Origin of the sequence: Corynebacterium sp. (genome assembly GCF_043426755.1) — a bacterium.
Classification (GTDB): Bacteria; Actinomycetota; Actinomycetes; order Mycobacteriales; family Mycobacteriaceae; genus Corynebacterium.
The window spans coordinates 1-57,504 of record NZ_JBHWRP010000076.1 but is presented as its reverse complement, the minus strand read 5'-3'; the positions used below and the strand labels follow the sequence as shown (position 1 = coordinate 57,504).

57 protein-coding genes are annotated in these 57,504 nt (G+C 58.8%); 27 read left to right on the top strand and 30 right to left on the bottom strand.

Annotation, left to right across the window (positions count from 1 at the left end):
- The 4 genes from ACHFGA_RS07820 to ACHFGA_RS07805 all read right to left on the bottom strand — a co-directional run.
- Positions 1–924: DUF418 domain-containing protein (locus tag ACHFGA_RS07820; RefSeq protein ID WP_394281839.1), on the bottom strand; the 924-nt coding region annotated here is incomplete at its 3' end.
- Positions 925–931: 7 nt separating this feature from the next.
- Complete coding sequence (locus tag ACHFGA_RS07815; protein ID WP_394281838.1) at positions 932–1,540, bottom strand: DUF4190 domain-containing protein; 609 nt, start codon at positions 1,538–1,540, stop codon at positions 932–934.
- Between the two features lie 135 nt (positions 1,541–1,675).
- Positions 1,676–3,430 carry a DEAD/DEAH box helicase gene (locus ACHFGA_RS07810; RefSeq protein WP_394281837.1) on the bottom strand — a complete coding sequence of 585 codons (1,755 nt, stop codon included), beginning with the start codon at positions 3,428–3,430 and terminating at the stop codon, positions 1,676–1,678.
- A 4-nt stretch (positions 3,431–3,434) separates the two neighbouring features.
- Positions 3,435–3,686 carry a DUF3039 domain-containing protein gene (locus ACHFGA_RS07805; protein ID WP_040429364.1) on the bottom strand — a complete coding sequence of 84 codons (252 nt, stop codon included), beginning with the start codon at positions 3,684–3,686 and terminating at the stop codon, positions 3,435–3,437.
- Between the two features lie 48 nt (positions 3,687–3,734).
- Between ACHFGA_RS07805 and ACHFGA_RS07800 the strand changes: the two genes are divergently transcribed.
- From ACHFGA_RS07800 to galE, 6 genes are all read left to right on the top strand, one after another.
- A complete protein-coding gene (locus ACHFGA_RS07800) occupies positions 3,735–4,211 on the top strand; it encodes a DUF3099 domain-containing protein (RefSeq protein ID WP_394281836.1) in 477 nt (158 codons plus the stop codon).
- Positions 4,212–4,236: 25 nt separating this feature from the next.
- Entirely contained in the window at positions 4,237–5,760 is a 1,524-nt protein-coding gene (locus tag ACHFGA_RS07795) for a methyltransferase (protein WP_394281835.1), read from the top strand.
- Positions 5,757–6,191, top strand: coding sequence for a D-aminoacyl-tRNA deacylase (dtd, locus tag ACHFGA_RS07790; RefSeq protein WP_394281834.1), 435 nt, complete (start codon positions 5,757–5,759; stop codon positions 6,189–6,191). The genes ACHFGA_RS07795 and dtd overlap by 4 nt, the downstream gene beginning before the upstream one ends.
- Before the next feature lie 91 nt (positions 6,192–6,282).
- Positions 6,283–7,272: a sigma-70 family RNA polymerase sigma factor gene (locus ACHFGA_RS07785; RefSeq protein WP_394281833.1), complete on the top strand. Its 990-nt coding sequence runs from the start codon at positions 6,283–6,285 to the stop codon at positions 7,270–7,272.
- A gap of 185 nt (positions 7,273–7,457) precedes the next feature.
- On the top strand, positions 7,458–8,144 hold the full coding sequence (locus ACHFGA_RS07780; protein ID WP_394281832.1) for an iron dependent repressor, metal binding and dimerization domain protein: 687 nt from the start codon (positions 7,458–7,460) through the stop codon (positions 8,142–8,144).
- 59 nt (positions 8,145–8,203) lie between these two features.
- Positions 8,204–9,199 (top strand): UDP-glucose 4-epimerase GalE, encoded by a 996-nt coding sequence (gene galE / locus ACHFGA_RS07775; protein ID WP_394281831.1) that lies wholly within the window; start codon positions 8,204–8,206, stop codon positions 9,197–9,199.
- A gap of 17 nt (positions 9,200–9,216) precedes the next feature.
- On the opposite strand, the gene ACHFGA_RS07770 is transcribed toward galE, so the two are convergent.
- Entirely contained in the window at positions 9,217–10,368 is a 1,152-nt protein-coding gene (locus ACHFGA_RS07770; protein WP_394281830.1) for a DUF4192 domain-containing protein, read from the bottom strand.
- Between the two features lie 246 nt (positions 10,369–10,614).
- Between ACHFGA_RS07770 and ACHFGA_RS07765 the strand changes: the two genes are divergently transcribed.
- Positions 10,615–11,688, top strand: a complete 1,074-nt coding sequence (locus ACHFGA_RS07765) for a PAC2 family protein (RefSeq protein ID WP_394281829.1) — start codon at positions 10,615–10,617, stop codon at positions 11,686–11,688.
- 35 nt (positions 11,689–11,723) lie between these two features.
- On the top strand, positions 11,724–14,270 hold the full coding sequence (locus ACHFGA_RS07760) for a DEAD/DEAH box helicase (protein ID WP_394281828.1): 2,547 nt from the start codon (positions 11,724–11,726) through the stop codon (positions 14,268–14,270).
- A 13-nt stretch (positions 14,271–14,283) separates the two neighbouring features.
- Here the strand turns inward: ACHFGA_RS07760 and ACHFGA_RS07755 are convergent, their stop codons facing one another.
- The 7 genes from ACHFGA_RS07755 to ACHFGA_RS07725 form a co-directional block, all read right to left on the bottom strand.
- Positions 14,284–15,699: a hypothetical protein gene (locus ACHFGA_RS07755; protein WP_394281827.1), complete on the bottom strand. Its 1,416-nt coding sequence runs from the start codon at positions 15,697–15,699 to the stop codon at positions 14,284–14,286.
- A gap of 102 nt (positions 15,700–15,801) precedes the next feature.
- Positions 15,802–16,281, bottom strand: a complete 480-nt coding sequence (locus ACHFGA_RS07750; protein WP_394281826.1) for a hypothetical protein — start codon at positions 16,279–16,281, stop codon at positions 15,802–15,804.
- Between the two features lie 147 nt (positions 16,282–16,428).
- Positions 16,429–17,043, bottom strand: a complete 615-nt coding sequence (gene ccmA, locus ACHFGA_RS07745) for a heme ABC exporter ATP-binding protein CcmA (protein WP_394281825.1) — start codon at positions 17,041–17,043, stop codon at positions 16,429–16,431.
- A complete protein-coding gene (locus ACHFGA_RS07740; protein ID WP_394281824.1) occupies positions 17,040–17,423 on the bottom strand; it encodes a hypothetical protein in 384 nt (127 codons plus the stop codon). Before ACHFGA_RS07740 ends, ccmA begins: the two co-directional genes overlap by 4 nt.
- A 30-nt stretch (positions 17,424–17,453) precedes the next feature.
- Positions 17,454–18,998, bottom strand: coding sequence for a hypothetical protein (locus ACHFGA_RS07735; protein ID WP_394281823.1), 1,545 nt, complete (start codon positions 18,996–18,998; stop codon positions 17,454–17,456).
- 282 nt (positions 18,999–19,280) lie between these two features.
- Positions 19,281–19,805, bottom strand: a complete 525-nt coding sequence (locus ACHFGA_RS07730) for a carboxymuconolactone decarboxylase family protein (protein ID WP_394281822.1) — start codon at positions 19,803–19,805, stop codon at positions 19,281–19,283.
- A 95-nt stretch (positions 19,806–19,900) separates the two neighbouring features.
- Complete coding sequence (locus tag ACHFGA_RS07725) at positions 19,901–20,497, bottom strand: peroxiredoxin (RefSeq protein ID WP_394281821.1); 597 nt, start codon at positions 20,495–20,497, stop codon at positions 19,901–19,903.
- A 159-nt stretch (positions 20,498–20,656) separates the two neighbouring features.
- Here ACHFGA_RS07725 and ACHFGA_RS07720 point away from each other — a divergent pair, with 159 nt between their 5' ends.
- Positions 20,657–21,613: a hydrogen peroxide-inducible genes activator gene (locus ACHFGA_RS07720; RefSeq protein WP_394281820.1), complete on the top strand. Its 957-nt coding sequence runs from the start codon at positions 20,657–20,659 to the stop codon at positions 21,611–21,613.
- Positions 21,614–21,628: 15 nt separating this feature from the next.
- Here the strand turns inward: ACHFGA_RS07720 and ACHFGA_RS07715 are convergent, their stop codons facing one another.
- Positions 21,629–22,777, bottom strand: a complete 1,149-nt coding sequence (locus ACHFGA_RS07715; RefSeq protein WP_394281819.1) for a hypothetical protein — start codon at positions 22,775–22,777, stop codon at positions 21,629–21,631.
- Positions 22,778–22,857: 80 nt separating this feature from the next.
- On the bottom strand, positions 22,858–23,397 hold the full coding sequence (locus ACHFGA_RS07710; RefSeq protein WP_161795938.1) for a hypothetical protein: 540 nt from the start codon (positions 23,395–23,397) through the stop codon (positions 22,858–22,860).
- Positions 23,398–23,850: 453 nt separating this feature from the next.
- Between ACHFGA_RS07710 and hrpA the strand changes: the two genes are divergently transcribed.
- A complete protein-coding gene (gene hrpA, locus ACHFGA_RS07705) occupies positions 23,851–27,756 on the top strand; it encodes an ATP-dependent RNA helicase HrpA (RefSeq protein ID WP_394281818.1) in 3,906 nt (1,301 codons plus the stop codon).
- Here the strand turns inward: hrpA and nrdR are convergent, their stop codons facing one another.
- Positions 27,757–28,212, bottom strand: a complete 456-nt coding sequence (nrdR, locus tag ACHFGA_RS07700; protein ID WP_018581189.1) for a transcriptional regulator NrdR — start codon at positions 28,210–28,212, stop codon at positions 27,757–27,759. It lies immediately after the preceding gene.
- 747 nt (positions 28,213–28,959) lie between these two features.
- Here nrdR and lexA point away from each other — a divergent pair.
- From lexA to ACHFGA_RS07675, 5 genes are all read left to right on the top strand, one after another.
- Positions 28,960–29,652, top strand: coding sequence for a transcriptional repressor LexA (gene lexA / locus ACHFGA_RS07695; protein ID WP_394281817.1), 693 nt, complete (start codon positions 28,960–28,962; stop codon positions 29,650–29,652).
- A 260-nt stretch (positions 29,653–29,912) separates the two neighbouring features.
- Positions 29,913–30,692: a DeoR/GlpR family DNA-binding transcription regulator gene (locus ACHFGA_RS07690; RefSeq protein WP_018581186.1), complete on the top strand. Its 780-nt coding sequence runs from the start codon at positions 29,913–29,915 to the stop codon at positions 30,690–30,692.
- 167 nt (positions 30,693–30,859) lie between these two features.
- The gene (locus ACHFGA_RS07685) at positions 30,860–31,849 is read left to right on the top strand and encodes a 1-phosphofructokinase family hexose kinase (RefSeq protein ID WP_394281816.1); all 990 of its coding nucleotides are present in this window, start codon (positions 30,860–30,862) and stop codon (positions 31,847–31,849) included.
- Positions 31,846–33,939: a fructose-specific PTS transporter subunit EIIC gene (locus tag ACHFGA_RS07680; protein WP_394281815.1), complete on the top strand. Its 2,094-nt coding sequence runs from the start codon at positions 31,846–31,848 to the stop codon at positions 33,937–33,939. Before ACHFGA_RS07685 ends, ACHFGA_RS07680 begins: the two co-directional genes overlap by 4 nt.
- A gap of 46 nt (positions 33,940–33,985) precedes the next feature.
- The gene (locus ACHFGA_RS07675) at positions 33,986–34,249 is read left to right on the top strand and encodes an HPr family phosphocarrier protein (protein WP_018581183.1); all 264 of its coding nucleotides are present in this window, start codon (positions 33,986–33,988) and stop codon (positions 34,247–34,249) included.
- Positions 34,250–34,304: 55 nt separating this feature from the next.
- Here the strand turns inward: ACHFGA_RS07675 and ACHFGA_RS07670 are convergent, their stop codons facing one another.
- Complete coding sequence (locus ACHFGA_RS07670) at positions 34,305–35,603, bottom strand: uracil-xanthine permease family protein (RefSeq protein ID WP_018581182.1); 1,299 nt, start codon at positions 35,601–35,603, stop codon at positions 34,305–34,307.
- A gap of 74 nt (positions 35,604–35,677) precedes the next feature.
- A complete protein-coding gene (gene hflX / locus ACHFGA_RS07665) occupies positions 35,678–37,204 on the bottom strand; it encodes a GTPase HflX (protein ID WP_394281814.1) in 1,527 nt (508 codons plus the stop codon).
- A 112-nt stretch (positions 37,205–37,316) separates the two neighbouring features.
- Here hflX and ACHFGA_RS07660 point away from each other — a divergent pair, with 112 nt between their 5' ends.
- Positions 37,317–38,051 (top strand): hypothetical protein, encoded by a 735-nt coding sequence (locus ACHFGA_RS07660; RefSeq protein ID WP_018581180.1) that lies wholly within the window; start codon positions 37,317–37,319, stop codon positions 38,049–38,051.
- A gap of 7 nt (positions 38,052–38,058) precedes the next feature.
- Positions 38,059–38,568, top strand: a complete 510-nt coding sequence (locus tag ACHFGA_RS07655; protein ID WP_394281813.1) for a hypothetical protein — start codon at positions 38,059–38,061, stop codon at positions 38,566–38,568.
- A 12-nt stretch (positions 38,569–38,580) separates the two neighbouring features.
- On the opposite strand, the gene miaA is transcribed toward ACHFGA_RS07655, so the two are convergent.
- Together miaA and ACHFGA_RS07645 are read right to left on the bottom strand one after the other, a co-directional pair.
- Complete coding sequence (gene miaA / locus ACHFGA_RS07650; RefSeq protein WP_018581178.1) at positions 38,581–39,486, bottom strand: tRNA (adenosine(37)-N6)-dimethylallyltransferase MiaA; 906 nt, start codon at positions 39,484–39,486, stop codon at positions 38,581–38,583.
- Positions 39,483–40,088, bottom strand: coding sequence for a hypothetical protein (locus ACHFGA_RS07645; RefSeq protein ID WP_394281812.1), 606 nt, complete (start codon positions 40,086–40,088; stop codon positions 39,483–39,485). Before ACHFGA_RS07645 ends, miaA begins: the two co-directional genes overlap by 4 nt.
- A 156-nt stretch (positions 40,089–40,244) precedes the next feature.
- Here ACHFGA_RS07645 and ACHFGA_RS07640 point away from each other — a divergent pair, with 156 nt between their 5' ends.
- Positions 40,245–41,624: a DUF349 domain-containing protein gene (locus ACHFGA_RS07640; protein WP_394281811.1), complete on the top strand. Its 1,380-nt coding sequence runs from the start codon at positions 40,245–40,247 to the stop codon at positions 41,622–41,624.
- 6 nt (positions 41,625–41,630) lie between these two features.
- Positions 41,631–42,731 (top strand): N-acetyltransferase, encoded by a 1,101-nt coding sequence (locus ACHFGA_RS07635; protein WP_394281810.1) that lies wholly within the window; start codon positions 41,631–41,633, stop codon positions 42,729–42,731.
- Here ACHFGA_RS07635 and ACHFGA_RS07630 read toward each other — a convergent pair.
- Both ACHFGA_RS07630 and miaB read right to left on the bottom strand, forming a co-directional pair.
- Positions 42,728–43,378 carry a hypothetical protein gene (locus ACHFGA_RS07630; protein ID WP_394281809.1) on the bottom strand — a complete coding sequence of 217 codons (651 nt, stop codon included), beginning with the start codon at positions 43,376–43,378 and terminating at the stop codon, positions 42,728–42,730. The genes ACHFGA_RS07635 and ACHFGA_RS07630 overlap by 4 nt on opposite strands.
- 95 nt (positions 43,379–43,473) lie before the next feature.
- Positions 43,474–45,000 carry a tRNA (N6-isopentenyl adenosine(37)-C2)-methylthiotransferase MiaB gene (miaB, locus tag ACHFGA_RS07625; RefSeq protein WP_394281808.1) on the bottom strand — a complete coding sequence of 509 codons (1,527 nt, stop codon included), beginning with the start codon at positions 44,998–45,000 and terminating at the stop codon, positions 43,474–43,476.
- A 189-nt stretch (positions 45,001–45,189) separates the two neighbouring features.
- Here miaB and gluA point away from each other — a divergent pair, with 189 nt between their 5' ends.
- The 4 genes from gluA to ACHFGA_RS07605 are packed head-to-tail and all read left to right on the top strand — an operon-like array spanning position 45,190 to position 48,476.
- A complete protein-coding gene (gene gluA, locus ACHFGA_RS07620) occupies positions 45,190–45,918 on the top strand; it encodes a glutamate ABC transporter ATP-binding protein GluA (RefSeq protein ID WP_394281840.1) in 729 nt (242 codons plus the stop codon).
- Positions 45,919–45,942: 24 nt separating this feature from the next.
- Complete coding sequence (locus ACHFGA_RS07615; protein ID WP_394281807.1) at positions 45,943–46,818, top strand: glutamate ABC transporter substrate-binding protein; 876 nt, start codon at positions 45,943–45,945, stop codon at positions 46,816–46,818.
- 33 nt (positions 46,819–46,851) lie between these two features.
- Positions 46,852–47,538, top strand: a complete 687-nt coding sequence (gene gluC / locus ACHFGA_RS07610; protein WP_394281806.1) for a glutamate ABC transporter permease GluC — start codon at positions 46,852–46,854, stop codon at positions 47,536–47,538.
- Positions 47,538–48,476, top strand: coding sequence for an amino acid ABC transporter permease (locus ACHFGA_RS07605; RefSeq protein WP_394281805.1), 939 nt, complete (start codon positions 47,538–47,540; stop codon positions 48,474–48,476). The genes gluC and ACHFGA_RS07605 overlap by 1 nt, the downstream gene beginning before the upstream one ends.
- 20 nt (positions 48,477–48,496) lie before the next feature.
- On the opposite strand, the gene recX is transcribed toward ACHFGA_RS07605, so the two are convergent.
- The 3 genes from recX to ACHFGA_RS07590 all read right to left on the bottom strand — a co-directional run bounded on the left by recX (position 48,497) and on the right by ACHFGA_RS07590 (position 50,683).
- Positions 48,497–49,090: a recombination regulator RecX gene (gene recX, locus ACHFGA_RS07600; RefSeq protein WP_394281804.1), complete on the bottom strand. Its 594-nt coding sequence runs from the start codon at positions 49,088–49,090 to the stop codon at positions 48,497–48,499.
- A complete protein-coding gene (gene recA / locus ACHFGA_RS07595; protein ID WP_394281803.1) occupies positions 49,090–50,235 on the bottom strand; it encodes a recombinase RecA in 1,146 nt (381 codons plus the stop codon). The genes recX and recA overlap by 1 nt, the downstream gene beginning before the upstream one ends.
- Before the next feature lie 202 nt (positions 50,236–50,437).
- Positions 50,438–50,683, bottom strand: coding sequence for a DUF3046 domain-containing protein (locus tag ACHFGA_RS07590; protein WP_394281802.1), 246 nt, complete (start codon positions 50,681–50,683; stop codon positions 50,438–50,440).
- A 96-nt stretch (positions 50,684–50,779) separates the two neighbouring features.
- Here ACHFGA_RS07590 and ACHFGA_RS07585 point away from each other — a divergent pair, with 96 nt between their 5' ends.
- Genes ACHFGA_RS07585 through ACHFGA_RS07575 form a run of 3 tightly spaced genes read left to right on the top strand, consistent with a single transcriptional unit; the run spans position 50,780 to position 52,668 of the window.
- The gene (locus ACHFGA_RS07585; protein ID WP_394281801.1) at positions 50,780–51,355 is read left to right on the top strand and encodes a biotin transporter BioY; all 576 of its coding nucleotides are present in this window, start codon (positions 50,780–50,782) and stop codon (positions 51,353–51,355) included.
- Positions 51,356–51,367: 12 nt separating this feature from the next.
- A complete protein-coding gene (locus tag ACHFGA_RS07580) occupies positions 51,368–52,057 on the top strand; it encodes an energy-coupling factor ABC transporter ATP-binding protein (protein ID WP_394281800.1) in 690 nt (229 codons plus the stop codon).
- Positions 52,054–52,668, top strand: a complete 615-nt coding sequence (locus tag ACHFGA_RS07575) for an energy-coupling factor transporter transmembrane component T family protein (protein WP_394281799.1) — start codon at positions 52,054–52,056, stop codon at positions 52,666–52,668. The genes ACHFGA_RS07580 and ACHFGA_RS07575 overlap by 4 nt, the downstream gene beginning before the upstream one ends.
- Before the next feature lie 5 nt (positions 52,669–52,673).
- Here the strand turns inward: ACHFGA_RS07575 and ACHFGA_RS07570 are convergent, their stop codons facing one another.
- From ACHFGA_RS07570 to pgsA, 4 genes are all read right to left on the bottom strand, one after another.
- Positions 52,674–53,519: a PspA/IM30 family protein gene (locus ACHFGA_RS07570; RefSeq protein WP_394281798.1), complete on the bottom strand. Its 846-nt coding sequence runs from the start codon at positions 53,517–53,519 to the stop codon at positions 52,674–52,676.
- Between the two features lie 83 nt (positions 53,520–53,602).
- Entirely contained in the window at positions 53,603–53,956 is a 354-nt protein-coding gene (locus ACHFGA_RS07565; RefSeq protein WP_026254278.1) for a helix-turn-helix domain-containing protein, read from the bottom strand.
- A gap of 51 nt (positions 53,957–54,007) precedes the next feature.
- Entirely contained in the window at positions 54,008–54,559 is a 552-nt protein-coding gene (locus ACHFGA_RS07560; protein ID WP_394281797.1) for a CinA family protein, read from the bottom strand.
- Complete coding sequence (gene pgsA / locus ACHFGA_RS07555; RefSeq protein ID WP_394281796.1) at positions 54,552–55,118, bottom strand: CDP-diacylglycerol--glycerol-3-phosphate 3-phosphatidyltransferase; 567 nt, start codon at positions 55,116–55,118, stop codon at positions 54,552–54,554. Before pgsA ends, ACHFGA_RS07560 begins: the two co-directional genes overlap by 8 nt.
- A 78-nt stretch (positions 55,119–55,196) precedes the next feature.
- Here pgsA and ACHFGA_RS07550 point away from each other — a divergent pair, with 78 nt between their 5' ends.
- Positions 55,197–55,493 (top strand): YciI family protein, encoded by a 297-nt coding sequence (locus ACHFGA_RS07550; protein ID WP_394281795.1) that lies wholly within the window; start codon positions 55,197–55,199, stop codon positions 55,491–55,493.
- An 83-nt stretch (positions 55,494–55,576) separates the two neighbouring features.
- Here the strand turns inward: ACHFGA_RS07550 and ACHFGA_RS07545 are convergent, their stop codons facing one another.
- Positions 55,577–56,746, bottom strand: coding sequence for a TerC family protein (locus ACHFGA_RS07545; protein WP_394281794.1), 1,170 nt, complete (start codon positions 56,744–56,746; stop codon positions 55,577–55,579).
- A 183-nt stretch (positions 56,747–56,929) separates the two neighbouring features.
- Positions 56,930–57,436: a DinB family protein gene (locus ACHFGA_RS07540; protein WP_394281793.1), complete on the bottom strand. Its 507-nt coding sequence runs from the start codon at positions 57,434–57,436 to the stop codon at positions 56,930–56,932.
- Positions 57,437–57,504: the final 68 nt, after the last annotated feature.

The following is a 57,504-nucleotide window of genomic DNA, read 5'->3' as shown; positions in this document are numbered from 1 at the left end:
CAGCGCGAAGAAAGCGACGATGCCGGGGCCCGTGAGGTAGCCGAAGATCTGGTTCAAAATCATGAACCGGCTGGCCCAGGCGTCGTTAAGCACCCCGATCTCCGCAAGCCCCCACGGCAGGCCAATCAACAGGATGACCGCTGCCGCAACGCCCGCCCATGTCCGCAATGTTGTGAGGTGCTCGTCGGGCCGGTGCAACACGCCGGAGCGGGCGAAGATGAACCCAACGATGATCATGGGAAACAGACATAGCCCAGAGAACAAGGTCATCGGTACGACCCCGATGGCCGTCATTAGCCCAAGGCCCATCCAGCCCAGGTAGGTCTCTGGGTTGGCTACGTACCCGGAGAGGTCTAGGTCGGACTCGTCGACGAAGAAGGTGCTGGCGAATATCACCGTGAAGACCAGACCGTTCAGCGCGTAGAGGCCCACGGCGATCCACTTCAGCACCTTGTTGGAAAAGCCGATCATCAGCGCGAGAACTACGGCCATGATCCCGTACATCAGCATGATGTCCCCATAAAACAGGAACACGGCGTGGAGCAATCCAAAAAGTGCGAGGAAGCCGTAACGGCGGATCAGTACTTTCCACGCTGCTTTGAGTGGGAATCCGCGACGCGCTAAGCTCAATGAAATCAGCCCAACGCCGAATCCCAGCAGCGTGGAGAACATCGGCAAGCCACGGACGTGGGCAAACATGGCTCCCAGCACCATCATGAGCTGGTCGAGGAAACGGTGCACCCCCTCTGCCCCAGGCTGGATTCCACCGAGCATCGTTCCCCGATCGACGAGTTCGTAGCCCACCCACGCCGTAGGGATATTTGCAAGCGCGATACCTAATAATGCGAAACCGCGGGCGGCGTCTGGCGAGAGGATTCTCGCAGACGTTGTCCCGCGGCGCTGTAGAGTCTGTGCCGACATCATTATTGGATTACTGAGCGAGCTTGGCGGTTTCCTCTTCGATGCACTGCTGGAAGGCAGCCTGATCATTTTGGAACTGGGAACAGGTTTCTAGGATGCCGGTATCAGCAAACCAGCTCATGATGCCGAACAGGCCCAGGAAGATGGCGATCGATGCGATGATGGACAACGCACCGAGCACGATGCCTGTGATTGCCATTCCTTTTCGACGATTCGGGCCCTCCATCCTGCCGGCGCGACGAAGGCCCAAGATACCTAGGACGATGGCGATGATGCCAAGCACGATCCCGATACCAATCATCGCGCCGATAATCGACAAAGTAATGACGAACCCGACGATGCCCAGGATCATCGCCCATAGGGCCATGTTGTTCTTCTCTTGGACTTCGCCCGGGTACGCAGCAGCCGGGTAGCCAGCGGCAGCATATTCACCGCCTGGGTAACCGCCGGTGGTCTGGTAGCCGGTCGCCCCGTAGGTGGCGTCAGCTGCATGCCCATAGGCAGAGTCGCCCGGAAACGGCTCAGCCGGCCCAGGCTGGTCGCCCGGCTGCTCGTTTTCAGGATGGTAATTCTCAGGGCGGTTGCTCTCGGGATCCTGTGGGCTGAATTTATTCGACACTATTGAAGGCTCCTTAGCTAAGAAAACAGAATACCCGACAAGGGTACCCTTGGCTTACTCCAAGCGCATGAGTCACTGCCCCGGCGCACAGAGATGTGACGGTACTGTTACCTCCCTACCGGCACTGCCTTGCGCCTACCAGTCGCGCAGGTACGCGATGCGGTCACGAAGTTGCTCAGCCGTGCACAGCGCGGTCGGCGGTCCGCCGCACGCCTTGCGGACCTCGGTATGGATCGCGCCGTGAGGGCGGCCCGTCTTTCCCGCACGGATGGACACCAAGGTGTTCAGTTCCTTGCGCAGGGCAGGGATTTCATCGGAGGCAACACCGCTTGTCGACGAAGGCTCGGCCTTCTTCTTCGTCGATGTTCCGAGGATTTCCTCACGCTCTCTTTGGGCGCGCTCTTCCGCCTTCCGTGCACGTTCTTCGGCCTCGCGGGCATCGAGTTGGTCGGATTGTCGCTTGCGCAGCAAGGTCTTTACCTGTTCTGCATCAAGCAACCCGGGAAGGCCAAGATACTCACGTTCTTCCGCCGAACCCGCCAGGGTGGGAGTGCCATAGGTAGATCCGTCGAAGATCAGCGAGTCAAGCTCTGCGGAAGCGCCGAGGGATTCGTAGGTGCCCAGTTCATCTGGCTCATCTTCTTGTTGGTTGGCCACGGCAAGCAAGTCATCATCCCACCCCAACTTTTCGCGATCCGGTTTACCCAGCACATGGTCACGGGAGACTTCCATCTCTTCGGCCAGTTTCAGCAACACGGGAACAGAAGGCAGGAAAACGGATGCGGACTCGCCTGGCATGCGGGACCGCACGAAACGGCCGATGGCCTGGGCGAAGAAGAGAGGCGTTGCCGACGAGGTGGCGTACACACCCACTGCAAGACGGGGCACGTCCACGCCCTCGGACACCATGCGCACCGCCACCATCCACTCATCCTGGCTGGCGGAGAATTCGTCGATCCGCTCGGAGGATCCGGGGTCATCAGACAGGATCACAGCCACGGGTGTCGACGAAATTTGCTCCAGCAGTTTGGCGTACGCGCGCGCCGTGGTCGTATCTGTCGCTAAGACAAGTCCGCCGGCATCGGGCATATTCGTGCGGATCTTCATTAGACGGGTGTGGGCCGCCCGCAGTACCGAGGAGATCCAGTCCCCCTTCGGGTCAAGGGCGGTTTTCCAGGCACGCGCGGTTTGCTCCGCGTTCAGCGGCTCTCCCAGGCGTGCTGAATATTCTTCTCCCGCAGAGTCGCGCCACTGAGCCTCGCCTGAATACGCCAAGAAGACGACTGGTCGCACCACGCCGTCTTTGAGTGCTTCGGCGTAACCATAGGTGTAGTCAGCCTCGGAGATCTGGTGGCCCTCGTTGTCCTCGACATAGCGCACAAATGGGATGGCGGCATCGTCGGAACGAAAAGGCGTACCCGTCAACGCCAAGCGGTGCTCGGCATCGTTATAGGCCTCGTAGACCCCGTCGCCCCAACTCTTCGCGTCGCCGGCGTGGTGGATCTCATCCATGATCACCAGTGTTTTCCGCGCAGAGGTCACCGCGTGGTGCTTAAAAGGGTGCATACCCACTTGGGCATACGTGACGACGATGCCGTCATAGGCCGGGTTCACCGCCGAGGAGTTAGTGAATTTGGGGTCCAAGGCAAGGCCGAAACGCTTCGCGGCCTCGCTCCACTGGAACTTCAGGTGCTCAGTGGGGACCACGACGATCACACGCTGGACCGTCTTATCGGCCACCAGGGTGGACGCGAGGGTGAGCGCGAAGGTGGTCTTACCGGCGCCCGGTGTTGCGACGGCAAGGAAGTCCTTCGGTTTCGTGCTTAAGAATTTATCAAGGGCCTCTCGCTGCCAGACGCGCAGCGAAGGCCCTGAAGTGCCTGAGGTCAACCGCTTACCTCTTGCGGAGGCCCTTGTAGATGCGTTCGCAGTCCGGGCACACCGGGGACCCAGGCTTGGCCTGCTTGGTGACGGGGAATGTTTCTCCGCAGAGAGCCACAACCATTTTTCCGCTGACGGCAGAGTTGACGATCTGGTCCTTCTTTACGTAGTGGAAGAACTTCGGGGTGCCGTCATCGGTGGTGGTGTCTTCACGGATATCGGGGCGCTGAATTGTCTTCGTCGTCGTACTCACGCCTCCCATCATGCCCCACTTTTGCAAAAAATCTAAGCCGGGTAGCTACCCTTAGTGGCTATGGAGCACTCTTCGAATCATGATTGGGTCGATGTCGAGGCCGAAGACGCCTCAGCATCGTCCTCGCTGAAACGTCGCTTTCGGCTGCGTTCGCCGAGGAGTTTTCTGATCACCGACGCGAAGAGGTCGCCAGAACAGAATCGGCACTCACGTGAGCGGATCTATCTGATCCTGCAGCTGGCCCGTATCCCCTTCATTCTCATCAGCATCCTGTTGGCGGTGCTTGGCAGTTGGTGGCTGGCCACCGTATTCTTCCTCATTTCAGTGCCGCTGCCGTGGATTTCGGTGGTCATCGCTAATGGCCAGGGCGAGCCCCGCGACAAGCGTTCGAAAAACGTGTACAAACCGGCTGTGGCCCGTTATGCGCAGATGGAAGCAGAAAAACGCGCGCAGCTCGGCCCGGGGACGTCGTCGCAAGCAAATGGTGAGAATCTTCCCGCTACGATCGATCACATTGACCCCGACGGTCAGCCCTAAGCCTGCCTTAATCTAAGGAGTTCTTGTGTCAGAACGCTCCGCTGTAGCGCGGTCTCTCGTCGATACGCTCTCGTCCGCCGGTTTTACTGCCGACGGCATCCCCGCCCACCTCGGCCCCGAAGTCACCGAGGCGCTGTACCGTGGCGAGCCCGGCGTGGTCATGCACGCCACCAATGATGGCTCACGGCTTTCCGGGCTGATTCGGTTTTTCCTCCTGCGTCGCCCGATGTCCGGCTCCGAGCTCGGGGACTTGCTTGGGGCGCGTCTGGTCACGTCGCTTATCGACGAAAACTTTGTGGCGCTGACACCAGCGGGCGAACTGGCTGTGGCCATCGAAGTCCGCCCGCACACGATCGCGGGGACGAACCGGATCGTATTCTCTGACCTCGATGCGTCGATGACGGAGCACGTGCCGGGGCCCGACCACGTGCTGGGTGTCGGTGCGGCATCCTTGTCGTTGTTGTCCGCTACCCCGCTGACCCCGGTGGATTCGGTGCTGGACCTTGGTACCGGTTCCGGTGTTCAGGCTTTGGCGCAATCGGGAGCGGGACTGAACGTTGTGGCTACTGACGTGCACCAGCGTGCCCTCGACCTGGCGGAAGCGACGCTGGCCGGCGCCGGCGTGGACAATGTAGAACTGCGTCAGGGCTCGTGGTTCGAGCCTGTGGCAGGTGAGCGTTTTGACCGGATCGTGGCCAATCCCCCGTTCGTCGTGGGCCTGCCCGAAGTCGGCCACGTCTACCGGGACTCCGGCCTGGATTTAGACGGTGCCACGGAACTGGTGGCCGGGACGGCACCACTCCATCTTGCTGACAACGGCACGGCGTACATGCTGGGCTCCTGGGTGCACACGCGTACCCAGTCCTGGGCGGCCCGCGTGGCGTCCTGGCTGCCGAAACGTGGAGTCTCCGCATGGGTGATTCAACGCGATGTGGCAGATCCCGGCATGTACGTAAGCACATGGCTGAAAGATGAGTCCATTGATCCGCGCTCGCGCGCGGGCATCGAGAGGACCGGCCAATGGTTGGAGCACCTGCGCGACAACGATGTGATCGGTATTGGCTTTGGCTGGATTTTCCTACGCGACATCGGGGACGCGCCCACCGAGGTCACCGCGGAGGAGGTTCTGCAGCCGTTTACTGATCCGCTGGGCCCTGAGGTGGACGAGTATTTCCGCCGGACAGCGTGGCTGCGCGGTAAGAGTGCCGAGGAGATCGCACAGGCCAGGTTTATGGTGCGCCCTGGTGTTGCGCGAGAAAACGTCGAGGTTGCTGACGCAGAGATCGGCATGGGGTTTGAGTCCGCGGTGATTCGTCTGACGCGCACCGACGGTCCGCGCTTCTCACACGAAGTCGACGAGTCGCTGGCCTCCGTGGTGGCCGGGCTACATCCCCAGGGGTTGAGCCTGGAGGAAACGGTTGGCTTGTGGGCAGCGTCCCAAGGCATCGATGACGAGTCCGAGCTAGTTGAGGCAGCAGTACGTGCCGTGGTGGACCTAGTGCGCCACGGTGTGGTTCTGCCCGCAGAGATTGCTGAGGTTTTGGTATGAGAGCAGTGTTGACACGCGTGACGGAGGCTAGCGTGACCGTCGACGGCGAAGTCGTCGGCGCGATCGATTGCCCCGGGACCGGTGGCATCCTCGCGCTTGTAGGCGTGGGGCGTAACGACGATCCCTCCGCCTGGGAGACGGTGGCCCGCAAGATCGCAGAACTGCGCATCCTGGACGGTGAAGTGTCCGCGCTTGATGCGGGGGCACCCGTGTTGCTGGTCAGCCAGTTTACGTTGATGGGCAAGACAGCCAAGGGCCGTCGCCCTTCGTGGTCTGAAGCGGCCCCTGGCCCGGAGGCCGAAGAAGTTATTAATAAAATTGCATCCGAGCTGCGTAAACGCGGTTTATGGGTTGAAGAAGGGCGTTTTGGGGCTATGATGAAGGTCAACAGCGTCAACGATGGACCTTTCACAGTTATTGTGGAGGCTTGACCTCTGAATATGCCAGTTTCCTGAATGGGGAACTATTCGCAGTGTCACGGCGTTGACGTAATAGATTGGCATTTCTACAAGGAGGCAGTGAATGACGCAACCGTCGTCTAAGGGAGAGAAGGAACAAAAGGTTGACCGTGGGAGCCGCCGCAATCAAACCAATGACAATCCTTCTGCCGATCTGGTTCGTGTATACCTCAACGGTATCGGCAAAACTGCCCTGCTGGATGCTGAAGAAGAGGTGGATCTCGCCCAGCGCATCGAAGTAGGCCTGTACGCCCAGCACCGCCTCGATGACCCGGATGCGAAGCTCACCCGCGCGATGAAGCGCGATCTGAAAATTCTCGCAAAAGACGGCCGCAAGGCCCGCGCTCACCTGCTGGAGGCCAACCTCCGCCTCGTGGTGTCCCTGGCAAAGCGGTACACCGGCCGCGGCATGCCACTGCTGGATCTGATCCAGGAGGGCAACTTGGGCCTCATCCGCGCGATGGAGAAGTTCGATTATGCGAAGGGCTTCAAGTTCTCCACGTACGCCACGTGGTGGATTCGACAGGCAATTACCCGTGGCATGGCCGACCAGTCCCGCACGATTCGCCTGCCGGTCCATCTAGTGGAGCAGGTGAATAAGCTCTCCCGCATCAAGCGCGAGATGTACCAGTCCCTCGGCCGTGAGCCAACCAATGAGGAACTCTCCGACGAGTCCGGTATCGACGAGGACAAGATCGAGATGCTGCTGCGTCAGTCGCGCGATCCGGTCAGCTTGGACATGCCCGTTGGTGCCGACGAGGAAGCGCCGTTGGGTGACTTCATCGAGGACGAAGACGCCACGGATGCGGAGACCTCGGTCGTCGCTACCTTGCGTCACGACGACATTCAGCGCGTGATCAACTCCTTGGAACAGCGCGAGCAAGATGTGATCCGCCTGCGCTACGGCCTCGACGACGGTGTACCTCGCACTTTGGACCAGATTGGCCGCAAGTTCGGGTTGTCGCGCGAGCGCGTCCGTCAGATCGAGCGGGAAGTCATGGCCAAACTGCGTGTTGGCGACCGTGCAGACAAGCTGCGCGAGTACGCACAATAAGCCAACAAAATAGCCTCTTCCTATCAAAAGAGGCGTTCGACCACATGTTGCCAATATGAGGTATCATGTGGTCATTCTTATCTCCGGATCTCGACCGCGCCACCGTGTGCTGTACCCCTTTCAACTCGTACAAGTTCTGCCGATCGTGATCCGGGGAGTTCTTCTCTGAAAGCTAGAGGTTTAGCATGCGTGATTTAGTCGATACCACTGAAATGTACCTGCGTACGGTCTTTGAACTAGAGGAAGAGGGCATCATTCCCCTTCGCGCGCGTATTGCCGAGCGCCTAGATCAATCGGGCCCAACCGTGTCGCAAACCGTGGCACGCATGGAGCGCGATGGCCTTCTTGTTGTTGAAGATAATCGCAGCTTGCGGCTCACCGAGGAAGGTCGTTTGCGCGCGACCCGGGTGATGCGCAAGCACCGCCTCGCGGAACGTTTACTGGTTGACAAGCTTGGCTTAGATATTGCCAAGGTGCACGATGAAGCGTGCCGTTGGGAGCATGTCATGAGCGAGGAGGTCGAGCGCCGCGTCGTCGACGTCTTAGACAATCCATCCCGCTCCCCTTTCGGCAACCCGATCCCGGGTTTGGCTGAGCTGGGTGTCGAGGTAGAAGAGCACACTGACTGGGGCGAGCGCGTCGTCGATCTTGACCTGTCGGAACCCATTCGTGCTGAGGTTATCCAGGTACACGAGATTTTGCAGTTAGACCCACAGCAGTTCTCTGCGCTGTCGAATGCCAACATCAAGGTCGGCACCGAAGTCACCGTGGAAGAAGTCGACGGCGTCATCCAGTTGACCACTGACGATGAGCAAATGGTCGTGCTTCACGACGATTTGGCGCACGCTTTTCGGGTTCGGCCACTTTCCTAGCGCGATTCTCCGCTAGTGTTAGTGAGGTATATCGCCTACTTTTCAGGATGGAGTCAACGATGAAACTGTTGGTCACTGGCGGAGCTGGCTACGTAGGCAGTGTGTGTACAGCGGTCTTAGTTGAGGCAGGACACGATGTCACTGTGCTCGATAACCTATCAACGGGAAACCGCGAGGCCGTCGTCGACGGTGCCCGATTCGTCGAAGGTGATCTGCTCGACGCTGTCGACGGTGTTCTCGCCGAAGGCGGTTTCGACGGCGTTCTGCACTTTGCTGCCCGTTCGCTTGTCGGCGAATCCATGGAAATTCCTGAAGAATACTGGCAGGACAACATGGTGGCCACCTTGGCGTTGCTGGATGCGATGCGCGCCCACCACGTTCCTTCGCTGGTGTTCTCCTCAACTGCGGCAACCTATGGCGAGCCCGAGGTTGTCCCGATCACTGAGGACATGCCGACGGCACCGACCAACCCTTATGGGGCAACAAAATTAGCGATTGATTACGCGATTACCTCTTACTGCCAGGCCCACGGCATGGCTGCCACCAGTCTGCGCTACTTCAATGTGGCTGGCGCCTACGGATCCATCGGTGAAAACCGCGAGGTAGAGACCCACCTCATCCCCCTTGTTCTGCAGGTCGCGCTGGGGCACCGTGACAAGATTTACATGTTCGGCGATGACTGGCCGACCAAGGACGGCACCGCCGTGCGCGACTATATTCATATCCGCGACCTTGCTGATGCCCACCTGCTCGCCCTTGAAACCAACCTGCCTGGGGAACACCGGATTTATAACCTGGGCTCTGGCGATGGCTACTCGGTGCGCGAAGTCATCGAGACCTGCCGGGAGGTCACCGGCCACCCGCTTCCCGCCGAGGTCGCTGCCCGGCGCGCGGGGGACCCAGCAACCTTGATTGCTTCTAGCGAGAAGATCAAGGCGGAGCTGGGCTGGAACCCGACCCGCACGGATCTCCAGCGCATCGTCGAGGACGCGTGGGCGTTTACGTCCCAGTTGGGCGACAAGGCGCACTCCGCGAAGCGAGTCAGCGGTAACTAGCTCTGCACACCGCCGGTTTAAACTTGTTCGCGTAGTTGGGCGCGTTGTTCCTCACTTCCTGTAAGAACGGCCATGACTAATCCATCGGAACACCCGAGTGCCAACGCCTCGAGTAATGCGGTGGACAGTCCGTGTCCTTCCAGTTCGGCGCTGGCTGCTTTGAGGGCGGCCGTGGCCCAGGAGTTGAGGCCGGTGGAGATTGCGACGATCGCCCACACACTGAGTGCGTTGGCACGAATCACCCCCGAGGTGACTCGTGCGATATAAAGCAGGATTGTCGCGGCGCGTTGAGGTTCGTCGAGGGCGGTAGCCACGATGGCATCGCGCAGGCGTGACCTAGACAGGCACGTCATGACTGCCATCACGTCATCTCCGATGGGGTCCTCGCTGTCTTCCCCGCCCGCAGCGCTGAGTGATAACGCTTCGTCATAGGGGGCGACAAGCGGAAGGTCAGGCGCATTGCTCAGTGCGCAGTCGGCATCCGCGACGGCTTCGGCGGGCCCTGGGAGGCGTTGTTCGATGCGGTCGTGGAGGTCTTGGCCGCGGCGGTAGGCCAACTGTGTAGCCCCGTCGACGGTGTCGCGGGTGTCGTCGTCAAGCGATATTTTGGCAAAGAACTCTACAGTGTCGTCTCTGGACAGCGCGGGGAGCCCGCCATTGTCCAGCAGTGGCTGCATTGCAGGTGATAGCGCGATGCACGGTACCGACCCGCGTTCCCAGGCGGTGGGGACGCTTCCGAAGGACAGTTCGTAGTGGCTTCCGGTGGCTATTTCGGACAGGACCCAGCAGGCGTCGATAAGTGCGCCGCTGGTGTCGTCGTGAAGCGAATACAAAGCGTCGACGAGCTCGCGGACTGTTGGGGTGTCGGGTGAGCGGGTGACGATGAAGGCGAAGTAGACGTCGCAGTTGACCATCGTTGGGGTGGTGAAAGCGGTGGTGATCTCGCTCCAGTGTGGCAGGTCGGCGCGCATCACGGGACCGAGTCGTAGTTCGTGAGTATCTGGGTCGGCGGCATGATCGGTGTCCGTCTCGACGTGCAGGCCGACGATGACGAGTGATTCTTGTGGGTAGAACCCCAAAACGCCTGGCACCGCTGCCATGAGATCGCCTGGGGTGTTCAGGTGGTCGGTAGTATCGGATGAGTATGGAAAATCTCGTGTACTGGTCATGGCTTGATCATCAGGCGGTGGCCGGGGCTGCGCTGGGCAACTCTTCTTGATGTCCGAAACCTGTGGAAAACAACATTGTTATCCACAGATTTTTACCCCCGTTACAGCGAACCCTGCGCGGTGATGAGTTGTCGTGCATACTGTAGGGCTACCGCTTGGGAATCATTCTCCGTCCTACATCGTTGTAACTAGTACAACCTTTAATCAATGAGAATGAGATGAAATTTAGGATCAGGGAGGATCACCATGGCTGATGACAATCGGCAGATGTACGAAATGGAGTACCCCGCCCCCGCCATTACTAGCGAGGGTTCCCACGGCGAATCCACCGAGCCTGGCGAACCAGCCGGCCCCACCATGGTGGTGGCAATGCAGGGCTATGCCGACGCGGGTCACGGCGTTGAGAGTGCTGCGATGCACCTGAAGGCGGCTTTAGAAAACAAACAGCTCGCAACATTTAATACCGACGAGCTGATCGACTACCGGGCGCGCCGCCCGGCGGTGATGATGGACAATGATGAGCTCACGCATTTTGAGGAGCTCGATTTAGACATCCGCGTGCTACGCGACACGAAGGGTAAGTCCTTCCTGCTGCTGTCCGGGCCTGAGCCGGATTTGCGGTGGAATGCCTTTAGTGAAGCGGTGGCTGACTTGGCTGACAAGTTCGATGTCTCGCGCACGATCTGTCTCTATGGCGCGCCGATGGCGGTCCCGCACACGCGGCCACTGATGGTGTCTGCACACGGTAACGACGAAGCCGTAATTAGCCAGATGTTCACCCTGAACTCGAAGTGGAATATCCCAGGTGCCGCCCAGCTGATGATCGAGCGCGAATTGCTGAAACGTGGCCGCAAAGTCTCCGGGTTCACCGCTCACGTGCCGCATTATCTGGCGCAGTCCCCATACCCAGAGGCCACCTATCAGCTGCTGCAGTCCGTTAGCGATTCCTCGGGGCTTGATCTGCCTTTGAAGAGCCTCGAGCACGATATGGCCCGGGTTGCCCGCCAGCTCACGGAGCAGGTCGGCGACTCTGAGGAGATCATGCATGTGGTGTCCCAGTTGGAAGAGCACTATGACTCTGAGCTGGAGAAGTACCGCAAGCATCACCCCGACGTACTGATGCCGGGTGAGGCGCAGGTCCCCTCCAGTGAGGAGATTGGCCAGGCCTTCGAGAATTATCTGGCAGCACTTGACGATCGCGACGCGCCGCGCAATGAGTTGCCTGAGGCTCCCCCACTCTTCCACTTCGGAGAGCCGGCGCGTGACGACGAAGAACCTGACACGCCTAAGGATCCTGACGCCCCGGAGGATGACGTTTAGGACTGCTCGGGCAGCATCTCCGCTACGGTAGAACTGTGAACTTAAGCGAGATGCTGCCCGATTTGTCTAATGTGCCCGAGTCCCTCTACGAGGAGGCGATTTGGGATTCCTTCATTGCCTGGACGCGCGAACGCGGGATCGCTTTATACCCCGCCCAGGAAGAGGCGTCACTGGCTGTACTAGCCGAGGACAATGTCATCTTGGCTACCCCCACGGGCTCTGGTAAGTCCATGGTGGCCAACGCTGCCCACTTCATCGCTATGGCGCGCGGCCAGCGCAGCTTTTACACCGCCCCCATCAAAGCACTGGTGAGCGAGAAGTTCTTCGCCCTGTGTGAGATCTTTGGTGCGGAAAATGTGGGCATGATGACTGGCGATGCCACCGTCAATGGGAATGCGCCCATCATTGCAGCCACGGCAGAGATCGTCGCCAATATTGCGCTGCGCGACGGCAAGCACGCCAATATCGACCAGGTGGTGATGGACGAGTTCCACTACTACTCTGACCCGGACCGCGGCTGGGCCTGGCAAGCCCCACTCTTGGAATTGCCGAAGGCCCAATTCTTGCTGATGTCCGCCACCCTGGGCGACACGTCCTGGCTAGAGAAGGATTTGACCGAGCGCACCGGACGGACCACCACCTTGGTCTCCGGCACCGAGCGCCCAGTACCGCTGGACTTCCACTACGTATTCACCCCGATCCACGAGACCATCGAGGAATTACTCAAAGACGGCAAAGCACCGATCTACGTGGTGCACTTCTCCCAGCGCGAGGCCACCGAGCGCGCCCAAGCGTTGACCAGCATGGGCAGCATCCTGACCCCGGAGGAGAAGCAGCAGATTGCCGCAGAGATCGGCAATTTTCGCTTTACGACGACGTTTGGCAAGACCCTATCCAAACTGGTCCGTCGTGGGATCGGTGTGCACCATGCGGGCATGCTGCCGAAGTATCGACGCCTCGTCGAAAAGCTGTCCCAGACCGGGCTGCTTAAAGTCATCTGCGGTACCGACACCTTGGGCGTGGGCATCAATGTGCCGATCCGGACCGTGCTGATGACGGGCCTGGCAAAGTACGACGGCGTGCGCCAGCGCATCGTGAAGTCGCGGGAGTTCCACCAGATTGCTGGTCGTGCTGGGCGCGCGGGCTACGACACTGAGGGAACAGTTGTCGTCGAGGCGCCCGAACACGAAATTGAAAATGTGAAGCTGCGGCGCAAGGCCGGCGATGACCCGGCGAAGAAGAGGAAACTGCGCAAGAAGGCCCCACGCGACGGCGAAATTTCGTGGTCAGAAAATACCTTTGAGCGTTTGACGGTCGCGGAGCCTGAGGAACTGACCAGCCAGTTCAAGATATCCAACTCGATGCTGCTCAACGTCGTTGCCCGCCCAGGCGATGGCTACGAGCACTTGAAGCACCTGCTGCGGACCAACCATGACACGCGTTCAAAGCAAAACCGTGATATTTTGACCGCCGTGGAGCTCTTCCGCGGTCTGATCAACGCGGGCATCGTGGAGCGCACGCCGGATTCGCTAGCATCGCGTCCCTACACGCTGGTGGAAGAACTGGACCGCGACTTCGCGCTTAACCAGCCACTGTCCCCTTTTGCTCTGGCCTTCCTGACTCTGCTCGACCCAGAATCGGAGACATACACCCTGGATGTGATCTCCACGTTTGAAGCCATCCTGGATGATCCACGCCAGCTACTCCAGGCGCAGCAATCAGCCGAACGCGGTGAGGAATTGGCAGCGCTGAAGGCCGAGGGGGTGGATTACACGGAGCGCATGGCGCTTTTGGAAGAGGTCACCTACCCTATGCCGTTGAAGGACGAGCTGGACGAGGCCTTCGAGACTTTCCGCGAGGGCAACCCGTGGGCCAAGGAATTTGAGCTGTCGCCAAAGTCCGTTGTGCGCGACATGATTGAGCACGCCATGACGTTCTCGGACCTCATCGCCACGTACGGCTTGGCCCGCAGCGAGGGTGTTGTGCTGCGCTACCTGACTGACGCGTGGCGCACCCTGTCGAAGTCGGTGCCGGCGCAGTACATGACCGAGGAGCTTGACGACGTGATCACCTGGCTCGGCGAGCTGATCCGCCAAGTGGACTCTTCGCTAATCGACGAGTGGGCCCATATGGCCGACGAAGACACACCTGTCGACCAGGCCACTGTCGAACGTGAGCTCGCCTTCGGTGTCGAGGACCCCACCGCGTTGACCGCGAACCGCCGTGCGTTCACCATCATGGTGCGTAATTACTTCTTCCGTTTGGTAGAACTCTTCGCCTATGAGAAGGAAGACCGCCTGGCCGACATGCTGGACTATTTGGACCGTGACGACAAACCGGACTGGGGTGCCGCCATGGACGATTACTTCGATGAATATGACGACATCGGCACTGACCAGGAAGCCCGCGGCAAGGAGTTATTCAGCCTCGGCGACACCTCAGGACGCAGCTGGAATGTGCGCCAGATCCTGCAAGACCCAGAGGGTGATAACTCCTTCCAGCTCCACGGAGTCGTTGACTTGGATGCCTCCGACGCCGCCGGCGAGGTACGCCTCAGCCACCTGGAGATGAAGCAGGTCTAATCACGCAGGCCGCTTATGGGGCCACGTTCTTGAGTCCCCCGCCGTAGCGGCCTTCTTCCAGTTTTTCGGCGGTCTGTCCTTTCACGTCGGCGATGTCACTTACTGTGGCGGCCGCGGCTTCGCTGCCGTGCTTGACTGCCCCGCGGGCTGTTGCGTTCTTCACGCCCCGAGCCCCGGCCTGCACAACCTTGGCTCCGCGGCCCAGGCCGAAACTGGCAGCCGCACCGGCGCCGGCAGACATCAGGGAGATGTCTCGATCCACCCCGGTTCTCACGTCGGTATATAGTCCCACCGCTGTCGCAGCTGGCGTCGCCAAAAGATTCAATCCACCGAGCCCCACGTGTCCAGCAATTCTGGTGGCAAGCTCATCGGATTCAAGGGACGTTTTCAACACGTCTCGTGCCATGCTGTAATAAAATTCGGTCGCAAACACACTCAGGGCGATCATCGACTCAGCGGCACCGGCGTCTTCCATGGAAGAGACCAGCTGCACTCCCATGGATTGGTCGCCATAGCGAATCTCCTTCGCCCAATACCGGCACAAGCCTCCGGTGAATTCCAGTTTCTGTTCCAGCAACGCTGTCTCATTGTCCCAAAGAGCGCGGAATTCCTCGGTAACCCCATAGAGATTTCCGCCTGAGCGGTCATCGTATCCCCCTAAGGCAACAAGGTCACCCCGTGCGGCGCGGGCACTACCGGCAATCTCCATGAGCGTGGTGCGAAACTCGGTCAAAGCGTCAACCTCTACATCAAGCTCCTGTGGCACGCTGCCCTGGTAGTCGTCGGGAAGCTCGTCAGCGAAGTTGCGCGCACCCGCATCAGTATCTGCGTAGCTGATGGGAACCTCATTGACAGCACGCACGTGAAAAGCGACTCTTTGTCTTAGCCATTCGACGACCTTGTCGGCTTCTGCCAGGTAGTTCTCGAAATCGGCAGCTGCGCGGTGATTTTCCCCTAAAGCTATGTCGTAGTCAGCACGATAGCGCTTGGCGGTCTCTAGGTCCCCATTGTTTATCGCCCAGTTGTGTCTCTTCGCCAGGTCAAGGCCATCATTTTCCCACTGTACTGCGGTTTTCCACTGGGCGTGGGCTTCGTCGGAAAGCGTGCTCAATTCGTGGCGCGCGGCGATAAGGTCGGTCGCGTAATTATCGACGATTCCCGCGACGCGACGATGAGCGGACTCCACTACTTTGAGATGCTTCGGATAGAAAACGTGAATTAGCTGGCTAAACAGGTAGCCCCCATCGCCCCGATAAAAAGACACATCCGCGCTGTTGAGAGCCTCGATGACAGCGCCGATTGCGTTGGCGTAGCTTTCCCAGTTATCACTGGTGCTCCGGACTTTGTCTGGGTCCCCGCCGACCTCGAAAGCTCCCCTGTAGCTGCGCCACGGATCTAAAGAAACTAAAGCTAGGTTATCTGATGACATGTATCCCCCGATATGTCCCCGATGTCGTAGATGGACGTTATTTCGTGTCCATCTAGAACCGTAGCGCGAAACTGCAAAGTTGTCTCGCCAAGTGTTGCGATCTTAGGGGCAAGCAGCCGCGTCGGCACGCGCCCGCGTTGCTTCTGCACGAAGCGCCAACATGCGGGTGCGTTCGGAATCAGCACGGAAGTGCTGCTGGGCTTGGGCCACGAAAGCCTCACGATGGCCAGCAGCCTTTTCGAATTCGCCGTGCGCCTCGAGCATGTCGGCCAAGTAGTGGTCCGACATGTTGATCCCGTCTACCAGAGCGTAGTCAAAGTATCCCGCGTCCACGAGAAACTCCAGAGGCCGCTCGGTGTCAGCGTAGCGGCGTTGCTTGCGCAGTACAGCCAGCCACAGCACGTGTAGGGCCAAGCGTGCCTGGTGGTGGAACTTGTCTTCACCGCGCACCAAGGAGGCATACATTTCTGCGCTTTCGCGGGCGACACGTTGCTTGTGGCTGCGCATGAGCCCGCCGACGACAGTCTTTGCTTCGTCGACCAGCTCACGTGCTTCCGGAGCTGTCATGTCTCTCGTGCTCATGCGGGTTCTCCTTTGCTCCTTGTCCCGTCGAGTGTAATACAGAACACACGAGGGAGACGCGAGTCTCACATGGGAATCCTGTCGGATTAGTCGCAGCCGGCGGACTCGCGGTACTGGACAAGCGCACAGCAATATCTGTCTGCCGGACTAAAGCTTCACAACCTCGTCAACATTTTCAGCTATGTATGCGGAATGGGTGGCCACCACAACGACAGCACCGTTTTCGGCGAATCGGCGCAAGTGCATCAAGACAATCTGAGAATTCGTGCCATCGAGAGCGCCCGTTGGCTCGTCGGCCAGCACAATCTTTGGTTCCGTGATAATCAGTCGGGTCAACGCAATGCGCTGTTGCTCGCCGCCTGAAAGTTCACTGACCGTCCGTTTCTCCGTCCCGCTAAGACCCACTTCCTCCAATGCGGCAGCCAACGTCGATGCGGACACGCGCGGAACTGCAATCTTAATATTTTCCGCCACCGATAGATCAGGCACCAACCCATAATCTTGGAAAAGATAGCCAACATTCGCTCGGCGGAACTTACGACGAGCGCGCGAGCTCATAGTCGCGATATCACGGGAATCAAACTCGATACTCCCTGAATCTGGCACTACCAAACCACCTAGCATGTTCAGGAGGGTGGTCTTGCCGCTGCCAGACGGTCCCGTTAGGGCAGCGACCCGTCCTGCTTTAAAAGTTTCTGTGAAGTTTTTGATGATCATTCGGCTGCCAAAAGCACACGAAATTTCACGCACGTAAATTGTCATTGTGGTTCCGTACTTTCTCTCGCATCCCACTGTGAAGCAGCCTTTAGGGTTAACAACACAGAGGCCATCAACCATGCCAAGCTGAATCCGACGACGGCAACGATTGTCAACGGTGACCATTGGCTTTCGAAACCGATATTCCATGTTGACGGCACCTGAAGATCAGATTGAATCTGATGTTCACGGAGTTTGTAGAACAGCCAACCTATCGCTGCCAAGAAAAACGCAACTTCTATCACTATTAACTCTTTTGAGACCCACCAGGGGCTACGGCCGAAAATATAGGCGATATGAATTTTTCGCCGATAAGCAACACGAAATGTAATAATGGCAGCCCCCACTAAGACAGTCACCAAAAGCAGTGCTGCGACGGTATTCAACCCCCACAAAACTACATAGTTCTCAGCTGTTCACTTACTTTCCTGCCAAGAGTCCTCGCGAGGTCTTGAGAAAGAAAGCGTTGCTCCCGTCGCGCCTTTCAAAAGGTATGAAGGAACACTAGGCGAATCAGAAATTAAGGTTTGCTGAGAGACTTTTGAAATCAAGTTGTCATTTCCGAACGGCGCCAGACCGCGAGGGAGTATAACCAAGATCGGGTTCTCAACCTGCGGGTGGAAATCAACATCATAAGTAAAAACAGTGCCCAGACTGCAGCGAGAGCGCCACTCAATGGTAGGGACGGGTTCATGAGAAAGTTCGGCCTCAAAGTCCAACGCATCTTGTATGGTCTGCATTGAGTCACGCGATAGTTCCACAGGCGAGCACACCACAATGCCCCTATTGTCTAGCTGAGTTACTCCTGCCTGCTGAGCGAATTCTTGATTCACTAACAATACCGGCGCTTCCAATTCCACAGGCCACGTCATCCAATACGGGTCCACTAGGAACACCTCTCCGGCCTCGTCTGCCGTCCTGAACGGTTCTACAGTGGCAGCATCTGTCCAATCTTCAATTGAAGTATTGGTATTCAGGGCGAACTCTTGCGGCCCCTGGTGCGCGTCCCACGCTGCCTGGAGACGCTGACGCTCCCCGAGCTCTGCTACAACTCCTACCAAAGCTGCGACTGCACTGAGAGCAGCAACCAACGTGACGCAGCGGACCACGGCCAAAGAGTAGAAAACGGGCCGTGCGTTTACTCTGCCTTTAATGGACTGGGGAATTGAGGTCATTCGAACGACCCATTGCCCGCCTAAATACCCTGTGAGCAGGCATACAGAGAGCACAGCGCTGGCCGAGAAAAAGAATGCCCAAAACACCCGCGCCAATGCCCATCCGTTGTACATATAGAGCAGCACTGCAACAATGAGTGGTCCTCCGACGTATGCGGTGAGCAGCACCCTGCGTTGGCGACGTGCTTCATCAATCATTGTTTCAGAAACGCTAAGCCCCAATAGGCGGTGAACACCAATCTCCCGTGATCGGACCAAAGAATGCCCCGCGCCAAGTATCAGGCACAGCAGCACTGATAAGACAAACAGAATTGGAATCGTCGACGTGGCGAAGATCTGGATGAGAATGCGTGGCCATACGACTGCATCAATCCCTTGCTCACCTAACCACTGCAACAACTTTTGGACATTAGCCCCAGATCCTTGCGCAAATACAATCTGCCGCGGATCAGGATGTGGGAAGTCTTCCAGCGGATAAACAACGTCAATTTCCCCGTGCTCGAAGCGTGGCTTTTCCGTCCTCCCAGCGTCAGGAGAAACTGAAGAAGAATAGACTCGATACTCCCCATTCGAGATAGCGATGGACGAATAGCTTATCGCCACACCCGCATCATTTTCGCGCGCAAAATGAGCTAAGTCGGAATAGAAATCCCGGTAGTCCACAGTGCTGTCGACTGATTCGATCTTTACTGCGTTTCGGCCCTGGTGAGCATCCACGGACGAATATAGCGTTGCTCCAAGAAAGGCTACAGTGGCAGCCAAAATAGCCGTGATGATAATCCCCACGGTTAACAGGCTCGTTTTAAGTCTGGCCATGCTCTATCAGTGCTGGTAGTAGTACCGGTTTCCTATGGCCTTGCGGTGACGCATCTCAGATCCCATGATTCTTCCAATCAATAGATTTTATGGTGAAATTATTTTTAACATGAATCCATTGCCAGCACCAGAGATAAGACGAATAAAATAGACAACTATTGTCGCCGCTGGGGAGAAGAAGAGCCCCGCCGTTCCCTCTCCCATGAGGAGTTCGGCGGGGCGCTCGTTTTAAAGCGGTTTTACACGACTGTTTTAGCGTGCGTCCTCAATCTGGACAGCCTGTGCTACAGCGTTGACCACTGCGCCAATCTTGACTGCCTCCCAGACCTGCTCCTTGGTCATGCCCTCGTCCTGCACAACCTTTGCGTGCGCTGCCAGGCAGGCCTCGCAGCCGTTCATTGCGGAGACGGTGATGGACCACAGCTCGAAGTTGACCTTCTCCACACCTGGCTTGGAGATGATGTTCATGCGCAGGCCGAACTTAACGTTGGCGTAGTCGTCGCCGAGCATGTGCTTGGAGCGGTATGCAACATTGTTCATCGCCATGACGGTCGCAGCACCGAATGCCGAGTTCAACGCTTCCTCGGAGAGGTGCTCCTTGGCCTCGTCGACGATTTCCGAAATGACGGTCTCGTTCTTCGTTGCTGCCGCCGCTGCGACGAAGCAGCCCCACAGCTGCTCTTCGTTCAGCTCGGTAGAGCGAGCCAGGGTGCCGATGTTCAGCTTCTGGTCCTTGGCGTACTCAGGCAGGGCGCTCTTCAGGTTATCGATGGACATATGCAGTTCCTTTCGATTGATAGGTTATTTTTCTGTGGAGGTCAAAGGTGTGCCCCGCCCCCGAAAAAGCGCGGGTTGCGGGGCCACTGCTGAAACTACTTCAGGGAATCCTGAACAACGTCCAGCTTGTTGATGTTCTTGGTTGGGTCGTTTGCCTCCCAGTTGCAGGCGCAAACTTCCTCAGACTGCAGTGCGTCGAGCACACGCAGGACCTCGTCAACGTTACGACCCACAGCGTCTGGGGTGACAGACACGAACTGGATGATGCCGTCTGGGTCGATGATGAAGGTCGCACGGTCAGCAACGCCGTCTGCGTTCTCAACACCGAGCTCACGGATGAGCTCGTGCTTGATGTCAGAGAACATTGGGAAAGGAACGTCCTTCAGCTCTGGGTGGGTTGCACGCCAGTTGAAGTGAGCAAACTCGTTGTCGGTGGAGCCGCCGAGGATCTGGGTGTCACGGTCCTGGAAGTCCTCGTCCAGCTTGCCGAATGCAGCAATTTCAGTTGGGCAGACGAAGGTGAAGTCCTTCGGGTAGAAGAAAACGACCTTCCACATGCCCTGGTACTTGTCCAGAGAGACGGTCTCGAAGTAATCCTCAGGCTGCGCAGCGTTAACGTCGTGCAGGTCGCCGCCCTTCAGTGCGGTGAGCTCGAACTCTGGGAAGCGCTCCCCAACAGTCATAATTGCCATAATGCAACTCTCCTTTATAGTTACAACGTATAAATCCGTGTAGTCTGTGATGACGATAGTTGTACTACCGTACGCCTCCACATGACTGCCGATTATTATTCCCTAATCGGCTAACCCTGTCAATAGCCAAACCTATAGTTTTAAGTTAAAGTGATAAGCATGAGCAATAAAGAGTACAGGCCCACTCTCGCGCAACTACGCACTTTCGTCACCATCGCGGAGAATAAACACTTTGGCACCGCCGCCAACAAGCTGTCTATTTCGCAGCCTTCCCTCTCCCAAGCGCTGGTCGCTTTAGAAACAGGGTTGGGGGTCCAGCTCATCGAACGCTCTACCCGCAAAGTCATCGTGACCCCTATTGGCGAAGAGCTTCTCCCCTACGCGAAGTCCACGCTGGAGGCCGCCGACCAGTTCCTTAACCACTCGCGCGGGGCGCACGGCATCCTCACCGGCCCGCTAACGATCGGCATTATTCCGACGGTCGCGCCTTATATCTTGCCGGAACTACTGCGTGGCCTCGAGCGCGAATACCCAGAGCTAGAGCCACGCATCGTCGAGGAGCAAACCCGGCACCTAGTGAACCAGCTGCGCGACGGTCAGATTGACGTAGCGGTCATGGCCCTGCCTTCCGACGGGGCCGGCATGGTGGATTATCCGCTGTACGACGAGCGCTTCACCATCGTCTTACCAAAGGGTCATGAGTTCGAAGGCAAGACCGACTTGGGCCTCGACGTTATGGACGATCTCAACCTATTGCTTCTCGACGATGGCCACTGCCTCCGCGACCAGGTTGTGGACCTGTGCCGCTTGGCTGACGTGAATCCTTCCGAGGCAACCGATGCGGTGACCCGCGCGTCTTCCCTGACGACGATCATTCAATTGGTCGTCGCCGGACTGGGTACCACGCTGGTTCCGGAATCCGCACTAGCAACAGAGTGCACTCGCCCCGGTTTGGCACTGGCAAACTTCGACGATTCGGTGAGCGCTCAGCGCACGATTGGCCTGGTATACCGGACGTCGTCGTCACGCGCTGAAGAATACGAAGCTCTTGGCGAGCTTGTAAAGCGTGCCTTCGAGGCGGCAAAGGCCCCGAACAAAGAATTGCTCGAGGCCTAGCGCTTTTAATCCTGTTTAGGCGAATCCCTGGTAACCGCCGTAGTTGTCAGGGTTCTGATCGTGACCGCCAAGTGGGCCGTCATGCTCTGGATCGTGCGGGATCGGTCCACCGGCGCCTTGGCGATACATGTGCGTCTGGGTCAGCATGAGCGCTGGCACAACCACCAAAGCGCCCAAACCCAAGGTGACCACAATGATGATCGTCGCAACGATTCCTATCACGAGATTGTAGAGCAGCAGCGTCCCATAATTCCTCTTGCCCACCTGAAACGCCTGAGCTATTGCTCCGCCAATCCCGGCGCGGCCTTCCGTCGCGAACTCGACTGGGAACATGAATAGCGGCGTAATGAGCAGCGCCAACACCAACAAGCCGCCGAGGAACGCGAACATACTTGCGCTACTTTCAGCAAGAAAGGCCTGCGATCCTTCCGGGGTATTCAAGCTGGTCGGGCTGAAACCGCTATTTGCGACCCACAGCATCAACGGCACACCAACGATGAGTCCTTGAATCAGCGAGACCACAATCGAGGTAATAAACCCTTGGCTGAAGTGCACATCCTTGAACAAATCGCCGTAACCGGCTTTAACCTTGTCTACCTGCCAAATCATCAGGCGGACGACGAAGACCATCCATGCGGCAGAGATCAGGGTCATCACAATGTCCAGGACTACGCCGGCTAGCGAGCCACCGAACTGGGCAGACACGGGACCAAGCACAACGCCGATCACCGCACTCAGGACGCCTACGGCCAAAGTGCCAAGAATGAACACAGCTGCGTTGGAGAACGTCTTCGACACGCCCCACTTCAGCGCGCGCAGCACGTTGACTTTGCCGTCGGTGGCTACCATGTTCGGGTTCAGGCCGCCCAAGCCGCTGTCCACCTGATTGCCGAATCCCGTGCCACCGCCGTACGGCGCCTGCGGCTGAGGCTGTGCCCCGTAGGGCTGGTACCCCTGACTCTGGTCTGAGGCGGGGTAACCAGGGTAGCTCTGGTATCCCTGAGCACCCTGCGTGCCATAATCAGGTGCGTCTTCGGGATGCGGTGTCGAAGGGTACTGAGGATACTGCGGATACTCAGGATACTCTGGGGGCTGCTGTGAGTTCAGATCGTCATTGTCTTTACCTTCTTCGTGGTTGTTGTCGCCGTGTGGTGGTGTTGTCACTACCAGCTCTCCTTCCTTGGAAAACATCGTTGGTTCCTAAGCCTAGTAGTTAAGAGAGCCCATCATCAGAAGACAGCGCGCTAACCATTTGTGCCGACTGGGATATAGCCGCAGTTAAACTGCCGAACCAAGTGACCACGGATAATCGCCGAAAGCGGCACAACCGCGAGAACTCCAAACCCGAAGGTGAGGCCGATGATCAGCTGGCTCAGTACGATCTCCACGATGAAGTACACCAGCAGTGCTAGCCAGTGTTGCCGGCCCGCCTGAATATTGTCGCCGATCGCCTCGAACACGCCACGGCCATCAGCGATGAAATAGGGAACGAGGAAGAAGAACGGGATCAGTGCTATGGGCAGCACAATGAGCCCAAGGAGGATAAGCATATCGGCCTTCGGGGAGCCCTTCGCCAATTCAAAGAGCAATCCGATCGGAAAAATCAGCACTAACGCCACCGCGACGACCCCGATAATCAGTAACAACTGGTGGCCGACTCGGGCATTGGTATAGAAATCCCGAAACCGGATCGAAGGCTCAGCCGCTTGCACCACCCCGCCCCGGTAGATCCACAAGTTCACCACTGTTGTGAGCACGACTGAGGCGACGACAAGAACAGCCATCAATGCAAAAGATAGGTTATCGGCCGCATCCGACCTTATCGGTACTACCTCACCGAAAAATATGAGAACAAATGTGAGGGCGAAGATCAAGACCCCTGGAGCGACAAGGAGGAGACCCCAGGTTAACCAGTTGCTCCTCGAAGCCCACCGCGTAAATCCATAGTTGACAGCCGCCAACACGTTGATTTCACCATCGCCTCTGTCTAGTGGGCTGTGGTCTGGCGCGTAGTGGGTGAAGTGCTGCGGGTAGTTCGGTGGCACAGTATTCATCGCCTCTGTCCTTAGTTTCCTCTTAGCCCTTCCGGGCATGTGTAGGCCATTTTCCCTGTCTTGTACAGGCGAATATGAAGCATAATGTGAAAACGCCCAGATTTCTCTACAAGTTTGTTTTAAGCTCTCTACCGGTGCTAACCATGGACCTTCGCGATCAGCGACTAGACTGCATACTCAGCTATGACTACTTCCTCTACCCCTACGCGCGACGAGCTCTATGCGCGCCTCGATGAACTCACAATTTCGGATGCCCGCCGCTTTAGCCGCCGCCTGCGAAAGGCTCGCTCCCCTCAGGCTCTCCAGGCGATAGGCAAGGATCTCGATGAGGCGGCCCTCAAGGTGTCGCTTATCGACGAAAACATCCCTGAGATCTCTTTTCCCGAACAGTTACCGGTCTCTGAGCGACGCGACGACATCATGGAGCTGATCAGCGACAACCAGGTGGTCATCATCGCCGGCGAGACCGGTTCGGGTAAGACCACGCAGATCCCGAAGATGCTGCTGGATCTGGGGCGGGGCCGGCGCGGGTTGATTGGGCATACCCAGCCCCGGCGTTTGGCTGCACGCACGGTCGCGGAGCGCATCGCCGATGAGCTAGGTCAAAAGATTGGTGATTCTGTTGGCTACGCTATCCGCTTCGATGATCGCGTGTCCGCCACTACCGCCGTCAAGCTGATGACCGATGGCATTTTGCTGGCGGAGATGCAGCGTGACCGCTACCTCAATGCTTACGACACGATCATTATCGACGAGGCGCACGAGCGTTCCCTCAACATTGACTTCTTGCTGGGCTATTTGAAGCGCCTGCTTCCCCACCGCCCGGACTTGAAGGTGATCATTACCTCCGCCACGATTGATCCGGAGCGTTTCGCCGCGCATTTCGCGGACCAGGAGGGTACCCCTGCCCCCATCATCGAGGTCTCGGGCCGCACCTACCCCGTGGAGATCCGCTACCGCCCACTCGAGCAAGCGGTGGGCGACAAGGTCGTCGACATCGACATGCTGGACGGCCTCGTGCTAGCGCTAGAAGAGCTGATGGCTGAGGGGCCTGGCGATATCTTGTGTTTCTTCCCCGGCGAGCGCGATATCCGCGACGCCATGGAAGCCATTGAGGCGAAGAAGTGGCGCGGGGTGGAGGTCACTCCCCTGTTCGGCCGTCTCTCCAACCAGGAACAGCACCGCGTCTTTTCCCCGCACTCGGGCCGTCGCATCGTGTTGTCCACCAATATTGCAGAGACGTCTCTGACGGTTCCGGGCATCCACTACGTGGTGGATACCGGTACCGCGCGCATTTCCCGTTACTCCACCCGCACGAAGGTACAGCGCCTACCCATCGAGGAGATCTCTCAGGCAAGCGCCAACCAGCGCTCCGGCCGCTGTGGGCGTGTCGCCGACGGTATCGCCATCCGCCTCTATTCCGAGGACGATTTCAACTCTCGCCCCGAGTTCACCGATCCGGAGATCCTGCGCACCAACCTGGCCAGCGTGATCTTGCAGATGATTTCACTGCGACTGGGCAATATCACCGCTTTCCCCTTCATCCAGCCCCCAGAGCACAAGGCGGTCCGCGATGGCCTCGTGTTGCTCGACGAACTGGGAGCGCTGGAGGAATCGTCGGCAAGCAAGGACGAGCCGCGCTTAACGACGATCGGACGCGACCTTGCCCGCATCCCGGTCGATCCGCGCATGGCCAGGATGCTGGTAGAGGCCAATACCCTCGGGGTGTTGGAGGACGTTACGGTGATTGTCTCCGCCATGACAATCCAAGACGTGCGCGAACGTCCCCTAGAATTCCAGGCACAAGCCGACCAGGCGCATGCCCGGTTTAAAGACACGGAGTCTGATTTCCTTTCCAGCCTGAAGCTGTGGGACTACATCACTGAATCGCGCGATGAGATGTCCGGAAACGCGTTTCGGAAGCGGATGAAGAAGGAATACCTGCACTACATGCGTATCCGTGAGTGGTACGACTTGGTGCGTCAACTGCGCGACGTCGCCAAGCAGTTGGGCTGGTCGCGGACGGAGAATGTCGTCGGCAAGCGCGATCAGGATGCCATTCACCAGTCTCTCCTGTCCGGGCTACTGTCCAATATCGGTGCCCGTGATGGCAACAAGAAGGAATACCAAGGCGCGCGTGGCACAAGGTTCATGATCTTTCCGGGTTCCGCCCTGGCGAAGAAGCCGCCGGAGATGGTCATGGCGGGCGAGCTGGTTGAAACCTCGCGCTTGTGGGCCCGCGATGTCGCTAAGGTCCAGCCGGCCTGGGTTGAAAAATTAGCCGCGAACCTGCTGAAGCATTCCTATTCGGAGCCGGTGTGGTCCACAAAACGGGCCGCGGCGATGGTGCACCAGAAGTCAATGCTTTATGGTGTCACGATCGTCGCTGACCGGCTGATCCCCTATCACCGGGTGGATCGGGAAGCTGCGCGCGACATGTTCATTCGCCACGGCCTGATTGGTGGCGAGTGGAATACGCACCATAAGTTCCTCAAGCACAATCAACAGATGCTGGAAGAAGCCAGTGCTGTAGAGGACAAGGTGCGCCGCCGCGGGCTGGTTGTCGACGAAGATACGCTCTTCGAGTTTTATGATGCCCGTCTGCCCGACAACGCTGTCACCGGGCGCCACTTCGATTCGTGGTGGAAGAAGAAGCGCCACAATACGCCGGATTTCCTTGACTTTGATCCCGAGAAGCTTCTCGACGAGGAGCACTCGGCCAGTACGGACACACAATTCCCCGACCACTGGCGCCAGGGTTCAGTGACCTATGAGCTGCAATATAAGTTCGAACCGGGCGACCCCTTCGATGGGGTTACTGCCCTAGTACCTGTCCCGTTGCTGGCCAACGTGGACGATGAAGATTTTGACTGGCTTGTGCCCGGCCTGCGCGAGGAGCTTGTCACTGAGCTCATCCGGTCTCTGCCGAAGGCTCTGCGCAAGACGGTGGTTCCTGCCCCCGATTTTGCTCAGCGGGCCGCGCCGAAGCTGATTCCTTTCGAGGGGCGGATTACAGACCAGTTGGCTGGGGTGCTGCGTTCTTTGGGCGGCGCTGGCATCAATGGTTCCGATTTCCGTCCTGAAACACTGCCGCCCCACTTGCGCATGACGTTTGCCGCCGTGGACCGGCGTGGAAAAATCATCGACCACGACAAGGACATCAGCGCTTTGCAGGCGCGACGTGCAGGCCAAATTGAATCATCCATGTCTAAGGCTGGGAGAAAGGCCGAGTCGAAGGCTGTGCGGGAGTGGACCGATGACACGCTTGGTGAGATCCCCGAAACTGTCACCACGAAGGTCGACGGGAACGAAGTCGAGGCCTTCCCTGCTCTTGAGGCGACACCAGACGGGGTCAAGGTGACCGTCCATCCGACGAAGGCTGCGGCGGAGCAGTCAATGGTGACTGCAACGCTCACCATGTTGCTGCGGAAGATCTCTGTATCGGCCTCACAGATGACGAAGGGTCTACCGCTGCGCCAGCGGGTTGCTGTCGACAATTACCCGCATGGCGGTGCCGAGGGGCTTGTGGAAGATGCTCGGGTGGCAGCAATTCGTGATCTCATGTTCGATCACGGTGGGACTGTGCGCACTCCTGCTGACTTTGATCAGCTGTTGAATAAGGTCAAGCCAGAAGTAGCGGGCCGGGTACGCCGTTCCGTCGTCTCAGTCGTCCCCGGTTTGGTCGAATTTGCCAACGTGGCCGCAGAACTTGAGAAATGGGAAGGGCCTGCGATCGACGATATGCACGCACAGTTGAAGTTCCTCTTACCGCCGCATGCAATTACGGTGCATGGTACGGAGACTCTTCAGCACCTGCCTCGCTATATGGAGGCGATCAAGATCCGTCTTTCTGACATGGCGATAGACCCAGATCGCGACGCGGAGCGCCAAGATGTGGTCGACTCAGCCAAGCGTTATCTTGATGCGAAGCTGAAAAGGCTCCCACCTGCAGCGCAGAAATCGCGCGCGGTGAAGGATATTTTGTGGCGAATCGAGGAACTGCGGGTGAGCCTTTTCGCTCAAAGGCTGGGCACACCAAAGCCGGTATCTGAGCGGCGTATCCAGAAGATGGTGGACAAACTGGGCTGATTAGTATTCGCGGTCGCGGCGCCGCATCAGCCTAATTTCTGATTCGAAGTCGTCTGCGCTTTCGAAGGATTTGTACACCGAGGCAAAGCGCAGGTAGGCGACTTCGTCAAGTGCGCGAAGAGGTTCGAGGATAGCTAAACCGATGTCATTAGCGTTGACTTGGGAACTGCCTTGGCTGCGAATTGATTCTTCAACTTCCTGGGCGAGCAGCTTCAAGGAGTCGTCGGATACATCGCGCCCTTGGCACGCGCGCCGCACACCGGTAATAACTTTGTCACGGTTGAAAGGTTCAGACAGGCCGTTGCGTTTAATGACGGTGAGAATTGCTTTTTCTACCGTGGTGAATCGACCGTTGCACGACGTGCATTCGCGCCGACGACGAATCGCGGCACCATAATCGATAATGCGTGAGTCAATGACACGCGAGGAATCATTGTGGCAAAAAGGGCAATGCACTGGCAGCTAACCTATCTGAATTGAGGAAGCGGGATCACTGTGGTTAACCCACAGTTCAAATTCTACCGTCTCCTCCTGCTCTGCTTCACCTTGGCTCTCGCCCTCGCCAAGTTCTCTGCCAGCGCTAACGGATCTCCTACCTGCGGTCGAGAGTTTGGACTTCTGCCGTGTAATCGACAGGGGCCTGATCGCCCACCTGGGCATCCTCGAACACGCCACCCATGGCTGCCCCGACGATCAGGCTAAATCCCATGAAGGAAGCGAGAAGAATTGATCGGATGGAATCGTGGCGATTTTCGAGTTGCGTTCTGGTTCCATCATCCTCTCGATGATTCACACCTTCTAAGCGCCCCTCCGTTCGATATCTCCCGGGAAGTGTTCGAACACTCTTCGTGCGATGCGTGGCGCTTTCAGTCGGGTTAAGATCCCATACCGACGCAGGTGGCACCACCAGAGAGTTGGCGCGTGGGCGGCGTTGTACAGTGTTAACGTTGATTTCTTGGATCGTCATTATTTCTTCCCTTTCGTTGTGTGGCTATCGTATGAAGCGCTTGGGACATGCCCGAACACCAACTTCGCTTACGTGTTCGAATTAGCTTCTATGTTCGATTTATAGCACGGCGAGAAAACTTTGTCCATAGTTTGTCCGCCTTCTCGAACAAACTTGCAGTTTCGTGGTACACATGTAGTAACGAAACTTTTACGGACAGCCCAGTCCGTCTGACCCCACGCCGCTTAGGAGTAACCATGGCCCGCAAGAAGTCGGACCCCAAGAAACCAGATCCCGCAACCCTGTCAGCTAGGCAAAAGCGCATTCTCGAAGTGATTCAAGATGCCGTCGTCCTCCGGGGATACCCACCAAGCATTCGCGAAATTGGTGACGCAGCAGGTCTGCAGTCGACCTCCTCGGTGGCCTACCAACTCAAAGAGCTAGAGAAGAAGGGCTTTCTGCGCCGCGACCCGAACAAGCCGCGCGCTGTCGACTTGCGCCACTTCCCTAGCGCGAACCTAACTAAGAAAAAGGACACGTCACAGGACACTACCGAAGTTCCGGAGAACTCCGTTCAAACAAGTTATGTTCCCGTGGTCGGGCGCATCGCCGCCGGCAACCCCATCCTCGCTGAGCAGAATATCGATGAGTATTACCCCATGCCCACTGACATCGTGGGCGATGGTGAGCTTTATATGCTTCAGGTCGTTGGCGAATCAATGCGGGACGCCGGCATCCTCGACGGGGATTGGGTCGTCGTCAAGGCACAGCCAGTCGCCGAGGAGGGCGATTTCGTCGCCGCATTGCTTGACGACGAGGCCACCGTCAAGGAATTTCACCGTGATTCCACGGGTGTGTGGCTCCTCCCCCACAATGATGCTTTCGCACCCATCAAGGGAGACGAAGCCCAGATTATGGGACGCGTCGTTTCCGTGATGCGCACCCTCTAATCTCGCACAATCCTTTTCCACCTCTCTTAACGCGCTTCAGCCCACCTTGGCTTGGCCCGCGCTTTCATGCCCCGTAGGCGGGGTTAACCGACGGTTCTATTGGTCCCCCATAATCGCCGACTTCCTCTTAGCATGTGTCCGTCCAGTACACCCTGACGGGGGCATTCGGGCACCAACTCACATTCTCGGGCAGCGAAAGTTTGGAATACTGGACGAAAGGTAATATCCATTTTCAGCACGCAGTTTGCTCGGAGGCCCCAATGTATGCAGAGGAACGTCGGCGACAGATCGCGTCATTGACCGCTGTGGAAGGGCGGGTCAATGTCACGGAACTGGCCCAAAAATTTGAGGTAACGGCGGAAACCATCCGCCGAGACCTCGCGGTCCTAGACCGCGAGGGCGTGGTCCACCGCGTCCATGGCGGTGCGGTGGCGAGCCAATCCTTCCTCACCACCGAGTTCCCCCTGGATACCCGCTTCCGGTCATCGCCTACCGCAAAGTCGGCAATCGCCCGTGAGGCGATGAAGTTCTTGCCATCCCGTGGAGGCGGGGTTTTCCTCGATGCGGGCACAACGATCAATGGGCTGGCGGACTTGATGACCGAACACCCCGACGCCAAGACGTGGTCGATCGTCACCAACTCACTGCCGATCGCTTTGGAACTCTCCGGCGCAGGCCTGGACAATGTCCAGCTTCTTGGGGGAAGCGTTCGCGCCATCACCCAGGCGGTGGTTGGCGATACAGCGCTGCGCACCCTGGCACTGATGCGCGCGGAAGTCGCGTTCATTGGCACGAACGCACTGACCATCGACCATGGCCTCTCCACCGCCGATGCACAAGAAGCTGCGGTGAAGTCCTCGATGGTCACCAACGCCCGCCAGGTCGTCGTCCTGTGTGACTCTACAAAACTCGGAAACGATTACCTGGTGAGTTTCGCTTCGCTGGATCAGGTCGATGCAATCATCACCGATGCCGATGCACCGGAGTCCTTCATCGCTGATCTACGCGAGCAGGGCATCGACGTCCTCCTCGCCGAATGAAAACAATGTTAATTCAGACACAATTCCACAGTTTTGTGTGAATTTTCCCCATAAACCATTGCCCGATCGGACACGATCGGGCATACTTATTGGCAGAGGCCGATGTGCCACCAGCCACGAGTAGTGGTTTCGGCCAGAAACATCACAACAGAAAAGGAACCACGACCGTGATTCTGACGCTTACTGCTAATCCCAGCATCGACGCAACACTGAGTCTCGCAGACCCACTGAAACGTGGAGAGGTCCAACGCCCCACCCACGCACAACGCAGCGCCGGCGGCAAAGGCGTGAACGTCGCCAACGCACTACACCGCGGCGGCGTGGAGACCCGCGCACTCTTCCCTGCCGCAGATAATGACCCATTCGTCGCCCTCGTCCGGGCTGCAAAGGTCCCCTTTACCAATGTTCCCATCCCCGGGTCGGTGCGCACCAACACCGCCGTCACCGAAGCAGACGGCACCACCACCAAGCTCAACGAACCAGGAGCGGAACTTAACGACGATCACCTCCGCGAGATTGAAAACATCGTGGTCGACGCCGCCGCTGACGGCTCGGCCATCGTCATGTCCGGTTCCCTTCCTCCCGGCGCACCGCTGGATTGGTACGCCATTCTCGTCGCTAAGTGCATCGACGCTAACCCTGACGCCCTCGTTGCCGTCGATACTTCTGATGCGCCCCTGCAAGCCCTTGGTGAGCGGCTAGAAGACTGCGCTCCCACATTGCTGAAACCCAATGGGATCGAGCTGGGTCAGCTCACCGGGTTTGATGGTGAGGACATCGAAAGACAAGCAGAGTCCGGTGATTTCGGACCGGCCCTCGACGCAGCCAGGCCACTGCTGGATAAGGGTGTCTCCGAAATTTTGCTCACTCTAGGCGGTGCCGGTGCAGCGCTGATTACCTCCGACGGTGCGTGGGTTGCTACTCCACCGCCAACACAGGTGGTGTCCACGGTCGGTGCGGGCGATTGCTCGCTGGCAGGCTATCTCCGCGCTCGGTCGCACGGTCTGGATTATGCCGAGTCTTTGGGCTGGGCGGTGGCCTACGGTTCTGCCGCGGCTGGCCTTCCCGGGACGGAAATCCCCGGTCCTGATCTTGTGAATTTTTCTGAAACAACTATCCGAACCATTGTCCATTCTGAAAGCAAGGACCTACGATGAGTGACTCATTAATTACGTCAAACCTCGTCAGCCTTGATGTCGACTTCGGTACGACACCACGCGACGTCATCACCCACCTCGCCGACACCGTCGCCGCCGCCGGGCGTTCCTCGGATGCTGCACAGCTTGCCGCTGACGCCTACGAACGCGAAAGCAAAGCAGGCACCGGGGTGAATGGCCAAGTGGCTATCCCCCACTGTCGCTCCGCTGCCGTCAGCCAACCCACGTTGGCGTTCGCCCGACTGTCCCGCCCCGTTGACTTTGGTGGCCCAGACGGGGATGCCGAACTTGTCTTCCTCATTGCCGCACCTGAAGGTGGCGGCAAGGAGCACATGAAGATCCTCTCCAAGCTGGCGCGCGCCCTCGTTCGTGGTGACTTCATCGACAAGCTGCGGGCAGCTTCCACCAACGACGACATTGTCGAAGCGGTGCTCGCGGTCACCAACGCGGAGAAAAAGTCGTCGAAGTCTACCTCGACGGCCGCTGCTCCAAGCACGCCTGCAGAGACCGCACCCGCTCCGGCAAGCGTCGCGCCGACGATCGTTGCCGTGACCGCCTGCCCCACCGGTATCGCCCACACCTATATGGCAGCCGATGCACTCCAGCAAGCTGCGGACAAGCGTGAGGACGTGCACCTTGTCGTCGAAACGCAAGGCTCCTCTGGTGGAGAGCAGCTTGATCCTGCGATCATCGAGAAGGCGGAGGCCGTCATTTTCGCCGTCGACGTCGCAGTCCGCGACAAGGAGCGCTTCGCCGGCAAGCCCTTTATTCAAACCCCGGTGAAGCGGGGAATCAATGAGCCCGACGCCATGCTGGACGAGGCGTTGGCCGCCGCGAAGGATCCCAACGCACGACGGGTCGTAGCGGACGGCACCGCCAGCTCCGCGCAATCGGGCTCCTCGAGCAGCGAAGAAAGCTGGCCAAAGCGCATCCAACAGGCAGTGATGACGGGCGTGTCCTACATGGTGCCTTTCGTCGCAGCCGGCGGGTTGTTGCTCGCGCTGGGATTCCTTATCGGCGGTTATGACGTCGCCAACGGCTGGCAGGCTATTTCCACCGGCTATTCGCTATCGAACCTGCCTGGCAATGAGGTGCTTGTCGACGGCGCCACCGTGGTCTTCGACCGTTCTGGCCTAGCGCTCTACTTGGGCGCTGTGATGTTTGCGATTGGCCAAGCCGCGATGGGCTTCGTCGTCGCAGCGCTCTCGGGCTATACCGCATTTTCGCTGGCCGGTCGTCCGGGTATCGCGCCTGGTTTCGTCGGCGGTGCTATCTCAGTCATGCTGGGAGCAGGCTTCATCGGTGGCTTGATCACGGGTATTCTGGCCGGTGTTGTCGCCCACTGGATTGGCAACTGGAAGGTCCCTGCGTGGCTGCGCTCACTGATGCCTGTGGTCATCATCCCGCTGCTGACCTCGCTGATCGTCGGCTTGGCGATGTTCCTGCTGCTCGGCCGCCCACTCGAGGCACTAATGACTGGGCTGACCGATTGGCTGAACTCCATGTCCGGTTCTTCGGCTATTCTTCTGGGCCTGATCATCGGCCTGATGATGTGCTTGGACCTGGGTGGCCCAGTAAACAAGGCTGCCTACCTCTTCGGTACCGCTGGACTGTCCGCCGGTACGGAGGCCAGCTACCAGATCATGGCTGCGGTCATGCTCGCCGGTATGGTTCCGCCGATTGCTTTGTCCATCGCTACGTTCATCCGCAAGCAGCTGTTCACCCCGGCGGAGCAGGAAAACGGTAAGTCCGCATGGCTGCTGGGCCTGTCATTCGTCTCCGAGGGCGCGATCCCATTCGCGGCAGCAGATCCCCTGCGCGTGATCCCTTCCATGATGGCCGGCGGCGCTGTCACCGGCGCGGTGTCCATGGCCCTCGGTGTGGGCTCGCGCGCACCACACGGCGGTATCTTCGTGCTGTTCGCCATCAACCCGTGGTGGGGAGCACTGATCGCCCTGGCAGCAGGCATCGCAACCTCGACCGTGGCGGTCCTCGCGCTCAAGCAGTTTTGGCCAAACCGTGCCGTCGAGGAAGCAGCGGAAAACGGAGTGCACAACAATTCACAAGAATCCTCCGCAGTCACCGCATAATCTTCTAGACTTGACCCAGATCAACTAACGAAAGGAAATTATTCTCATGGCATCCAAAACCGTAAAGGTTGGTTCTTCGGTCGGGCTGCACGCCCGCCCCGCCACCGTAATCGCTGAGGCAGCTGGCGAGTATGACGACGAGATCTTGATCGTCCTCGCTTCCGATGAGGACGAAGAGGCGGATGCCGCGTCCTCGCTGATGATCATGGCCCTTGGCGCTGAGCAGGGCGATGAGGTCATCGTCTCCTCCGACAACGAGGAAGCCGTCAACAAGATCGCTGCACTAATTGAGTCGGACCTCGACGCTTAAGGTCCACGCTTAACGACGACCACCTGGCTTTCCTAGGTGGTCGTTTTCTTGTGTGCTAGAACCGGGCGTGCTGCTGGCCTTCGCCCAGGGTGGTGTAAGCCCACTTCATGATTGGGTACACAACGATGATGCCCACCGAACCCAAGGCGATGCCCTCCAGCGGTACCCCACCAATGGTCAACGACAGGTTGCCGATGCCCACGACCATCGCCACTGCTGCAGCAGTCAGGTTGACGGGGTTATTGAAGTTGACGTTATTGTCCTGCCAGATGCGCACGCCGAGCATGCCGATCAGCCCGTACAGCACCAGACAGGCCCCGCCCAATACGCCGGCGGGAATGGTGAAGATCAGCGCACCGAACTTCGGAATGAACGCCAGCGCGATAGCGAAAATGGCAGCCACCCAGTACGCAGCGGTGGAATACACACGCGTTGCGGCCATCACGCCAATATTTTCGGCATAGGTCGTGGTACCGGAGCCGCCGAAACCACCGGCCAAGGTCGTGGCAATGCCGTCGCCGATCAGGGCATCGCCGGCCAGATCATCGAGGTCAGCCTTCGTCATCTCGGAGACGGCCTTGACGTGGCCGACGTTTTCTGCGATCAGCACGACGATCACCGGCAGAGTGACAAGCACCGCCGGCACGGCCACAGCGGGGTCAAAGTTGGGGGTGTGGAAGGTCGGCAACCCGATCCACGGCGCCTGGGCAATAGTCTCAGCGGCATCGTCGGCAAGGTTGCCGGTCAGCGCCGCGAAGACCCAGCCGACGACCACGCCGATCAGGATGGCCAAGCGGGTGGCCATGCCGCGCATTGCCACGGTAAAGACGATGATGGTTACGAGGGTAACGGCCGCAACCAGCGGCTGGGTCTCTACATTGGACACCGCCGTGGGCGCTAGGTTAAACCCGATCAACGCCACGATGGCGCCTGTGACCGCGGGAGGCATGACAGCATCGATGACGCGCTTACCTGCGGCTTTCACGATGAAGCCAACGATGATCAGCGCGATGCCGGTGAAGAATACACCGGTGATCTGCGCTTCAATACCGTACTGCGCCGACGCGCTCAGCGGCGCAATGAAGGCGAACGACGAGCCCAGGTAGGAGGGCAGCCGGTTCCTGGTGATTAAGAGGAAGATGATCGTGCCCAGGCCGGAGAACAGCAGCGTCGTGTTGACAGGAAAACCTGTCAGGGTTGGCACCAACAAGGTGGCACCGAACATCGCAACTACGTGTTGCATGCCGATGCCGATGGTGCGTGGCCAGTTCAGCCGCTCGTTGGGGGCAACTACTGCCCCTGGAAGAATTTTCTTACCGTCGCCGTGGAGGTCCCAGCCCAATTTATTAGTCACGAATCTTCATTATTGCCCTTCAGGCGGGAAATCAAGAATTGTGTGACTATATGGGGGTGCGCTGGGCCCGCAGGTTAATCGTCGGATTCCTCGTCGACCACAAACTCCGCGTACTGCTCCGCCAGAACATGGGGCAGGCGCACGTCGATAAGCGTTCCCTCCGCCTGATGCTCTTCGGAACGCACCGTGCCCTCGTCGTGTACGTGCGAGACAACATCGCCGCGGGTATAGGGCACGAGCAGCTCAACATGCCGGTCCAGCGTGTTCAGAAACTGTTCGATGCGCGCTTCCAGCTCGTCGATGCCCTCGCGCGTAAGTGCAGAGACAAACACGACGTTGTGTGTGTCTGCTAGGGCGTGACGCACCTCCGCCAGGGTCAAGGGATCAGCCTGATCGATCTTGTTGACCACGATGATCTCCGGTGGCGCCTGCTCGCCCGTGTCCCGGACGATATCCGAGATCACGGTGTTGACCGCATCGATCTGCTTCAGCGGGAATGGATCAGAGCCGTCCACCACGTGCAACATCAAATCCGCGTTGAGGACCTCCTCCAAGGTGGACTTAAACGCCTCGATCAGCTGCGTGGGCAGGTGCCGGACAAAACCGACGGTGTCGGTGATGACGATGGAGCGGCCATCGGCAAGCTCCGCCTTACGCGTGGCAGGGTCCAGGGTTGCGAACAGTGCGTCTTCCACCAGCACGCCCGCGTCTGTCATCGCGTTGATCAGCGAAGACTTGCCCGCGTTCGTGTAGCCCGCGATCGCGATCTGCGGCAAAGTGGATGCTTGTCGACGAGAACGCTTCACCTCGCGCGAGGTTTTCATCGACACCAGTTCCTTGCGGATCTTCGCCATGTCCGTGCGCAGGCGGCGACGATCGGCCTCAATCCGCGTCTCACCGGGGCCGCGCAAACCCACGCCACCATTGGAACCGGCACGACCACCCGCCTGGCGCGACAGGTTGCCGCCCCAACCACGGGTGCGGGTGTACAGGTACTGCATCTGCGCCAGCGAGACCTGCGCTTTACCCTCCTTGGACTGCGCGTGCTGCGCAAAGATGTCCAAGATCAACATGGTGCGGTCAATCACCTTGGTATTTAGCGCTTCCTCCAGCGCGACCAGCTGCCCGGGCGAGAGCTCGCCGTCGAAGACCACGGTATCTGCGCCCGTGGCCTCCACGATCTGGCGCAGGTCCTTCACCTTGCCGGAGCCGATGAAGGTGCTCGGGTCCGGCTTGTCGCGCTTCTGGTATAGCATTTCGACGACTTCAGCGCCCGCCGTTTCGGTCAGCGCCGCAAGTTCGGCCATGTTGGCTTCCACTTCCGCGGTTGTGCCCTCGGTCCACACCCCCACCAAGACGACTTGCTCCAGGCGGAGTTTGCGGTACTCCACCTCGTAGATGTCCTCGGCGTCGCGTGAGCGGACAGAGTCTGAGCGCTCCACTCGTCGGAAAGCATTACGGGCCTCCAGGTCCAGTTCACCGACGGTCGGCGCGTCCGTATCTACTGCGCTGCCTGCTGCGCTCGGCTGCGGCTGATTGTCGCGGAACGCTTGAGCAAGAAGTTCGTCGTGTGTCTGGTTCTCATTCGGCACTTGGTTCATTCAATCCTTAATGTAGGTCAACGTAAATATCGGTGCGATAGCTCTTCCTTACTTTAACCAATACCTGCCCAGTTCTATTCCTTGGCGCTGCTTGGCGGTAGAGTAATCCGGTATGAGTAGTGACCTGAAAAGCATCGGCCTGAAGTACCCGAAATGGCAAGATGCCGTCGAAGCAGCGATTGCAACAAATAACCTGGCAGTCACCGGCGAAGTCCGCGGCGGTCAGCTGATCCAGTTCAACGATGGGTCAGGTGCACAGATCAACATTCTGGCGGTCGAGCCCTTCGCCACCTACGCAGGTTTTGACTCCACCACCCGCACCAACGCGCACGTGACCATGCTCAACGATGTTGTGGCGTTCTGCGAAATTCTGGACCCCTTCGGCAATGTCATCGCCAATGTAACGGTGAACCTTGCACAAGGCCCGCTCATCGCGGACGAGGATACTCAGCAATGGCAGGAGCTTGGCGTGACAGCTCTGGCGATTGAGGCGCAGACCTACGCCACCGCCGAGGAGTTCTTGTCGACGACCGGCCGGGACCTCGGCGTGATCGAATCCCCAGGGGCGCAGGCCGTCGCCGATGGCAACGGTGCCGTCGCACCTGATGCCGCGGCGCTGTTCTCCGCGCGCGTCTTGGAAGCGGAGTACCGCAACAATCAGCTGACGGGGCAGCGCTTCATCCATGCCTCAGTAGATGGGGCCTTCCCCTTCGACGTCTGTCTGCCAGATGGTGACCTGCCGCAGCGCGATAACGTGATCGCTGGTTCTGCATTGCTTACCGGTTCGCTCATCGCACCTGCCGGGTGTGGTGGCTGCGGTGGCAGCTGCGGATGCGGCGGGCACTAAAACAGTTATGGGACCTGGGGATAATCGACGTGGGCTGACCAGCATTATTGCGCTGGCGGCCCTCGTTTTGGTGATCTCTCGGTTCAACCTTGCCATCACCGTGATGGTCATCATCGCGGTGGCCATCTGGTTTTTCTGGCCCCGGCGCGATACCCCTGAGGTGGCGTCGCTGCGCACCTCCTTGGCTATTTCGCGAGCGGACATCACCGATATCTTGGATGCTTACGACACTTTCCTACACGGCACCGATACGGAGTCGATTGCTGATCGCACGCTCTACTACCCCGCTTTGGCGCAGCCTAATGCGGATGAGCCGGCGATCGAGGAGTTTCAGCTGCGGGCCAGCTCTGCGCGCAGGTTTGTTTCGCGTATCGACGCCCACTTGGCCGATCCGTCTTTGACGAGGGCGACATTGGAAAGGCTGCTGGCGGTCACCGATGAGCGCGCGGCTGAGCTGGCGATGTCCTGGCACGATGCTCGCCGCGCCGCCCGCCGACTGGGCCCCGGCAACAAATAGACCCGCTGCGGGTCACTGCAGCGCGCTGAGCGCCTCACCTGTGACATCATCGCCGGCTGCGTCCAGCCATGTGATGCGCTTATCCCGGTTGAACCAGGAGCGTTGGCGGCGCACATAACGTCGCGTACCTGTGACGGTGCGTTCCACGGCTTCCTCGTGGCTGAGCTCACCGGCAAACATATCTAGTACCTGCGCATATCCGATGGCGCGTCCAGCGGTGGAGTGTGCGACGAGGCCGTGGTCGTCGACAAGCGTGCGGACCTCGTCGATAAGCCCATGCTCAAACATCTGATGCGTGCGCTTCTCGATGCGCGGGTTCAACCACTCAGATTGCGTGCGCAGGCCAAGCAGACGGGTGCCCCACCGCGGAGGTGCGTCCTTGGGTGGTTGGGAGGCCTTGTAAGGCTTGCCGGTGAGTTGGATGACCTCCAAGGCACGGACGGTACGCCGCGGATCTTTGTCTTCGATGATGGCTGCGGCCTCTGGGTCGATCGCGGCGAGCTCCGCGTGTAGATTATCGATCCCGATGTCTTCCAGACGTGCCTGGTAGGTCGCGCGCACCGCTGGGTCCGTGGGCGGAAACTCCCAGGCGTCCACGAGCGATTGGACATACAACATGGACCCTCCGACCAAGATCGGGGTGACGCCACGCTCAAGAAGGCTATCGACGGTGCGCACCGCACGTTGCTGGAAGTCCGCCACCGAAGCGGTCTGGGTGACCTCCCAGATGTCCAAGAGGTGGTGCGGGATGCCCTCACGTTCCTCCACGGGCAGTTTGGCGGTGCCGATATCCATACCGCGGTAAAGCTGCATGGAATCTACGTTGATCACCTCGCCGCCCAGTTCGTGTGCCAGCGTGATACCTAGAGCCGATTTTCCTGAGGCAGTTGGCCCCACCACAGCGATTGGGGTTGTCATGCCTGCACCTCCCATAAAGCCACATACCGTCCGACACCTAAGGTGTCATCCACATCCAGTAATTCTGCGTGAGTAGGGCGCAGTTGTACCAATTGCAGCCACAAGTCGGGCTCGATCACACCTGCCTGGGTCAAAGACTCTGCGTCTAACTGCACGGTGAGATCGCCGCCCAACAGCCGCGTCAGCTCATCGTGTGCCTGTGCCGCGCCCTCGACCAGCGCCAGCGGTGCCCGTGGTGTGAGCCCTGCCGGACCATCAAGTACCAGCACCGTCAACGCCTCCGAGTTCAGGGGCGTCAGCTCGGTGCGAAACGTGGTGCGCGCGTCAGCGCGAGAACCAAGCAGGTAGCGGGCAACAAGCTCGGCCAAATTGGTGCCGTGGCCAACGCGTACTTGTGGGGCGCCCCAGGCCGCGAAAGACCCAACATGCTGCGTTGCCCACCGCGGGTCCCCGCTGCCGATGATCTCACAGGGGCGATCGTCGATAAGCGAAAGCGCCTGCGCGACCGACTGGCGCAACCTGTGGCTGGCGGGATCAGCTGGGGCGAGCTCGCGCACGAGCGCGGGGCTGCCGGGTACGACAAGCAGATTTGGGGTGTTCACGCTTCTACCCTAGCCAGGCACCCTCGCCAGGGTTATAACTAAAGCCGGATTCCGGTTGATATTTGCTGACATTGACATGCATCTAACGGTATGTTTAATAGACATACTTCCCGGCAGCCGTGTCGCGCGGCGAGAGACCAGAAAAGGACGCATCCCATGACTACACCGTCGACTCCTTCCCCACAGCCTTCTGACAAGCCCGGCACCAAGGCTCCCTCACCAGCGGCGATGGCGAAGCGCGGCCCGAAGCCAGGTCCTCGCCCGGGTGCAGGAACGCACCGTCCTACCCCATCCCAGGTCCCGGTCACTGCGCCAGAGCCAACCGATCCCACGAAGTTTGGGCGTATCGACGATGACGGCACCGTCTACGTCACCCAAGGTGGCACCGAGCGCGCCATCGGGTCCTGGCAGGCCGGCACGCGCGAGGAAGGCTTGGCGCACTACGGCAGGCTTTTCGACGATCTTGCCACCGAAGTGGAGCTGCTCGAAGCGCGCCTAGTGGCACATCCTGACGATGCCGCATCCATTCGCGAGTCCGCAGAACACCTTCGTTCGGGCCTCGGTGAGCAGGCTGTGATCGGCGACCTGGATGCTTTGGATAAGCGTCTGGGGGCCATTATTGAGCATTCCGACGAGGCCGGCGAGAAGGCGAAGGAGGCCAAGGCGCAGCGCCGGGCTGCTGCCATCGCGCGCAAGGAAGAGTTAGCCGCTGAAGCTGAAGAGATCGCTGAAAACTCGACCGAGTGGAAGGCCGCGGGTGACCGGATCCGCGCGATCCTAGAGGAATGGAAGACGATTCGCGGCATCGACCGCAAGACGGATGACCAGCTGTGGAAGCGTTACTCGCGCGCCCGTGACGCTTTCAACCGCCGCCGTGGCTCCCACTTTGCTGAGTTGGACCGCACCCGTGCTACCGCTAAGAAGAAGAAGGAAGAGCTTGTTGAGCGCGCTGAGGCCCTGCAGAACTCGACCGATTGGAATGAAACCGCACGCGCCTACCGCGACCTGATGAGCGAGTGGAAGGCCGCCGGCCGCGCACCACGCGGTGACGATGACAAACTGTGGGCCAAGTTCCGCGCAGCCCAGGACCACTTCTTTGATGCGCGCAACGCAGTCAACGACGAGCGCGACCGCGAATTCGAAGCCAACGCGGCGGCGAAGGACAAGCTGCTGGCCGAATACGACCCGCTGATCGATCCTGCCAACGGGCTCGAGCAGGCCAAGAACAAACTGCGCGAGCTGCAGGAGAAGTGGGAAGAGATCGGCTACGTACCGCGCGGCCAGGTGCGCGAGTACGAGGACAAGATCTCCGCTGTGGAAAAGCGCGTGAGCGATGCTGAGGAGTCTCGCTGGCGCCGCACCGACCCGGAGGCGCAGGCCCGTGTGGACCAATTCCAGTCCAAGGCCGATGATCTACAGCAGCAGGCAGAGCAGGCGGCGGCAGCCGGGAGAGACAAGAAGGCCGCAGAGCTGCGCGAACAAGCGCAGCAGTGGCAGGAGTTCGCCGACGTGGCCGCCAAGGCTATCGACGAGTAAGCCACCTTGTTGTACCCCGTAGTTCTCGCCCGCCCTGTCCCTGGGGCGGGCGGCGACCTTTCGCCCTCCGAAGCTGTCAGCGCCTACGCTTTCTCCTCCACGCTGTCCATTCAAGACATCACAGGAGATCCGACGTCCGGCACCTCTGCTTCGCGTCTGGTTACCCGCTTACAAGGCTCCGCCGAATCGGACGCCGTTTTGCTGGCTTTATGTGCCTCGCCCCCGGGCCCGCGCCCCACAGGCCGTTTTGGGCTGCCCGAAGTTCCGTCGTCCGGCGATGCGGGCGAGCCCTTAGACTATGTGGCGTGGGTGATGGTGTCCCTGCCATTGTTGGAAGATCTTCGTGTACTTGAGGCGCACATTACGTTTGATTCCTCGATCGCTCCCCTGCCCGGTGAGCATTGGGATTCTGAGGCACGCGAAGCATGGCAGTCGGCGCTGGATCTCGTCGACACGCTCGCTGCCGACACCGCGCGCCCAATTCGCCAACTGTGGATCACCCACGCGCCCGACCAACCAGGGCCGGAAGTCCCCGGCTATCAGCGCGCCTACCTCGAATACCAGGCGAAGCTGGACTTAGAGGCGGCCGCGGGCCAGGCTGGTCCACACGGTGCCGATGTACAGCTGGCCTATGACATGAATTTCGACGAAGCCGTACGGGACCCTATGTCTGACATGTACCGGTTAGCCTCCGAGAACTTGCCGCGTGGCAGTCTGATCATGGACACCATTCAATGGACCCCGCTGAGGATCTCCCAGGCGTCGGGGCGGCTTGCCGACAAACAGGGCGAGCAGATCAGCGCATATCTCACCGACCCTACCGACCCCACCACCGTGGTCGCTTTTAGTGAGGTCACCAGATTCGCTGGTGCAGAATCCAGCGTGGTCGAGCTCGGGGCAACGTATGTGCGTGAGCAGTGGCGGGGCAAGGGACGTGCCCGAGCCGTCATGATGAGCGCGATTAGCCACGCACAACTGCGTTGGCCCGAGACCCGCGTGGGTTATACCTCGTATCCTTCCGGAGTCCCCGAAATCGCCTCACTCAACGCAGTGCTTCACGACGAGGTCATCTCAGCAACGACCGCCTGGCAGAAAGTGGAAAACTAGAGCCCTTGGCGGCGGTGACGCTCCGCTGCTTTCGCGCGGCGATCGTCGACAAGCGCTGCAGGCACCTCGCCCGTTTCCTCTGCCGCGCGACTGGAGGCGGAGCGCTGGGCCATGCCTACCTCATCGGTGTCATCGACTGAGCGGCGCTGGCGAGCAATCTCCTGTTGCTCCGGACTGCGGCGCGTGGCCAGCGCGATGCACACGACTTCCGCGACGACTACCGCGGCGATCGCCAGGTATAGCCCGAAGGCTGTCGTGTACCCCTCGGATGTCTGGCGGAGCCACACTGCAAGCAGCGCTTCGATCAGCGCGATCGTCGTCAAGGCCCACGTCAGCAGGAATGGGGTGGATTTGCGGGTGATCACGGTGATCAGCCCACACACGACGACGCCGAGGGTGCCCACCCAGACAAAGACGTTCTCGGTGATCTTGACATCCCCGCGCGAGGCTTCAGTGAATGCCAAAACCTCCAACCCGGAGTGCCCACCGGTAAATGGCAGCAGCAGCGCGATGACGAATAGGGCAATGCATCCAGCGAGCACCCAGCGCAGGTTGCCCATCTCCATCACATCGGCAACCTTGCGTTCCTGCTTCGCCAAAGCTTCAGCCGTGGTGCGGTTGTGCTGTCCTTCAGGTGCGTTGGTCACAGAGTTTGCGCCTCAATTCACGAATGTCTCTAGTACTAGTGGGCCATTCTATCGCACAGCACGCACTGGCCGTATTCCGCGGAGCCGGTGCCGGTTTAGCAGCATCCCGACGATGGCGCGGGCGTGGTGGGTTTGCCGACCGTGGGAAATCCCAGCCCAACGCCGATCGGTGCGGTCGTCGGCACTGCTCCTGCTGCGTGGTTGTCGCCTGCTTTCGTGCGACGATGGCTAATGATTCCCGCATCCGCGATCAGGAAGTAGGACTTCGCGTTGGTCACCTCAACTTCCACGATGTCGCCTGGGCGAATCGAGCCTGCGGAGTCGATATTGCCTTCGACTGCGAAATGCACCAGCCGGCCGTCACGAGCACGTCCGGACATCCGGTGGGTTGCGTCGTTCTTGCGCCCGTCTTCCTGCACGAGCAGTTCGACGCGCGTGCCGACGAGCGCCTGGTTGTCTTCTAAGCAGATGGAATCTTGCAGCGCCACGAGGCGCTCGAAGCGTTCCTGCACGACGTGCTTGGGGATTTGGTTCTCCATCTCCGCAGCGGGCGTGCCGGGGCGCGGTGAATACTGGAAGGTATATGCGCTGGTAAACCGAGCCCGGCGCACAACCTCGAGAGTCTCCTGGAAATCCTCTTCAGTCTCCCCCGGGAACCCGACGATGATATCCGTGGTAATCGAAGCGTGCGGGATTTTCTCACGCACCTCATCGAGGATGCCCAAGAACTTCTTCGAGCGGTAGCTGCGCCGCATATCTTTCAGCACCTTGTCGGAACCGGACTGCAAAGGCATGTGCAACTGCGGGCAGACGTTCGGTGTTTCCGCCATCGCATCGATCACATCGGAGGTAAATTCCGCCGGGTGCGGGGAGGTAAAGCGCACGCGCTCGAGACCCTCAATATCACCGCAGGCGCGCAGCAGCTTGGAAAAGGCGCTGCGGTCCCGCTCCATGTCGGGGTCCGCAAAGTTCACACCATAGGCGTTGACGTTTTGGCCTAGCAGCGTGACCTCAGAGACCCCCTGGTCCACCAGGGCTTGAACTTCCGCCAGGATCTCCCCTGGGCGGCGATCGATCTCTTTGCCGCGCAGACTCGGCACGATGCAGAAAGTACAGGTGTTATTGCACCCGACAGAGATGGATACCCAACCCGCGTAGGCGGATTCACGCTTCGCCGGCAGCACCGAGGGGAAAGCCTCGAGCGATTCAACGATCTCTACCTGCGCTTCATCGTTGTGGCGAGCGCGCTCTAGCAGCGCAGGCAGGGCAGAAATATTGTGGGTACCGAAAACCGCATCGACCCACGGGGCCTTTTCGACGACGGTGTCACGATCTTTTTGAGCCAAACATCCGCCCACGGCGATCTGCATCCCAGGATGAGCAGCCTTCGTGTTCTTCAGCTGGCCGAGGGAACCGTAGAGCCGCTTGTCCGCGTTCTCGCGGACCGCGCAGGTGTTGAAGACGACGAGGTCAGGTTCCTCCCCTTCGCCTGCTGCCGTGTAGCCAGATTCCTCAAGCATGCCGGCAAGCCGTTCCGAATCGTGGACATTCATCTGGCACCCGAAGGTGCGGACTTCATACGTTCGGTTTTCCTGTACTTTTTCGCTGAACACGTTGGGCATTCTAGCGCCCCTCAGCGGACGCACCTAATACGAGAGGCTACCCCCGACCCACGTGGCTTTTTGATGATTTCCTCTACCCTCTCTGACCTTTTCGGTCCGATTTGTTTCCATCGCTTAAGTGATCCAGTAAACATATTGTTCATGACGCAGAACACAATACGGCCAGATGATGGCGCAGGACACACACCGATGGTTCGGATGCACGGCGTGCAGAAATACTTTGATGACTTCCACGCGCTGAAAAATATCAACCTTGACGTCCCCCGCGGGCAGGTCGTCGTCGTGCTTGGCCCATCTGGATCGGGTAAGTCCACCCTGTGTCGTACGATCAACCGCCTCGAAACCATCGAGGACGGGGTCATCGAAATCGATGGCCACCCCCTTCCCGAAGAAGGCAAGCAGCTTGCCAATCTCCGCGCGGACGTGGGAATGGTCTTCCAGCAGTTCAACCTGTTCCCACACCTGACCATCAAAGACAACGTCACCCTCGGCCCACGCAAGGTACGCAAGTCTTCGAAAGCCGATGCGGACAAGCGCGCGATGGAACTCCTCGACCGCGTCGGCATCGCCAACCAGGCAGAAAAGTACCCCGCCCAGCTTTCCGGCGGGCAGCAGCAGCGCGTCGCGATCGCGCGAGCACTGGCCATGGATCCCAAGTTGATGCTTTTCGACGAACCCACCTCCGCTCTCGATCCAGAGATGGTCGGTGAGGTACTCGATGTCATGGCCAAACTCGCCGAAGGCGGCATGACGATGATGGTGGTCACCCATGAGATGGGCTTCGCAAGAAAAGCAGCCGACCGCATCCTCTTCATGGCTGATGGCGAAATTGTGGAAGATACCGACCCAGAATCCTTCTTCACCAACCCATCATCCGATCGCGCTCGAGACTTCCTCGGAAAAATCTTGCCCCACTAACACACCCCCATAAAGGAGAAAACAATGAAACGTGCAATCCGCACCCTGGCACTTATTGCCACCATGTCCGCCACCGTAGCCGGCCTTGCTGCCTGTGGCTCTGACTCCGAAGGAGACGGAGCAGGGCTGCTGGCGGCCATCGAATCTGGCCAGGTAACCATCGGCACCAAGTACGACCAGCCCGGCCTCGGCCTGCGCGAACCCGACGGTTCCATGACCGGCTTCGATGTGGACGTAGCCACCTACGTGGTGAACTCCATCGCAGAGGACAACGGCTGGGAGGCACCCACCATCGAGTGGCGCGAAACCCCATCAGCACAGCGCGAAACCCTGATCCAAAACGGTGAGGTGGACATGATCGCTGCGACCTACTCCATCAACGCTTCGCGTGCAGAGTCCGTCTCCTTCGGTGGCCCCTACACCTTGACCCACCAAGCGCTCCTTGTGAAGGCCGATAACTCCGATATCGACGGGCTGGAGGCATTGGACGGAAAGATCCTCTGCTCGGTCACCGGCTCCACCCCAGCGCAAAAGGTGAAGGACGAGCTTCCAGGTGTGCAGCTCCAGGAGTATGACACCTACTCGTCATGTGTCGAAGCCTTGCGCCAAGGAAATGTCGATGCCATGACCACCGACGCATCCATCCTGGGTGGCTACTCGGCCCAGTCCCCGGGCGATTTCAAACTGGTCGCGCTTGAAAAAGACGGCGCGGAGTTCACCAACGAACACTACGGCATCGGCGTCACCAAGGATGACCAGGCAGCAGTTGATGCCGTCAATGCTGCACTGCAGGCGATGTACGACGACGGCTCTTTCGACACATTCGTCAACGACAACCTTGACGGCGGCGAAGGCGTCGAACAGGACAAGCCAGGCGACTTGTCTTTCCTCGAGCAGTAATGACTGACTATCCCTTAGAAAGGTAGAACGCGCATGGACGCATTATGGGCTGATCTTCTGCCAGATCTTTGGCCCGCCTTCTGGACCACAATCAAGCTGACAATCTACTCAGCGATCGGGTCCATGATTCTCGGCACCATCTTGACCGCCATGCGCGTCTCTCCGGTCGGTGTACTGCGCAATATTGCCAGTTTCTATATCAACACGGTGCGCAATACTCCCCTGACGCTGGTCATCCTGTTTTGTTCTTTCGGCTTGTACCAAAATTTGGGTCTGGAACTGGCCAGCCGTGAGTCTTCAACGTTTTTGGCTGACCAGAACTTCCGCCTCGCAGTGCTTGGTTTCATCCTCTACACGTCCTGCTTCGTGGCAGAGTCCCTGCGCAGCGGCATCAACACTGTTGACTTTGGGCAAGCAGAGGCAGCACGATCTCTCGGTCTGAATTTCGGGCAAATCTTCTCGTTAATCATTTTTCCGCAGGCGACTCGGGCCGCCATCGTGCCCCTCGGCAACACCTTGATCGCCTTGACAAAGAACACCACGATCGCCTCTGTTATCGGGGTGGCGGAAGCATCCTTGCTGATGAAGTCCACCATCGAGTTCCACGCCAACCAGCTATTCATCATCTTCGGCGTATTTGCCCTCGGCTTCATCATTCTCACTCTTCCCATGGGACTAGCCCTTGGAAAGCTCTCTGACCGTCTGGCGGTGAAGAAATAATGTCTGTACGCGCAACAGTTCTTTACGACGCACCAGGGCCTCAAGGCCGGCGCATCAATCGGATCCTCACCGCGATCACCCTGGTCATTCTCGCCCTGGTTCTCTGGTGGGTCCTATCCAAACTGGCCGAAAACGGTCAGCTGGAAAAGAACAAGTGGCTGCCCTTCCTCCAGGCCAACACGTGGACCACCTACCTACTGCCGGGGCTGTGGGGCACAATCAAAGCCGCGGTGTTCAGCATCATCTTGGCGTCTATTTTCGGTGTTGTCTTTGGCCTGGGAAGGCTGTCCGAGAACCGCGCGGTGCGCTGGATCTGCGGGATCGTGGTGGAGTTTTTCCGAGCGATACCTGTCCTGCTGCTAATGATCTTCGCGTATCAGCTTTTCGCAGTCTACAACCTGACCAATCCGCGACAGCTCGCCTTCTCCGCCGTGGTGTTCGCTTTGACCCTGTACAACGGGTCGGTTATCGCGGAAATTCTGCGCGCAGGCATCAGGTCCCTGCCGAAGGGACAGACTGAGGCCGCTCGCGCCCTGGGTATGTCTCACCGGCAGACCGTGTGGACAATCCTGCTGCCGCAGTCCGTGGCTGCGATGCTGCCGGCGTTGATCGCCCAGATGGTGATCGCGTTGAAGGACTCTGCCCTAGGCTACCAGATCGGCTATGTGGAGATCGTGCGCTCCGGTATCCAGTCGGCCTCGGCGAACCAGAACTTCCTCGCGTCCCTGGCTGTGGTGGCCATCGTGATGATCCTGATCAACTGGTCACTGTCCGAATTGGCGGTGCGCATTGAGCGCCAGCTGCGTGCAGGCAGGGCCCGTCGCAATATCTTTGCTCGGGTCCCCGAGGCCAAGGACCAAGGCATCGACACCAAGGACAATGTCAACGTCGACTGGCGTGCACCAGGCTATCGACGATTGGACACACCCGACGAATAACCTCTATCAGAGCGAGGTCGTTAGGACAGCTCGTCGATACGCTGGTCCAAGACCTGCTTCGAGATGCTGAAGCTCATCCCGCTGGGGAAACCCCGGCGGGCTAGCGCACCCACGATACGGCGTAAAACTTTGTCATACTCGGCGCGGTCGGCGGGTGCCGATCTGACGGAGCGCGCCTTCTTTTCGGCGATGCCGTGGGCAATCTCATACTCATCGTCTTCAGACAGTTGAGATACTGCCTCGGCCCGCACGGCGGCTGCCACGCCTTTCTCTTTCAACTCCATGTCGAGTGCACGCGAGGATTTCCCTCGGCGTGTCGCGCGTTGGCGCACCCACTCGTTGGCAAACGCCTGGTCGTTGAGCAGCCCGGTTCTTTCGAATTCGTCGCACACCTCGTCGATAAGCTCAGGCGCGAATTCGGCTTTGATCAACCGCTCGCGCAGCTCATGGCGGGAGCGCGCCCGCTGGTCAAGCAGGCCGAGGGCCCGTTTACGCACGGGTGCCAGCGCCTCTTCGGCTGCACGATCGAACAGGCCGGGTGAGGTGCCGGATTCATACTCCTCGATCGCCGCTTGGAGGCGTGCCAGTTTCTCCGGGTCGGGTGAAGCGGACACTACTTGTCGGCGCCCTCAGTATCTGCTCCTGCGGTTGCCAGAGCATCATCGTCTTCATCGTCAAAGTCGATATTCGGCACCATGTCGACCGGCTCGTCAGTCAGTTCATCGTCGGCATTGGCGAACTCGCCCACGCCGAGCTTCTGGAAAATCTTGCGTTCGATCTCGTCGGCAAGATCTGGGTTCTCTTTCAGGTTCATACGGGACTTTTCCTTGCCCTGACCCAATTGGTCGCCCTCGTAGGTGAACCAGGAACCGGACTTCTTCACGATGCCTTGCTCAACACCCATGTCGATGATGGACGACTCACGGGAGATGCCTTCGCCGTACATAATGTCGAACTCAGCGATCTTGAATGGTGGCGAGACTTTGTTCTTCACAATCTTCATCCTGGTGCGGTTACCGATGGCATCCTGGCCCTCCTTCAGGGTCTGGATGCGACGCACGTCCGCACGTACCGAGGAGTAGAACTTCAGCGCCTTACCACCAGTGGTGGTCTCTGGGGACCCGAACATCACACCGATCTTCTCACGCAGCTGGTTAATAAAGATCGCGGTGGTACCGGTGTTGTATAAAGCGCCGGTCATCTTGCGCAGCGCCTGCGACATCAAGCGAGCCTGCAGACCCACGTGGGAGTCACCCATCTCGCCTTCGATTTCCGCCTTCGGCGTCAGGGCAGCGACCGAGTCAATCACAACCATGTCGATGGCGCCGGAGCGCACCAGCATGTCCGCGATCTCTAACGCCTGCTCACCGGTGTCCGGCTGAGAAACCAGCAGGTTGTCGGTGTCAACACCCAGCTTCCTGGCATAGTCAGGGTCAAGCGCGTGCTCCGCGTCGATGAAGGCTGCGATTCCGCCGGCGCGCTGTGCCTCTGCAATCGCGTGAAGCGCGACGGTGGTCTTACCCGAAGACTCTGGGCCATAAATCTCGACGATGCGTCCCCGTGGCCACCCACCGATACCCAGCGCGACATCGATGGCCGTGTTGCCCGAGGAAATCGACTGAATCGGAGGGCGGTTATCATCGCCCAATCGCATAATGGCGCCCTTACCGAAGTCCTTTTCAATCATCGACATCGCGGCGTCGAGCGCTTTTTGCCGATCGCCCGCTCCGGAAGCTGCAGTCTTTTTCTTTGTAGCCATTTCGTGAATCCTCGTTTCGTTGTCTTAGTTTCAGGGTTATCACGGGGTGCCCACCGATGGTGTCCCCATGTACTTCTTTAGACTCTCGCAGAAGCAGTTTGGTTCCCCGTATGTGATGAATTCACTATACGAAGTGCTCCCGACACAGCTTCGAACATACACGCACAACTGTTCGAAAGGTAGTTTTGTTGCCGCGTGTTGTCTACCAAAACCGCAGCGGAGGTTCATTGGGCTCTTCGCCTGGCCGGTCCACGCCGAGCCGCCGCTCCTCCGGCACATCAAAATCATCACATAGCCCGAGCCACGCGCGCCGCGGATCCATCCCGCCCTCAATCAATTCTTCGGCCGTACCCCCAAGGGCAGAGATCACGTGGGAGTGCACAATCCACTCCCCTTGCGCGGAGCCAAACTCGTCCTCGATGAGCTGGTGAAATTCGGTCAAACGCATGCGCCCCAATATACGCGACTCAGGCGCCGACAAAAATTAGGAATATATTTGCCCATCTCTCATCGATTGGCAACTATTTTCGTTATAGTTCTTCGCATGGCAAAATCATCACGATCCGCCGCGATGGACATCGCGTATATCGCCGTCTTCGCAGCCCTCATTATTGTTTTGGCGTTCGTGGCCATTCCTGTAGGTACCGCCGGTGTTCCCATTGTGTTGCAAAACGCTGCATGCATTCTGGCCGGTCTTATCTTGGGTTCGCGCCGCGGCTTCCTCTCTGTCCTCTTATTCCTCGTTCTTGGCCTTGTCGGTCTCCCAGTCTTGGCCGGCGGGCGCACCACGCTCGCCGCCCTTGCTGGCCCCTCGGCCGGTTACCTCCTCGGTTACGTAATTTCCGCTCTCCTAGCCGGCCTCATCGCCTACAGCGCGCTGCGGACCAGCAAGAACATGGGATACCGCATCGGCATGTTCATCCTCGCCGGCGTCGTCGGCCTGCTCACCCAATACGTCTTCGGCGCCATCGGCCTGATGATCATCTCTGATCTCTCCATCAGCGCTGCCGCTGCCGCACAGATTCCGTTCATCCTCCCCGACGGAGCGAAGGTCGCCGTCATGATCATCATCGCACTGGGTGTCCACCAGGCGTTCCCCGATCTGGCCCGAAAGAACTAAGCTAAAGCAATCGTGCCAACAATCCACTTCGATCACGCGCATGTCGCTTTTGATGACGCCGTCATATTAAGCGACATTTCGCTCACTCTCACAGAACGCCGCATCGGCATCATCGGCGCCAACGGATCAGGAAAATCGACCTTAGCCAGGCTAATCAACGGGCTCATCGAACCGACCTCCGGGCGCGTGCTTTACGACGATCACTCCACCACTGATCACGGTAAAAGTATCCGCACTCAAGTCGGCTTCGTCTTCTCGGACGCAGAATCACAAATCGTCATGCCACGTGTTGCTGACGATATCGCTTTTTCCCTGCGCAAATCATCCTTTTCGAAGCAGGAACGCCGAGAGCGTGTCGACGACATGCTGAACCGCTTTGGCCTCGAGGAGCTTGCGGATAACTCACCCCACACGCTCTCCGGCGGTGAGAAGCAACTCTTAGCGCTCGCGGCTGTCCTGGTCATGGAACCGCGCACGATTATCGCCGACGAACCAACAACATTGCTCGATTTGCGTAACCGCCACAGAATCGCCCGTGAATTCGCGCAGTTAGAGCAACAGCTGATCGTCGTCACGCACGATCTTGAACTGGTCGACGATTTCGAGCGCGTGCTTGTCATCGACGACGGCGCCGTCACCTTTGATGGCCCGGCGCCGGATGCGATTAGTTTTTATACCGACTTAATGGATGCGCGCCCATGATCAGAAGCGTGCCGATGGGCGTTTATGTCCCCGGTTCCACTGTGCTGCATTGCCTCCCCGCATGGAGCAAAATGCTGGGGCTGATCGTTTTTGTGATTTCCACGACGGTCTTCGCAAATACTGTCGCCACGGCGTGCGTGGCGCTGGCCATTGTCGCGGTGGGCTACTTAGTTGCGCGCATCCCGTGGCGGACCGCTGCAAGCCAAACGCTTCCCGTGCTGCCACTATTGCTCTTTCTTGCAGCGTTCCAGGTCTGGCAAAACACGTGGGCGGATGGCTTAAGCCTGCTGATCAGTCTTTTTTCCTGCGTGGCTGCAGCGTCGCTTTTGACGCTGACCACAACGATCGCTGAACTGATGGAGTCTCTCGAAAGAGCACTTCGTCCGCTTGGGCGACTGGGGCTTCCTGTGGACACCATCAGCCTGTCTTTAAGTTTGACGATCCGGCTGATCCCCCTGATGCTCGACACCGTCAACGAAGTGATGCAGGCCCGTCAGGCCCGCGGGGCTGGGATGAGTTTGCGGGCGTTCGGTACGCCGGTGCTCATCCGTTCAATTCGACGCGCACGCGCCTTGGGCGAAGCCTTGATGGCGCGTGGCGTCGTCGATTAGTTTCTTTATGCCTCGCCGCGCAGTTCGCGCATCCGCTGCTGAACGGCGTCGTTCGAAACCTCGGTGTTCGATGCCTGCGGCGCGGAGGTGTTATTGCCCTCAATCGCTGGCTTTTCCGCGGAGCCCAAGGCTTCGCCCTGCATCTCGGCACGGATCTGCTCAAGGCGCGAGTGGCCAGCCATCTGGATGCCTGCCTGCTCCACCTCAGCCATGCGGCCCTCAACGGAGTTCTGGGCCAGCTCAGCCTTGCCCAGAGCGTTGGAGTAGCGGCGCTCGATCTTGTCGCGCACCTGGTCCAAGTTCGGAGTGTTGCCGGAGGTGATGGAGTTCATGGAGTGCAGGGACTCAGATACCTTCTCCTGCATCTTGGCCTGCTCCAGCTGACTGAGCAGCTTGGAGCGCTCTGCCACCTTCTGCTGCAGCGCCATGGAATTACGCTCCACAGCGTTCTTCGCCTGCTGCGCCTGCTGGAGAGCCTGGTCGTGCAGCTGCTTGGTGTCCTCCACGGACTGTTCCGCGGTGACCAGCTGTGCTGCGAAAGCTTCGGCGGCGTTTTCGTATTCGATGGCCTTCTTTTCGTCGCCGTCTCCGCGCGCCTTGTCTGCCAACTGCAGGGCCTGGCGGGTGTTAGCCTGGAGCTTCTCAATATCACCCAGGCGACGGTTCAGCTGCATCTCCAGCTGGCGCTGGTTACCAATCACCGCTGCCGCCTGCTGCGACAGTTCCTGGTGCTGGCGCTGTGCCTCACCGATGGCTTGTTCGATCTGAACCTTTGGATCAGCGTTCTCTTCGATCTTGGAATCGAACAGCGCCATGAGGTAGTTCCACAATTTCTTGAACGGGTTAGCCATCTGGTTTAACCGACCTTTCCTGAGGGTGTTAGGGGCAGGCGTTAATCTTCGTTAACGCCTTCATAGTAGCGGAGCTTTAAGCGTCACGCTTCTGCCGCAGCCGGCGAAGTTTGTGCAAGTTCATCTGCCATCGACTGCAGGGTCATATTCGACGCTGCTTCGACCAAGACTTCAGCTACCGTCGCACCCAGGGCGTTGCACACCGAGGCTAGGAGCTCAGAAGAAACTTCCTTCTGTCCGCGCTCCAGTTCCGACAGGTAGCCTGGCGACACACTGGAACGCTGAGCAAGATCGCGCAGAGTAATTCCCTTATCCGCACGAAAAGCCCGCAGCGACAGCCCCAATGCCTCACGCAGCAAAGGTTCTGGTTGACGCGTGGTTTTCTCCACGGTCTTCATGGTTGTCGGTTTATCTAAAAGTGCTGTTGTAGTTGCCATCATGTAGTCCAACGATTCAATGCGTCGATTTGTTCCCGTTCTTGGTGACTTTTAGCTCGCGGGCTTCTGCTCGCGGATCACGCGCACCAGCATGTCTAGGCAGGCGTCGACCGCGCTGCGCCGGATGTCGGCTCGGTCCCCAGCGAGCACATGCAAGGGGGTATCACGCGTCTCGACGACCACGAATCGCGCCCGTGAAGGTTCCACAACTTCGGCCGCTGGCCACGCTGCGGTCCAATGCGGCCCAGAAACTCCGACATGGACCTCACCGACGGGATGCCCGTCCTGTGTGTCGGGACCTGCTACCCCAGTCAGTGACACGCCCCACGTGGAATCGCACGCTTTGCGCACTCCGCGGGCCATGTCACGAGCAGTTTCTTCCGCCACGGGACCGTGCGCGTCCAAGACGTTCTCGGGGACCCCGGCCAGACTGTGTTTCAGGTCGGTGGCATAAGTAACTAGACCACCGCGCAGCACAGCCGATGCCCCAGGCACCGTCGCGATTTCAGCACAGGCAGCACCGGCAGTCAGCGACTCGCACAAGCTCACGGTCTCTTTTCGAGAGCTCAACAGTGCAACGAGTTCTTCGGCCTTGCTAGCCACGGTTAGCTTTCCTTCCGTCAACCAAGTACTGGATACCGGTCACAACGGTGACGATGACCGCCGCCAGCATGACCAGGTAGCTGGGGATGTCCATCCAATCCGGCAGTGGGCACAGGTACAGCGCGACGCCTAAGGCTTGCAGCGTGGTTTTGATCTTGCCGCCTTGGGAGGCCGGCACGACTTTGCCTTGGCGCAGCAGCACCATCCGCCACACAGTAATTCCGAGTTCGCGGACCACAATCATCACGGTCATCCACACCGGCAGCGTCGACGCGATATTCAGTGTGACCAGCGCCGTAATCATCAACGCTTTATCTGCGATGGGGTCCGCGATCTTCCCGAAGTCCGTCACCAGATTTCGCGCCCTGGCAATATCGCCGTCCAGTTTATCGGTGGCCATCAGCAGAGCGAACAGGCCAAACGCCCACCACCATTGCTGCGTCAGCACCAGCCAGGCGAAGACAGGAACGAAGAGGATTCGCAGAGATGTCAACACATTAGGCAGGTTAAAGTTCGAAGGCTTCTCACCTGTCAATTGGTTGTCACTGTACTCTTTCACGCACCCCACCCTACCTGCCTGCACTCGTACAAGTTGAATCTGGCTCCGTGTCACCCCATGGCCGCTAAGATGAACCTTATGAAATACTTCGCAGTTCATTACACCTACGCCGACGAAGCCGAAGAAATCGTCGCCCTGCGCCCCAAGCACCGTGAATTCTTGGGCTCGCTGAAGGATCAGGGCAAGATGGTCGCTTCCGGCCCCTACACGGACGGCTTGGGCTCGGCGCTGATCATCATCCGTCTGGAAGACCCCGCGTCGATCGACGATGCCATCCAGCTCATGAACGATGATCCCTTCCATATTGAGAAAGCCATCGCCGCACGCACCGTGCGTGAGTGGAACCCAGTCCTGAACATTTTCGACGAGGACTAATCCAGCACATCGATCGCTTTACGACGAACGCCTGCCCCACTGTCATTCTGTTGCAGTGCGGGCAGGCGTTTTCTTTATGTTCTTTAGAGATCGTCTGGGTGTGGCTCAGGCTCTAAGTGATCCACATCGCGCGAACCGGTGGCAGTGTGGTCACCCTTTCCTGAGGTGGCCGGGTCATCGATCCACTCGATGTGGCGACCGCGGGAGTCTACCTTGCGGCGGTTGCCGTGATCGTCATAGTCGATGCGGGTCTTCGGGCCACGCTTACCGCCCTGTGCCTCATCGCGCTTGTCCTTAATCAACGACGCGACGACGGTAATCACAAGGATGCCCACAATGATCACCAGCGACCAGGTGGTTGGCACCTCTGGAACGTTCAAGTTCTCGCCACCGTTAATGAACGGCAGGTTGTTCTCGTGGAGCGCGTGGAGCAGCAACTTCACACCAATGAAGCCCAGGATCAGTGCCAAGCCGTACGGCAGGTAGACCAGGCGGTCCAGCAGGCCATCCAGCAGGAAGTACATCTGACGCAGACCCATCAGAGAGAACGCGTTGGTGGTGAACACCAGGTATGCCTCAGAGGTAATGCCGTAGATCGCAGGGATAGAGTCGAAGGCGAACATGACGTCGACCAGGCCAATGGCTACGAGAGCCACGAACAATGGGGTCAGTGCGAACTTACCGCGGTGATCCTTCGTCGTCAGCTGATCACCGTGGTACGAAGCGGTGACTGGGACGACCTTACGCAGCCACTTAACGATGGCCATATCGTTCGGATCGGTCTCCGGTTGGTCGGTGGCCTCGTCGTAAATCAACTTGATTGCGGTGTACAGCAAGAAGATAGCGAAGATGTAGAACACATCCGACCATGCGGCAATGACAGCAGCACCCAGCAGAATAAAGACCAGGCGCGCGATCAGAGCGATCACAATGCCCAGCAGCAGCACCTTCTGTTGGTATTTTCGCGGAATCTTAAAGGCTCCCATGATCAGGGCGAACACGAACAGGTTGTCTACTGAGAGGGCTTTTTCTGTCACATAGCCCGTGTAGTACTGCAGGCCATGTTCGGCATCCCAACCGAACCACACGACGAGGCCGAAGACTAACGCCAAGCCGACATAGAAAAGAGTCCAGAACCCGGACTCTTTCAGAGTCGGTTCGTGGGGAACTCTGACGTGAGAGTAGAAATCAAAAACGAAGAATCCGGCGATCACGACAAGCGTGACAACCCAGACCCATAAAGGCACAGACATAAAGGTATTAACCCTCCGGTCGCTTAGGTAGATGAATGTGACCGGAGGTCTCCCCCACCATTACCGATAGGGCTGGCCGGCTCGACCGGGGTGACTGCCTATTTTAGGTGCCACCCGTGATGACGATCGAAGCCGTAGTCGGGGTACTCCCCTCCGAATACGAACCGACTATACCTGATAACACTATTTATTGTGTGTCGCGCCGGCAAGGAAAGCCGCCTGGCCAATATGCTGCAACGAATCGACCAAAACCAGCGAAATACGGTCCTGGCGCTTCTCCGGCTTGCCATGGAATTCACCAATAATCTCATCCCACTGATGTGTTTCCAGGCTGTTCACGAAGGCGCGCAGCTGGTCCAGCCCCGCCTTGATGTAGTCCACCAACAGCGAGTGCTTCCGCACATAGATCTGCGCTGCTTCTTCCTTGGACTGCCCGAAGCCAGTGCCTTCAGCGACATCGCCCAGCCCGAACTTCTCGCGGAAACCCTGTTCCTCCCACACCGGGGTGGTGCCGGCTACAGGGGCGATCATGCCATCGAGCACACGGCCGGTGTGCCACAGGTTCCACGCCACCGAGTTCGGGTGGCCGGCAGCCTTGTAGTTGAGCTGCTTTTCGGTCAGCGCCGGGATTTTATCCAGCTGTGCCTCAGTACGGTTGATCAGATCAAGATAGGTGTTCTTAGTATCCATGCGTTCAACAATACTGAAAACGAACTGGTTTAGAAGGCGCCGCCCGAAGGATTGTAGGTGGCTTGGAC

Bases quoted from the DNA above. Each gene is read 5' to 3' on its own strand.
- ACHFGA_RS07805 (WP_040429364.1), bottom strand. From the start codon at position 3,686: ATGATGGGAGGCGTGAGTACGACGACGAAGACAATTCAGCGCCCCGAT.
- ACHFGA_RS07800 (WP_394281836.1), top strand. From the start codon at position 3,735: ATGGAGCACTCTTCGAATCATGATTGGGTCGATGTCGAGGCCGAAGAC.
- dtd (WP_394281834.1), top strand. From the start codon at position 5,757: ATGAGAGCAGTGTTGACACGCGTGACGGAGGCTAGCGTGACCGTCGAC.
- ACHFGA_RS07785 (WP_394281833.1), top strand. From the start codon at position 6,283: ATGACGCAACCGTCGTCTAAGGGAGAGAAGGAACAAAAGGTTGACCGT.
- ACHFGA_RS07780 (WP_394281832.1), top strand. From the start codon at position 7,458: ATGCGTGATTTAGTCGATACCACTGAAATGTACCTGCGTACGGTCTTT.
- galE (WP_394281831.1), top strand. From the start codon at position 8,204: ATGAAACTGTTGGTCACTGGCGGAGCTGGCTACGTAGGCAGTGTGTGT.
- ACHFGA_RS07770 (WP_394281830.1), bottom strand. From the start codon at position 10,368: ATGACCAGTACACGAGATTTTCCATACTCATCCGATACTACCGACCAC.
- ACHFGA_RS07765 (WP_394281829.1), top strand. From the start codon at position 10,615: ATGGCTGATGACAATCGGCAGATGTACGAAATGGAGTACCCCGCCCCC.
- ACHFGA_RS07755 (WP_394281827.1), bottom strand. From the start codon at position 15,699: ATGTCATCAGATAACCTAGCTTTAGTTTCTTTAGATCCGTGGCGCAGC.
- ACHFGA_RS07750 (WP_394281826.1), bottom strand. From the start codon at position 16,281: ATGAGCACGAGAGACATGACAGCTCCGGAAGCACGTGAGCTGGTCGAC.
- ccmA (WP_394281825.1), bottom strand. From the start codon at position 17,043: ATGACAATTTACGTGCGTGAAATTTCGTGTGCTTTTGGCAGCCGAATG.
- ACHFGA_RS07730 (WP_394281822.1), bottom strand. From the start codon at position 19,805: ATGTCCATCGATAACCTGAAGAGCGCCCTGCCTGAGTACGCCAAGGAC.
- ACHFGA_RS07725 (WP_394281821.1), bottom strand. From the start codon at position 20,497: ATGGCAATTATGACTGTTGGGGAGCGCTTCCCAGAGTTCGAGCTCACC.
- ACHFGA_RS07720 (WP_394281820.1), top strand. From the start codon at position 20,657: ATGAGCAATAAAGAGTACAGGCCCACTCTCGCGCAACTACGCACTTTC.
- ACHFGA_RS07710 (WP_161795938.1), bottom strand. From the start codon at position 23,397: ATGGCTGTTCTTGTCGTCGCCTCAGTCGTGCTCACAACAGTGGTGAAC.
- hrpA (WP_394281818.1), top strand. From the start codon at position 23,851: ATGACTACTTCCTCTACCCCTACGCGCGACGAGCTCTATGCGCGCCTC.
- lexA (WP_394281817.1), top strand. From the start codon at position 28,960: ATGGCCCGCAAGAAGTCGGACCCCAAGAAACCAGATCCCGCAACCCTG.
- ACHFGA_RS07690 (WP_018581186.1), top strand. From the start codon at position 29,913: ATGTATGCAGAGGAACGTCGGCGACAGATCGCGTCATTGACCGCTGTG.
- ACHFGA_RS07680 (WP_394281815.1), top strand. From the start codon at position 31,846: ATGAGTGACTCATTAATTACGTCAAACCTCGTCAGCCTTGATGTCGAC.
- ACHFGA_RS07675 (WP_018581183.1), top strand. From the start codon at position 33,986: ATGGCATCCAAAACCGTAAAGGTTGGTTCTTCGGTCGGGCTGCACGCC.
- hflX (WP_394281814.1), bottom strand. From the start codon at position 37,204: ATGAACCAAGTGCCGAATGAGAACCAGACACACGACGAACTTCTTGCT.
- ACHFGA_RS07660 (WP_018581180.1), top strand. From the start codon at position 37,317: ATGAGTAGTGACCTGAAAAGCATCGGCCTGAAGTACCCGAAATGGCAA.
- ACHFGA_RS07655 (WP_394281813.1), top strand. From the start codon at position 38,059: ATGGGACCTGGGGATAATCGACGTGGGCTGACCAGCATTATTGCGCTG.
- miaA (WP_018581178.1), bottom strand. From the start codon at position 39,486: ATGACAACCCCAATCGCTGTGGTGGGGCCAACTGCCTCAGGAAAATCG.
- ACHFGA_RS07640 (WP_394281811.1), top strand. From the start codon at position 40,245: ATGACTACACCGTCGACTCCTTCCCCACAGCCTTCTGACAAGCCCGGC.
- miaB (WP_394281808.1), bottom strand. From the start codon at position 45,000: ATGCCCAACGTGTTCAGCGAAAAAGTACAGGAAAACCGAACGTATGAA.
- gluA (WP_394281840.1), top strand. From the start codon at position 45,190: ATGGTTCGGATGCACGGCGTGCAGAAATACTTTGATGACTTCCACGCG.
- ACHFGA_RS07615 (WP_394281807.1), top strand. From the start codon at position 45,943: ATGAAACGTGCAATCCGCACCCTGGCACTTATTGCCACCATGTCCGCC.
- gluC (WP_394281806.1), top strand. From the start codon at position 46,852: ATGGACGCATTATGGGCTGATCTTCTGCCAGATCTTTGGCCCGCCTTC.
- ACHFGA_RS07605 (WP_394281805.1), top strand. From the start codon at position 47,538: ATGTCTGTACGCGCAACAGTTCTTTACGACGCACCAGGGCCTCAAGGC.
- recA (WP_394281803.1), bottom strand. From the start codon at position 50,235: ATGGCTACAAAGAAAAAGACTGCAGCTTCCGGAGCGGGCGATCGGCAA.
- ACHFGA_RS07590 (WP_394281802.1), bottom strand. From the start codon at position 50,683: ATGCGTTTGACCGAATTTCACCAGCTCATCGAGGACGAGTTTGGCTCC.
- ACHFGA_RS07585 (WP_394281801.1), top strand. From the start codon at position 50,780: ATGGCAAAATCATCACGATCCGCCGCGATGGACATCGCGTATATCGCC.
- ACHFGA_RS07575 (WP_394281799.1), top strand. From the start codon at position 52,054: ATGATCAGAAGCGTGCCGATGGGCGTTTATGTCCCCGGTTCCACTGTG.
- ACHFGA_RS07570 (WP_394281798.1), bottom strand. From the start codon at position 53,519: ATGGCTAACCCGTTCAAGAAATTGTGGAACTACCTCATGGCGCTGTTC.
- ACHFGA_RS07565 (WP_026254278.1), bottom strand. From the start codon at position 53,956: ATGGCAACTACAACAGCACTTTTAGATAAACCGACAACCATGAAGACC.
- ACHFGA_RS07550 (WP_394281795.1), top strand. From the start codon at position 55,197: ATGAAATACTTCGCAGTTCATTACACCTACGCCGACGAAGCCGAAGAA.
- ACHFGA_RS07545 (WP_394281794.1), bottom strand. From the start codon at position 56,746: ATGTCTGTGCCTTTATGGGTCTGGGTTGTCACGCTTGTCGTGATCGCC.
- ACHFGA_RS07540 (WP_394281793.1), bottom strand. From the start codon at position 57,436: ATGGATACTAAGAACACCTATCTTGATCTGATCAACCGTACTGAGGCA.